The 56,383-nt window shown below is 66.0% G+C and carries 53 protein-coding genes and 1 pseudogene (2 of these 54 running past the window's edge); 31 read left to right on the top strand and 23 right to left on the bottom strand.

Annotation, left to right across the window (positions count from 1 at the left end; genetic code table 11):
* From lysS to WDB66_RS02180, 3 genes are all read right to left on the bottom strand, one after another.
* Nucleotides 1-532: the beginning of a lysine--tRNA ligase gene (gene lysS, locus WDB66_RS02190; protein WP_339396783.1), read on the bottom strand. 995 nt of this gene lie to the left of the window's left edge; 532 of the gene's 1,527 nt are visible here — the first part of the coding sequence; its start codon is at nt 530-532; its stop codon lies off the left edge, out of view.
* 152 nt (nt 533-684) lie between these two features.
* Nucleotides 685-1,755 (bottom strand): peptide chain release factor 2, encoded by a 1,071-nt coding sequence (gene prfB, locus WDB66_RS02185; RefSeq protein WP_339396782.1) that lies wholly within the window; start codon nt 1,753-1,755, stop codon nt 685-687.
* Between the two features lie 186 nt (nt 1,756-1,941).
* Nucleotides 1,942-2,829 carry an FHA domain-containing protein gene (locus WDB66_RS02180; protein ID WP_339396781.1) on the bottom strand — a complete coding sequence of 296 codons (888 nt, stop codon included), beginning with the start codon at nt 2,827-2,829 and terminating at the stop codon, nt 1,942-1,944.
* A 172-nt stretch (nt 2,830-3,001) separates the two neighbouring features.
* Between WDB66_RS02180 and WDB66_RS02175 the strand changes: the two genes are divergently transcribed.
* Nucleotides 3,002-3,277, top strand: a complete 276-nt coding sequence (locus tag WDB66_RS02175; RefSeq protein ID WP_339396780.1) for a polyhydroxyalkanoic acid system family protein — start codon at nt 3,002-3,004, stop codon at nt 3,275-3,277.
* Here WDB66_RS02175 and WDB66_RS02170 read toward each other — a convergent pair.
* Complete coding sequence (locus WDB66_RS02170) at nt 3,253-4,050, bottom strand: DUF8198 family protein (protein WP_339396779.1); 798 nt, start codon at nt 4,048-4,050, stop codon at nt 3,253-3,255. The two genes, WDB66_RS02175 and WDB66_RS02170, sit on opposite strands and share 25 nt — an antisense overlap.
* A 119-nt stretch (nt 4,051-4,169) precedes the next feature.
* Here WDB66_RS02170 and WDB66_RS02165 point away from each other — a divergent pair, with 119 nt between their 5' ends.
* Nucleotides 4,170-5,402, top strand: a complete 1,233-nt coding sequence (locus tag WDB66_RS02165) for a patatin-like phospholipase family protein (protein WP_339396778.1) — start codon at nt 4,170-4,172, stop codon at nt 5,400-5,402.
* A gap of 6 nt (nt 5,403-5,408) precedes the next feature.
* Here WDB66_RS02165 and WDB66_RS02160 read toward each other — a convergent pair whose 3' ends face one another.
* From WDB66_RS02160 to WDB66_RS02145, 4 genes are all read right to left on the bottom strand, one after another.
* Nucleotides 5,409-8,741 (bottom strand): PAS-domain containing protein, encoded by a 3,333-nt coding sequence (locus WDB66_RS02160; protein ID WP_339396777.1) that lies wholly within the window; start codon nt 8,739-8,741, stop codon nt 5,409-5,411.
* An 88-nt stretch (nt 8,742-8,829) separates the two neighbouring features.
* On the bottom strand, nt 8,830-9,525 hold the full coding sequence (locus WDB66_RS02155) for a c-type cytochrome (RefSeq protein ID WP_339396776.1): 696 nt from the start codon (nt 9,523-9,525) through the stop codon (nt 8,830-8,832).
* A complete protein-coding gene (locus tag WDB66_RS02150; protein ID WP_339396775.1) occupies nt 9,522-12,059 on the bottom strand; it encodes an MtrB/PioB family outer membrane beta-barrel protein in 2,538 nt (845 codons plus the stop codon). Before WDB66_RS02150 ends, WDB66_RS02155 begins: the two co-directional genes overlap by 4 nt.
* Before the next feature lie 15 nt (nt 12,060-12,074).
* On the bottom strand, nt 12,075-13,124 hold the full coding sequence (locus WDB66_RS02145) for a DmsE family decaheme c-type cytochrome (protein WP_339396774.1): 1,050 nt from the start codon (nt 13,122-13,124) through the stop codon (nt 12,075-12,077).
* A gap of 184 nt (nt 13,125-13,308) precedes the next feature.
* On the opposite strand from WDB66_RS02145, the gene WDB66_RS02140 reads away from it, so the two are divergent.
* Nucleotides 13,309-14,268, top strand: coding sequence for a LysR substrate-binding domain-containing protein (locus WDB66_RS02140; RefSeq protein ID WP_339396773.1), 960 nt, complete (start codon nt 13,309-13,311; stop codon nt 14,266-14,268).
* Nucleotides 14,269-14,413: 145 nt separating this feature from the next.
* On the opposite strand, the gene azu is transcribed toward WDB66_RS02140, so the two are convergent.
* From azu to serS, 8 genes are all read right to left on the bottom strand, one after another.
* Nucleotides 14,414-14,863, bottom strand: a complete 450-nt coding sequence (gene azu / locus WDB66_RS02135) for an azurin (protein ID WP_339396772.1) — start codon at nt 14,861-14,863, stop codon at nt 14,414-14,416.
* Nucleotides 14,864-15,054: 191 nt separating this feature from the next.
* Entirely contained in the window at nt 15,055-15,240 is a 186-nt protein-coding gene (locus WDB66_RS02130; RefSeq protein WP_339396771.1) for a DUF2065 family protein, read from the bottom strand.
* 12 nt (nt 15,241-15,252) lie between these two features.
* Nucleotides 15,253-16,116 (bottom strand): protease modulator HflC, encoded by an 864-nt coding sequence (gene hflC / locus WDB66_RS02125; RefSeq protein ID WP_339396770.1) that lies wholly within the window; start codon nt 16,114-16,116, stop codon nt 15,253-15,255.
* The gene (hflK, locus tag WDB66_RS02120) at nt 16,113-17,303 is read right to left on the bottom strand and encodes an FtsH protease activity modulator HflK (protein WP_339396769.1); all 1,191 of its coding nucleotides are present in this window, start codon (nt 17,301-17,303) and stop codon (nt 16,113-16,115) included. The genes hflC and hflK overlap by 4 nt, the downstream gene beginning before the upstream one ends.
* 114 nt (nt 17,304-17,417) lie before the next feature.
* On the bottom strand, nt 17,418-18,719 hold the full coding sequence (gene hflX, locus WDB66_RS02115) for a ribosome rescue GTPase HflX (protein WP_339396768.1): 1,302 nt from the start codon (nt 18,717-18,719) through the stop codon (nt 17,418-17,420).
* Entirely contained in the window at nt 18,719-18,970 is a 252-nt protein-coding gene (hfq, locus tag WDB66_RS02110) for an RNA chaperone Hfq (RefSeq protein ID WP_339396767.1), read from the bottom strand. Before hfq ends, hflX begins: the two co-directional genes overlap by 1 nt.
* 729 nt (nt 18,971-19,699) lie before the next feature.
* A complete protein-coding gene (locus tag WDB66_RS02105; protein ID WP_339396766.1) occupies nt 19,700-19,909 on the bottom strand; it encodes a cold-shock protein in 210 nt (69 codons plus the stop codon).
* Nucleotides 19,910-20,170: 261 nt separating this feature from the next.
* Nucleotides 20,171-21,451, bottom strand: a complete 1,281-nt coding sequence (serS, locus tag WDB66_RS02100; RefSeq protein ID WP_339396765.1) for a serine--tRNA ligase — start codon at nt 21,449-21,451, stop codon at nt 20,171-20,173.
* Between the two features lie 158 nt (nt 21,452-21,609).
* Between serS and WDB66_RS02095 the strand changes: the two genes are divergently transcribed.
* On the top strand, nt 21,610-22,968 hold the full coding sequence (locus tag WDB66_RS02095; RefSeq protein WP_339396764.1) for an MBL fold metallo-hydrolase RNA specificity domain-containing protein: 1,359 nt from the start codon (nt 21,610-21,612) through the stop codon (nt 22,966-22,968).
* 61 nt (nt 22,969-23,029) lie between these two features.
* Here the strand turns inward: WDB66_RS02095 and bfr are convergent, their stop codons facing one another.
* The 3 genes from bfr to WDB66_RS02080 form a co-directional block, all read right to left on the bottom strand.
* The gene (bfr, locus tag WDB66_RS02090) at nt 23,030-23,512 is read right to left on the bottom strand and encodes a bacterioferritin (RefSeq protein WP_339396763.1); all 483 of its coding nucleotides are present in this window, start codon (nt 23,510-23,512) and stop codon (nt 23,030-23,032) included.
* 129 nt (nt 23,513-23,641) lie between these two features.
* The gene (locus tag WDB66_RS02085; protein ID WP_339396762.1) at nt 23,642-25,711 is read right to left on the bottom strand and encodes a Na/Pi cotransporter family protein; all 2,070 of its coding nucleotides are present in this window, start codon (nt 25,709-25,711) and stop codon (nt 23,642-23,644) included.
* On the bottom strand, nt 25,708-26,595 hold the full coding sequence (locus tag WDB66_RS02080; RefSeq protein ID WP_339396761.1) for a cation diffusion facilitator family transporter: 888 nt from the start codon (nt 26,593-26,595) through the stop codon (nt 25,708-25,710). Before WDB66_RS02080 ends, WDB66_RS02085 begins: the two co-directional genes overlap by 4 nt.
* A gap of 48 nt (nt 26,596-26,643) precedes the next feature.
* Here WDB66_RS02080 and WDB66_RS02075 point away from each other — a divergent pair, with 48 nt between their 5' ends.
* The 8 genes from WDB66_RS02075 to WDB66_RS02040 all read left to right on the top strand — a co-directional run bounded on the left by WDB66_RS02075 (nt 26,644) and on the right by WDB66_RS02040 (nt 33,799).
* Entirely contained in the window at nt 26,644-26,985 is a 342-nt protein-coding gene (locus tag WDB66_RS02075; RefSeq protein ID WP_339396760.1) for a hypothetical protein, read from the top strand.
* Nucleotides 26,975-28,114 (top strand): phytase, encoded by a 1,140-nt coding sequence (locus tag WDB66_RS02070; protein WP_339396759.1) that lies wholly within the window; start codon nt 26,975-26,977, stop codon nt 28,112-28,114. The genes WDB66_RS02075 and WDB66_RS02070 overlap by 11 nt, the downstream gene beginning before the upstream one ends.
* Nucleotides 28,115-28,169: 55 nt before the next feature.
* Nucleotides 28,170-28,892: an arginyltransferase gene (locus WDB66_RS02065; RefSeq protein ID WP_339396758.1), complete on the top strand. Its 723-nt coding sequence runs from the start codon at nt 28,170-28,172 to the stop codon at nt 28,890-28,892.
* Entirely contained in the window at nt 28,892-30,235 is a 1,344-nt protein-coding gene (gene tilS / locus WDB66_RS02060) for a tRNA lysidine(34) synthetase TilS (RefSeq protein WP_339396757.1), read from the top strand. The genes WDB66_RS02065 and tilS overlap by 1 nt, the downstream gene beginning before the upstream one ends.
* A gap of 32 nt (nt 30,236-30,267) precedes the next feature.
* Complete coding sequence (locus WDB66_RS02055) at nt 30,268-30,543, top strand: exodeoxyribonuclease VII small subunit (protein ID WP_339396756.1); 276 nt, start codon at nt 30,268-30,270, stop codon at nt 30,541-30,543.
* A complete protein-coding gene (locus WDB66_RS02050; protein WP_339396755.1) occupies nt 30,530-31,432 on the top strand; it encodes a polyprenyl synthetase family protein in 903 nt (300 codons plus the stop codon). The genes WDB66_RS02055 and WDB66_RS02050 overlap by 14 nt, the downstream gene beginning before the upstream one ends.
* 192 nt (nt 31,433-31,624) lie before the next feature.
* Nucleotides 31,625-32,797 (top strand): nucleotide sugar dehydrogenase, encoded by a 1,173-nt coding sequence (locus WDB66_RS02045; protein ID WP_339396754.1) that lies wholly within the window; start codon nt 31,625-31,627, stop codon nt 32,795-32,797.
* Nucleotides 32,798-32,917: 120 nt separating this feature from the next.
* Nucleotides 32,918-33,799 carry a UDP-2,3-diacylglucosamine diphosphatase gene (locus WDB66_RS02040; protein ID WP_339396753.1) on the top strand — a complete coding sequence of 294 codons (882 nt, stop codon included), beginning with the start codon at nt 32,918-32,920 and terminating at the stop codon, nt 33,797-33,799.
* A 147-nt stretch (nt 33,800-33,946) separates the two neighbouring features.
* Here WDB66_RS02040 and WDB66_RS02035 read toward each other — a convergent pair whose 3' ends face one another.
* Both WDB66_RS02035 and WDB66_RS02030 read right to left on the bottom strand, forming a co-directional pair.
* Entirely contained in the window at nt 33,947-35,155 is a 1,209-nt protein-coding gene (locus WDB66_RS02035) for a PQQ-dependent sugar dehydrogenase (protein WP_339396752.1), read from the bottom strand.
* Between the two features lie 466 nt (nt 35,156-35,621).
* Complete coding sequence (locus WDB66_RS02030; RefSeq protein ID WP_339396751.1) at nt 35,622-36,518, bottom strand: LysR family transcriptional regulator; 897 nt, start codon at nt 36,516-36,518, stop codon at nt 35,622-35,624.
* A 285-nt stretch (nt 36,519-36,803) separates the two neighbouring features.
* On the opposite strand from WDB66_RS02030, the gene WDB66_RS02025 reads away from it, so the two are divergent.
* The 18 genes and pseudogenes from WDB66_RS02025 to mobH all read left to right on the top strand — a co-directional run bounded on the left by WDB66_RS02025 (nt 36,804) and on the right by mobH (nt 55,218).
* Nucleotides 36,804-37,412, top strand: a complete 609-nt coding sequence (locus WDB66_RS02025; protein ID WP_263476979.1) for a TetR/AcrR family transcriptional regulator — start codon at nt 36,804-36,806, stop codon at nt 37,410-37,412.
* 187 nt (nt 37,413-37,599) lie between these two features.
* Nucleotides 37,600-38,016 (top strand): hypothetical protein, encoded by a 417-nt coding sequence (locus WDB66_RS02020; protein ID WP_339396750.1) that lies wholly within the window; start codon nt 37,600-37,602, stop codon nt 38,014-38,016.
* Between the two features lie 27 nt (nt 38,017-38,043).
* Nucleotides 38,044-39,084, top strand: a complete 1,041-nt coding sequence (gene hlyD / locus WDB66_RS02015; protein ID WP_010792193.1) for a secretion protein HlyD — start codon at nt 38,044-38,046, stop codon at nt 39,082-39,084.
* Nucleotide 39,085: 1 nt separating this feature from the next.
* Complete coding sequence (locus WDB66_RS02010; protein ID WP_339396749.1) at nt 39,086-40,858, top strand: ATP-binding cassette domain-containing protein; 1,773 nt, start codon at nt 39,086-39,088, stop codon at nt 40,856-40,858.
* Nucleotides 40,855-42,024 carry an ABC transporter permease gene (locus WDB66_RS02005; protein WP_339396748.1) on the top strand — a complete coding sequence of 390 codons (1,170 nt, stop codon included), beginning with the start codon at nt 40,855-40,857 and terminating at the stop codon, nt 42,022-42,024. Before WDB66_RS02010 ends, WDB66_RS02005 begins: the two co-directional genes overlap by 4 nt.
* Before the next feature lie 4 nt (nt 42,025-42,028).
* Nucleotides 42,029-43,147: an ABC transporter permease gene (locus tag WDB66_RS02000; protein ID WP_339396747.1), complete on the top strand. Its 1,119-nt coding sequence runs from the start codon at nt 42,029-42,031 to the stop codon at nt 43,145-43,147.
* Entirely contained in the window at nt 43,144-44,688 is a 1,545-nt protein-coding gene (locus WDB66_RS01995) for an efflux transporter outer membrane subunit (protein ID WP_339396746.1), read from the top strand. Before WDB66_RS02000 ends, WDB66_RS01995 begins: the two co-directional genes overlap by 4 nt.
* A gap of 20 nt (nt 44,689-44,708) precedes the next feature.
* Nucleotides 44,709-44,918 carry a YgaP family membrane protein gene (locus WDB66_RS01990; protein ID WP_339396745.1) on the top strand — a complete coding sequence of 70 codons (210 nt, stop codon included), beginning with the start codon at nt 44,709-44,711 and terminating at the stop codon, nt 44,916-44,918.
* Between the two features lie 7 nt (nt 44,919-44,925).
* Nucleotides 44,926-45,942, top strand: a pseudogene (locus WDB66_RS01985) (MBL fold metallo-hydrolase); the annotation flags it as partial.
* Nucleotides 45,834-46,403: an MBL fold metallo-hydrolase RNA specificity domain-containing protein gene (locus WDB66_RS15190; RefSeq protein ID WP_489670808.1), complete on the top strand. Its 570-nt coding sequence runs from the start codon at nt 45,834-45,836 to the stop codon at nt 46,401-46,403. The pseudogene WDB66_RS01985 and the gene WDB66_RS15190, both read left to right, overlap by 109 nt.
* Complete coding sequence (locus tag WDB66_RS01980; RefSeq protein WP_298431663.1) at nt 46,400-46,783, top strand: PepSY domain-containing protein; 384 nt, start codon at nt 46,400-46,402, stop codon at nt 46,781-46,783. The genes WDB66_RS15190 and WDB66_RS01980 overlap by 4 nt, the downstream gene beginning before the upstream one ends.
* A 28-nt stretch (nt 46,784-46,811) precedes the next feature.
* Nucleotides 46,812-47,291 carry a DUF2271 domain-containing protein gene (locus WDB66_RS01975; protein ID WP_339396744.1) on the top strand — a complete coding sequence of 160 codons (480 nt, stop codon included), beginning with the start codon at nt 46,812-46,814 and terminating at the stop codon, nt 47,289-47,291.
* Between the two features lie 9 nt (nt 47,292-47,300).
* Nucleotides 47,301-49,484 carry a PepSY domain-containing protein gene (locus tag WDB66_RS01970; RefSeq protein ID WP_339396743.1) on the top strand — a complete coding sequence of 728 codons (2,184 nt, stop codon included), beginning with the start codon at nt 47,301-47,303 and terminating at the stop codon, nt 49,482-49,484.
* Nucleotides 49,465-50,451, top strand: coding sequence for an FAD:protein FMN transferase (locus WDB66_RS01965; RefSeq protein WP_298431684.1), 987 nt, complete (start codon nt 49,465-49,467; stop codon nt 50,449-50,451). The genes WDB66_RS01970 and WDB66_RS01965 overlap by 20 nt, the downstream gene beginning before the upstream one ends.
* 2 nt (nt 50,452-50,453) lie before the next feature.
* The gene (locus WDB66_RS01960) at nt 50,454-51,320 is read left to right on the top strand and encodes an LOG family protein (RefSeq protein WP_339396742.1); all 867 of its coding nucleotides are present in this window, start codon (nt 50,454-50,456) and stop codon (nt 51,318-51,320) included.
* Between the two features lie 177 nt (nt 51,321-51,497).
* On the top strand, nt 51,498-52,256 hold the full coding sequence (locus WDB66_RS01955) for a type IV toxin-antitoxin system AbiEi family antitoxin domain-containing protein (protein ID WP_339396741.1): 759 nt from the start codon (nt 51,498-51,500) through the stop codon (nt 52,254-52,256).
* Complete coding sequence (locus tag WDB66_RS01950) at nt 52,249-53,169, top strand: nucleotidyl transferase AbiEii/AbiGii toxin family protein (RefSeq protein WP_339396740.1); 921 nt, start codon at nt 52,249-52,251, stop codon at nt 53,167-53,169. The genes WDB66_RS01955 and WDB66_RS01950 overlap by 8 nt, the downstream gene beginning before the upstream one ends.
* Nucleotides 53,170-53,373: 204 nt before the next feature.
* On the top strand, nt 53,374-55,218 hold the full coding sequence (gene mobH, locus WDB66_RS01945; protein WP_339396739.1) for a MobH family relaxase: 1,845 nt from the start codon (nt 53,374-53,376) through the stop codon (nt 55,216-55,218).
* A gap of 26 nt (nt 55,219-55,244) precedes the next feature.
* Here mobH and WDB66_RS01940 read toward each other — a convergent pair whose 3' ends face one another.
* Nucleotides 55,245-55,544, bottom strand: a complete 300-nt coding sequence (locus WDB66_RS01940) for a helix-turn-helix domain-containing protein (RefSeq protein WP_003282197.1) — start codon at nt 55,542-55,544, stop codon at nt 55,245-55,247.
* 106 nt (nt 55,545-55,650) lie between these two features.
* Here WDB66_RS01940 and WDB66_RS01935 point away from each other — a divergent pair, with 106 nt between their 5' ends.
* Nucleotides 55,651-56,277: a LysR substrate-binding domain-containing protein gene (locus WDB66_RS01935; protein WP_339396738.1), complete on the top strand. Its 627-nt coding sequence runs from the start codon at nt 55,651-55,653 to the stop codon at nt 56,275-56,277.
* A 47-nt stretch (nt 56,278-56,324) separates the two neighbouring features.
* On the opposite strand, the gene WDB66_RS01930 is transcribed toward WDB66_RS01935, so the two are convergent.
* Nucleotides 56,325-56,383, bottom strand: the end of a protein-coding gene (locus WDB66_RS01930) for a tyrosine-type recombinase/integrase (RefSeq protein ID WP_339396737.1). It continues 1,795 nt past the right edge of the window; 59 of the gene's 1,854 nt are visible here — the last part of the coding sequence; its start codon lies off the right edge, out of view; the stop codon is at nt 56,325-56,327.

The raw sequence follows: 56,383 nt of genomic DNA, 5'->3' as shown, positions 1-56,383 counted from the left end.
CGGGCGTGACGATCAGGTCGACATAGCGCTGGCGGTAACGCTGTTCGACATCGGCCAGCCCATGCCACTTGTCCGGCAACGGGCGCAGGCTCTTGGTCAGCAGCCTCAATTGCTGCGCCTTGACCGACAACTCGCCGGTGCGGGTACGGGTCAGGCTGCCGGAAACCGCGATGATGTCGCCCACATCCCAGCCCTTGAACGCGTCGTAGGTCTCGCCCAGGGCGTTGGCCTGCAGGAACACCTGGATGCGGCCGGATTCGTCCTGGATCTGCGCGAAGCTGGCCTTGCCCATGACGCGCTTGGCCATCAGCCGGCCGGCGAGTTTGACCTCACGCTCCAGCCCTTCCAGCGCCGGCGCATCCCAGCGTTCGGCATCGGCGAATTCGTCCTGCAGATCCCCGGCGAAGTGTTCGCGGCGGAAATCGTTGGGGAAGGCAATGCCCTGGCCCCGGATCGCGCGCAACTTCTCGCGGCGTTCGGCGATCAGCTTGTTCTCGTCGGCGGACGGGGGCGTGGCGGTCTGGTTGGTCATGGTTTGAGAGCTGGGATTAGGCAGTCGGGATTGGGGATTCGGCTTAAAAGCTGGGATTCGGGAGTCGGAATTGGGGATTCGGGAAAGCGAGGGGTGCGCAAGATTTCGGCTTTTACCATTCCCGAATCCCCACTCCCCAATCCCTGCTTCTCTCACGCATCAATACGTTTGGCGCCGGCATCCAGCCCGGCCTTGAGCGCGGCTTCGACGAACTCGTCCAGATCGCCGTCGAGCACCTTCTGCGTGTCGGTACGTTCGATGCCGGTGCGCAGGTCCTTGATGCGGCTCTGGTCGAGCACGTAATTGCGGATCTGGCTGCCCCAGCCGATGTCGGACTTGCCGGCTTCCACCGCATCGCGCTCGGCGTTGCGTTTCTGAAGTTCCAGTTCGTACAGGCGCGCTTTCAGCATCTTCATCGCACGGTCGCGGTTGGCGTGCTGGCTGCGCTCAGTCTGGCAGGCTGCGACCACGCCGGTCGGCACGTGGGTGATGCGCACCGCCGATTCGGTCTTGTTGACGTGCTGGCCACCGGCGCCGGAGGAGCGGTAGACGTCGGTCTTCAGATCGGCCGGGTTGATCTCGATTTCGATGTCGTCATCCACTTCCGGCGACACGAACACCGAGGTGAAGCTGGTGTGGCGGCGGTTGTCCGAATCGAACGGGCTCTTGCGCACCAGACGATGCACGCCGGTTTCGGTCTTCAGCCAGCCGTAGGCGTAGTCGCCCTCTACCCGCAGCGTGGCGGACTTGATGCCGGCCACTTCGCCGCCAGTGGCTTCCAGCAGCTCGGTCTTCCAACCACGGTCTTCGCACCAGTGCAGGTACATGCGCAGCAGGATTTCGGCCCAGTCCTGGGCTTCGGTACCGCCGGCGCCGGCCTGGATGTCGACGAAGGCGGCGGCGTTGTCCATCTTGCCGCTGAACATGCGCGCGAATTCCAGCTGCGCCAGTTCCGTTTCGTAGCGCTGCACGTCATCGGCGACGGCCTGCGCGGTATCGTCATCGTCTTCGGATTCAGCCAGTTCCAGCAGTTCGGTGGCCTCGATCAGCCCTTCCCCGATGCGTTGCAGTCCGCCGACGACCTTGTCCAGGCTGGCGCGTTCTCGGCCCAGCGCCTGGGCCTGTTCGGGCACATTCCAGATGTCCGGATTTTCCAGCTCGCGGGTGACTTCTTCCAGGCGTTCGACCTTGTGGTCGAAGTCAAAGATACCTCCTGAGCGCATCCAGGCGCTCGGTGAGGTCTTCGATCTGGAAGCGGATGGGGTTGAGCTCGATCATGGTGATGCTGCATTGCGGAAACGGACAGGAATCTTAACCCGGAAGTCACCGGACGGTAAGAAACCTCCGTCTCATGCCGCGCGCTGGCAGTTGTCGTCGGCAGGTGCCGGGCAAGGCCTGTGCGCCGTGTCTCAGCGCGGCCCGTACAGCAGGATCGCGGCCAGCACCAGCGCAATCGCGGTGGCGGCCACCAGCAGCCACCAGGCGTGGAAGCGGGATTCGGGCCGGGTTGGCGACTGCGAGGCTGACGCGGTCGCCGTATCGGCGATTTCCGCTTCCGCCCGCGCAGGCGGCGGCACGGCCTGGGTGATCGGACGCTGCCGTGGCCGGAAGCTGCCGACCCCGCGTGGCGGCAGACCCGGCGCCTCCACGACAAAGCGATGCTGGTCCACGGTGATCTGGTCGCCCGGGTGCAGGATCGTGTTTTCCACCGGCATGCCGTTGACCTTCAGCACATTGCCCGGCGCCTCGGCGCGCAGCACGATGCGGTCGCGGTGCAGTTCGAAGCGCGAATGTTGCGCGGCGATGCCTGGCGCTTCGATCCGGATGGGAACCCCGGCACCACTGCCCAGCAGCACGTCGTCGACCAGCGGAAAAGTACGGCCGTGATAGAGCCCGGAGATGCCACGCAGCACCGCCCGTGTCGCGGCCACGCGTTCGGCGGTGTCGGCCTTGGCCGCATGCTCGGCATTGTTGCGTAGTGGCGGCAGTTGCTCGACGGAGAGCTCCTCGCCCAGTCCCAGGCAGATCGAAAACTGCACGCTGCCCAGGCTGACAATGTCGCCGGCGCGCAGCATCGCGCATTCACGCACCGGGCGCGCATTGACGTGCGCCATCGCGGCCCCCGGCTCCAGCTGCAACCACAAGCCGCGCTGTGGATCAACGATGATGCTGGCGTGATGCGGCAACCAGCCGGCACCGCCCAGCGGAATATCGCATTCACCGGAGGCGCCCAGCGTCAACGCGCCCGGACGCAGTGGAACTTCCCCGGATTCTGGATCGGCAAACACCAGACGCATTCGGCTTCCTCCCGCAAGTGAAGGAACTTTATCAGAGCCGGACCCGATACGATTCGGCACCGTACGCGCATGGGCGACCAGTCCGGGCTGGCATGAGCGATGCCAATCCGGACAGAATCGCAGCCTGAATCCGTGGCCGTTGCGCCACCCGACCCTTTCCAGGACGCCCGCCATGGCCAGCATCGACATCCAGCACCCCCACACCAAGAGCCGCAAGCAGGCCCGCAGCGCAGTGGAAAAAGTGGCCGAAAAGATCCAGCAGCGCTTCGATGTGGGCGTGGCCTGGCACGGCGATACGCTGGAATTCACCCGCAGCGGCGTCAACGGCGAGATCCGTGTGCTGGAAGAGGAAATCCATGTGCTGGTGAATCTGGGCTTCCTGCTGTCGGCACTGCGCGGGCCGATCGAAAGCGAGATCCAGCGTTATCTGGAACGCGAGTTCGCCTGAGCCGCGCGGCTTTTCCGCACCCGCCGGAACGGTTGCGGATCGGCCGCGAACAGGCGCCGTGACACCTCACCTTCGCGCCGCGCGATTTCCTGCATGAAGCCCTGCGCATCCTGCATCCCGGCGAAGGCGGCAAAGCCACGCTCCAGAAACGATTGCAGATCCAACAACCCGGCCGCGCGCGCCGGCAGCCGCGACATGCGCAGCACCCGCGCCAGCCACGGCTTGCGCACCGCCGCATCCAGCGCCATGCCAATGGTCGCGATCAGTGCGATCTGGCGGTGCCGCAGGCGCGGCAGGCCGGCCATGCGGTAGGCCTTGCCGTAGGTGGCCGCGTCCAGTTCGGCATCGGTCGGCAGCAGGGTTTCCAGCGCCTGCGCCACACGAAGATCGAAGGCATGCGACAGCACTGCCAACTCGATCGCATCGGCGACGGTATGCAGCAGTTCGTCCGGCAACAGCCGGCGCATCATCGGCATCACCTTCTCCACGCCGCGGTCGCGCGCGCTGACGTCGTGATCGCCGTACAGATCGGAAAGAAAGAAGTCCGTGGCCGCAGCCGTATCCGGCGCGGCCGAGAAATCGGCGAACGATTCGGTCAGCCGCGCCGCCTGCCAGCGCTGCAGCGGTAGCAACCAGGGCGAGAGATTGCGCGGCTCCAACTCCGGATCGCGCCAGCGCCGGTTGGCCTGAAGCAGGTGCAGCAGACGGCTTTCGACGCCGCGCTCACCACCACGCTGCTCGGCACCACGCTGGGATTTGGCACGGCGTGCCATCGTTGCTGCCTCCACGGATCGGTCGCAGTGCCGGACATGCTGCCAGAGCGGTATCGAGGATGTGCTCGGTGGTGGCTCGGTTAGAATCGGAACCTTCGTCCGATCCTGCAAGGTGCCGCATGCTGCTCCTGCAACCTGCCAGCCGTCAGCGCCCCAGCCAGTCCCGCATCGGCATTGCCATTGCCGGCGGCGGGCCGATCGGCGGCATGTACGAAATGGGCGTACTGCGTGCGCTGGATCAGGCCATCGACGGGCTCGACCTGACCGCGCTGGATGTCTATGTCGGAGTCAGTTCCGGCGCCTTCCTGGCCGCCAGTCTGGCCAACCGCATCGATACCGAACAGCTGTGCCGGATCTTCATCACCGGCGATGCCGACGATGTGCGCTTTGATCCGGACATCTTCGTGCGTCCGGCGCTGCGCGAATACGCCAAACGCCTGGGCGCCGCGCCCGGCCTGCTGTGGAAGTGGTGGCGTGACACCCTGCTGCACCCGCGCAGCTTCCATCTGGGCGATACGCTCGGCCGTTTCGGCGCGCTGGTGCCGACCGGGCTGTTCGACAACGAACAGATCGCGCGTTTCCTCAAAGACGCCTATTCGCGCCACGGCCGTACTGATGATTTCCGCGAGCTGAAGCGCCTGCTTTACATCGTCGCGGTGGATCTGGACAACGGCAACACCGTGCGCTTCGGCGGCCCAGGCTGGGATGACGTGCCGATCTCGCGCGCGATCCAGGCCAGTGCCGCGCTGCCGGCGCTGTATCCGCCGGTGGAAATCAACGGTCGCCAGTTCGTCGATGGTGCGCTGCGCCGCACGATGCATGCCTCGATGGCGTTCGATGCCGGCATCGACCTGTTCATCGGCCTGAATCCATTGGTGCCGGTTGACGCCAGCCGCGCCCGCGATCCGCGCGGTGGCCGCACCCCGCGCCTGTCCAGCGGCGGCCTGCCGATGGTGCTGTCGCAGACTTTCCGCACCCTGCTGCAATCGCGCATGCAGGTCGGCATGCAGCGCCATGCGCAGCAATACGACGACATCGACCAGATCGTGTTCGAGCCCAGCCCGCGCGATGGCGACATGTTCTTCACCAACGCCTTCAGCTACAGCGTGCGTGCCGATGTCTGCGATTTCGCCTACAACGCCACGCTCGCAGACCTGCGCCAGCGCCACGACGAACTGGCACCGCTGCTGGCACGCCACGGACTGAGCTTGCGGCGCGAGGTGCTGGACGATCCGGACCACAGCCTGGCGACCAGCCTGGCGGCCCCGCCGCGCCGCATCAACGACACCACCGCGCGTCTGGTGCGCGCGCTCGATGACGTCGAGGCGCTGCTGCGCGAACGCAAGGCCTGAACCGGGCTAGCGACCGGCAAATAGTTTGCGCATCACCGAACGCAGCGCCAGTGCGCGCAGCGGCTTGTACAGCAGTACCAGCCCGGCGGCCTCGACCGCCTCCTTGACCGCTTCGCTGCGGTCGGCGGTGATCAGGATCGCGGGCGCGGTACTGGCCAATGCACGCCAGGCATCCAGTCCGGTGCGGCCAGCGTCCAGGTGGTAATCCAGCAACAGCAGATCGACCGGTTGCCGGGCCAGCAGCGCCTTGGCTTCCTTGATGCTGGCGACCGCGTGCACCTGCCAGCCCCAGCCCCGCAGCAGTTCCTGCATCGCTTCGCGCACCACGGCCTCATTGTCCAGCACCAGGGCATGCCCCTGCGGCACATCGGAAACGGCGGTCTGCGGGGGGGATGTGATCACGGCCGCCGCCCGCCCCGCCAGCACCAGCGGCACGGCAACCGAGAACATGCTGCCGCGCCCCGGCCAGCTGCGCAGCTGCAGCGGGTGCCCGAGCAGGCGCGCAATGCGCTCGGCAATCGCCAACCCCAGGCCAAGGCCCTGGCCACGCGCATCGTCACCGCGCCGGAACTCGTCGAAGATGGCGCGCCGTTCGTGCTCGCTCACGCCCGGGCCGCTGTCCCACACCTCGACATGCAGCAGGCCACCGCGCCGCCGCACCCCCACCAGCACGCGGCCGCGTTCGGTGTAACGCACCGCGTTAGAAGTGAAGTTCATCAGGATCCGGCGCAGCTGCTGCGGATCACTACGCACCCAGACCGTGGTCGGCACATGGCGCAACGCGATGCCGCCTTCGGCCGCAACGACCTGGAACTCGGCGACCATCGGTTCGAGCACCTGTGCCAGCGGAAAGTCCTGGTGCTGGATCTGGAGTCTTCCGGCATCCAGCCGCGAGATGTCCAGCAAGCCGCCCAGCAGCGCCTCGGTCGAGCCCAGTGCGCCGCGCAGATTGCCCAGCAACGGCCGGTACTGCTCGTGCGTCATGCGTTCATCCAGCGCATGCGCGAACAGCTGCGCGGCGTGCAACGGTTGCAACAGATCGTGGCTGATCGCGGCAAGAAAACGGCTCTTGGCCTCGTTCGCGCGCTCGGCCAGCAGCCGGGCCAGATCCAGCTCACGGGTGCGTTCCTCGACCCGCAGTTCCAGGGTTTCGTTGGCCAGTTTCAGCTCAGCCTCGGCGTGGCGGAACGCGGTGACATCCGTGAACGTTGCGACGAAGCCGCCACCGGGCATCGGATTGCCACGGATCTCGACCACACTGCCGTCCGGAAAGCGCCGCTCGGACAGGTGCGGGGTTCCGGCACGCATATGCGCTACGCGGCGGCCGATGGCGTCCTCCAACTGCGCACCACTGCCGTTGCCGAACCCGCGCTGCAGGGCCCAGCGTGCCAGCGATTCGACCGGCTGCCCGACCTGCAGCAAGTCGGGCGGAAACCCGAACATCTCCGCGTAGCGGCGGTTCCACGCCACCAGTCGCTGCTCGCGATCCACCACGCTGATGCCCTGCGTCATGTTCTCCAGCGCCGCCTCGAGCAAACGCTGGTTGAAGCGCGATACCTGCGACGCTTCGCCCACGATGGTCGCGACGGTTTCCAGGTCCGGCCCGACATCGGTCCGGGCGGTGTCCAGCAGCAGCCGCGCCGAAGCCGCTCCCAGCACCGCCGCCAGCTCGCGCTCCACCTCGTATTGCAGCGCCGCGCCACTCAGCACGCCCTCGGGGGCGCCGGCGAACAACTGTTCGATCCGGGCCGGGCGCAGGAAGCGCAGCGCCAGATCCTTCAATGCCTCACGCGGGATCAGGCGGGTGCCATCGCGTCGCGGCGCCCGCCACCAGAGCCGATCCAGCAACCAGGTCAGCAGCGTCGCCAACACCAGGCTGGCCAGCACGGCCCGCAGCACCCGACTCCAGCCGCTCAGCCCGAGAAACGCGTCCGGCGCCAGGAAACCGATGCCGAACGGGCCTTCCAGCAGCCAGCCGGTATCGCGTGAAATCGCCGGCGCCAGCGTCGGCAACAGCAATACCCAGATCCACACCGCCACGCCCAGCAGCAAGCCGGCCAGCACCGCCATCGGCGAAGTGCGCGGCCGCCACATCGCGAAACCCAGCGCCGGCGCGATCGTGGAGAGCGCGGAAAACGATACCGCGCCGATATCCGCCAGCGCCTCGCTGCCGGCAATGGCACGACTGTAAACCCAGGCCAGGATCACCACCACGAGGATGCCCAAGCGCCGCTGCAGCAGCACCTCGCCGCGCCGGCTCGGCCCGCCGGGCTGGCCCCAGGCACCGCGTACCCGCAGCGGCGCCAGCCAGTGGTTGCCGATCATCAGGCTCAACGACAAGGTCGCCAGGATCACCATGCTGGTGGCCGCACTGAGGCCGCCGAGAAACGCCAGCAGCGCCAGCCCGCCACGCCCTTCGGACAACGGCAATGCCAGCACATAGAGATCCGAGGGCACGCCAAGCGGAGCCAGCTTTTCCAGCCCGACCCGCGCCAGCGGCAGCAGCGGCAGCGCGATCAGCACCATGTACAGCGGGAACATCCAGCGCGCGGTGAACACATGGCGCTCGTCGCGGCACTCCACCACGCCGACATGGAACTGGTGTGGCAGGGTGAACATCGCCAGCACCCCAAGCAGCACCAGCGCGGGAAATCCGCTGGCGCCATCGGGCGCCGGTTGCAGCTCGGCCGCGGGCCAGTTCGGGCCGAACACCACGAACAGGCCCAGGGTCAGCATCACCCCGAGCTTGAACAGCGACTCCACCGCCACCGCCAGCACCAGCCCGCGGTTGTGCTCGGCTGCCGAGGCGCTGCGGGTACCGAACAGCATCGCAAACAAGGCCATCGCCAGCGCCACGTAGAGCGCACTGTCGCCCCAGGCGGGCGGGGTCAGCTCGGCCGCGCGCGTCAGCAGGCCGTAGCTCATCGCCACCGCCTTCAGCTGCAACGCGATATAGGGAATCAGGCCGAGCAGCGCGACTGCGGTCACGGCGGCCGCCAACCAGGAGTTGCGCCCGAGGCGGGTCGCGATCAGATCAGCGATCGAGCTGCTGTGGTTCTCTCGAGCCAGACGGATCAGTTTGAGCAGCAGACCAATGCCGAACACATACAGCAGGATGGTACCGACGAAAGTCGGCGGCAACGGCCAGCCCGAGCGTGCGGCCTGGGTGACGGTGCCGTAGAAGGTCCACGAGGTGCAGTAGACCGCCAGCGACAGTGCGTAGACCGTGCCCCAGTGGCGGTCCAGCTTCCAGCCACGGCGCTCGCCCCACAGCGCCGCGCCGAACAGCAGGCCCAGCCATGCCAGGCTGGCGAGGACGACAACGGAATCGGTCAGCATGGCATCGCAGCAACGGGTGGCCGGAAAGAACGCGAGCCTACCCGGTCAGGCATCGCGGCGCAGTTGCGCCGTGCCCTTCGCGAAAAACTCAGCGGCCGTCCAGGCGTTCGACGAAGGCCGCCAGTGCCGCGATGTCCTCCGGCGTCAGGTTCTGCGCCACGCCTTCCATGATCTTGTCCATCGAGGAGTCGATCGCGTAGCCGTCGTGAAACTTGGTCAGACGTTCGGCCACGTACATCGCCTGCTGCCCATACAGCGGCGGCCAGCTGTCCTGGTAGGGGCGATGCGGTTCGGTCGGCCCCTTGCCTTCCGGCCCATGGCAGCCCTGGCAGGCCGGTACACCCTGCTTCGGATCGCCGGCCATGTAGATCTGGCGGCCGCGCTCCAGAACGGCTTCGTCAACCGGCTCCGGGGTCAGCGGCGAAGGTGCTTCCAGCGGCAGCCGGGCGTAGAACGCGGCCATGTCGCGCAGGTCTTCCAGCGTGTTGGCGGTGACCAGCGGGGTCATGATCGAATCGGTGCGCGAGGATTCCTTGAACGCCACCAGCTTCCAGTACAGATAGCTTTCCGGCAGCCCGGCCATGCTCGGGAAGTTCGGCACCGGCGCCTTGCCGTCGGCGCCGTGGCAGTTGTTGCAGACCTGGGCCTTTTCCTTGCCGGCGACCGGGTCGCCATTGACCACCGGCGGGCGGCGCAGGTCGATGACATCCAGCGAAGCGGCCAGCGCCAGCGGCGCCGCCGATGCCAGCCCGAGAGCCAGCGTCATCCTGACAAGAGCGTTCACAGCTGCACCTCCAGCATCACGCCGACCAGGTTGGCGCTGTAGCCCACCGGCCCGCTGTCCAGATACACGCGGTGGTCGATCACCAGGCCGTTCTCCAGCCCGTTGTAGTGCCAATCGGTGATCTGGCCGCGCTCGTAGGTATCAAACAGCCGCAGCGACCAGCGCTCCTTGAGCGGCACCAGCAGGCTCACACCGAAGGTGTTGAGCCGGTAGGTCATCTGCGGGAAACGTCCGGCCAGATCGGATTCGGCCAGCGTCGGCCAGGCCAGCGCACTGGCGGAGTTGTAGCGGTAATCGGTGATGTTGCGCGAATGGGTGAAGTTCCACGAGGCATCCAGTTTCACCCGTCCGAAATCATGGGTGAAAGTGGCACCGGCGTTGCGGTTGGTGAAGCTGTCATCCAGCCACCAGCGGTTGGCTTCGGGATAGACCGCGCCGCCCAGGCTCGGATCGTTCGGTTCGGTGCCGGCATCATTGACGTTGGCCACGCCGAGCGTGCCGCGATCCCAGCCCACGTAGGCGCTCGCAGTGGTGTATGGCGAAGGTTGCCAGTCCCAGGACAGGCTGATGCCGTAGGTATCGTAGGACTGGCGCCCCAGTTCGGCGTCGTAGTCGTTCCAGTCGCCGCGCAGGGTCGCGTTCAGGCTCATGGTTTCGGTCGGAACGACGCTGGTGATGAAGGTCATCTTGTGCTGTTCGCGCCCGCCCACGTCGTACTTGCGCAGTTCCTCCACCGTGTGCGGCATATGTGCCACTTCATTGCCCGGCAGGCTGCCGGAGTAGGTGAATTCGTAGGGGTTGAAGTTGTAGTCGTCGCCGCTGCGGTCCAGGTACTGGTAATTGGCGCGGAAGTTGACCAGATCCAGGCTGCGGTTCACCCAGGTCAGCTTCAGCGCATGGTCCTCGACCTTGCGATGCTCGCGGTTGCTGCGTTCCACCTGGGTCCAGTTGTAGCTGATGCCGAAGGTGTTGTGGCGGTTCGGACGGAAGTCGGCGCCGAACGTGGCTTCGCGGGTTTCCTTGTCCAGCGGCAGGCTCAGGATGCGGGCCGGCACATGGGCGTTGAGGCCGGTGTCCCAGATGCCCATTTCACCCGGCACCACACCGCCCTGGGCACCGTTTTCCGCGACGTAGCCGTACTGGCCGGTCAGCGGGTTGTAGGCCAGATAGGTGTTGCGGTAATCCTCGCGCCGGTACTTGGCATTGGCGCGCAAGGTGGTGCGATTGCTGGGCTGCAACACCAGGTTGGCGGCCGCGCTGCCGGTATCGATGCGCATGTCGGCGCTTTGCCGTGACAATGCCGCCGCAGTGTTCCAGTCGGCGCAGTTGAAGCGGTACGGATCGCCCGGAATCCCGAGCTCGGTGGTGTCGATACCGAAATAGCCGACGCAGTTCATCGGCGCCAGCAGACGGTCATTCTGCTTCATCGCGCCACCGGCGGCGGTGAGGGACAGCTCGCCGTTCATCCGCAGCTTGCGCGTCAGCGTGGCGCGCAGGTTGTGGTAGTCGTTGTCCGGCTCGGATGCGAATTCGCCCACCAGCGGCGAGATCGACATCGCACCTGGCACCACCGACCACAGCGCGAACGGATTCTCGTAGGTGAAGCCTTCATGCCGGCTGCGGTAGAACGAACCGCTGTAGGCGAAATCCATGCGCCAGACGTCCCCGACAAAGCGCATGCCGCCATTGAGATTGACGGTGCTGTCATCGATCGGGCGCGGGGTTTCGTAGATGCCGCCGTTGGCAGGGAACGGATAGTTGAAGAAGAACGGACCGCCGAACGCGCGCGCACCTTCGCGGGTTTCGTTGGTGCCGCTGAAGTACGCGGTCCAGCGCCGGTCGAAGAAGTAGTTGACGCCGAAGCCCTGCTTGTCGCGCGTCACCTGCAGCCGCATCGGGGTGGCGGCGGCCGAAGCCTGCGCCACCTGCTCCACGCTGCTGCCGGCCGGGGTCAGGCCATCCACGAGGGTCAACTGGTGGCTGCCGACGCCGTCCCAGATCGAACGCGCACTGGTGCTCATCACATTCGGCGTCGAGCGCGCGAAGGCCTCGACCCGGTACTTGCCTGCACGCCCGACTGTGGCCTTCACATAGCGGTTGCGCGAACTGACATGGCTGCCGCGCACCTCGACATAGGTGCCATCGTGCGGCCGCAGGAATTCCAGCCCGAGGAAGCCCAGCACGAAGCCACCGTCCCAGTCGCTGTAGCGCAGCCAATTGGGCGAGCCGGTGGCACCGCCAGTCAGCAGCCAGCCCGCGCTCAGGCTGCCCGATCGCAGCCATTCGCCGACGGCGGTCTGCACCACCTCGGGCGAGCACACATACAGCACGCCGCTCGGAGTACGACGGTTTTCATCCGACAGCCAGCTGGTACCGCGTGGATCACAATCGTTGCGGGCGGCACCGCTGCTGGGATCCAGCTTGGTGCCGAAGGAAAAATCGATGCCGGTGCCCGAATCCTGGGCGCTGACCGGACCGGCACACAAGGCGGCCAGCAGCGCCACAGGCAAGGCGGCATTCTTGAGAGGGATCATCGTGTGTCTCCTCCGTCACTTGTGCAGGCGCGGGCCTGAAGGGTGATTCGAGCCGTGGACCTGGGCATGGCAGGTCAGGCAGCCACGCGCGATCAGGCGCTCATCCGGGAACGGACCACTGGCCAAGCCACCGGGCAATTGCATGTCGTTGGGATGGCGCACATGCGAATGGCACTGCTGGCACAGCATCGGTACCGGCGCGACCAGCAGCGCATGCTGGTTCGACCCATGCGGGGTGTGGCAGTTGAGGCAGGAATCTCGCACCGGCGCATGTTCGAACAGGAACGGGCCGCGCTTTTCCGCATGGCACTGGTAACAGGTCTCGTTGACCGTGTCGGTCTTCATCAGCGACGGGTTCAAGGTGCCGTGCGGGTTGTGGCAATCGGCGCAGGCCATCTGCCCTTCTGGCAACGGCATATGCGAACGGCGGTTGAACTGGGAGCGGATGTCGCGGTGGCAGGTGGCGCAGGTTTCGTTGATCGACTGCTTGACCATCAAACCTTCGGCCGAGAACTTGGCCATCGGGTTGTGGCAATCGCTGCAGCTGACATCGTTGCGCTGGTGGATCGAACCCAGCCAGTGGTCACGCGGGCCACCCTCATGACAGCCCAGGCAGGCCGCGGCCTGGGTCGCCACCTCGCTGCCGCCGGCGTGGGTGAAGGCGATGATCTTGCCCGGCGTGGTCGGTGCAATCGCATGTTCGGAGCCGGGGCCATGGCAGGCCTCGCAGGTATGCGTGGCCGGATTCGCACGCCGCGCCGCATCCATCCCGAACGCATGCACGGTATGCGAGAAGTGCTCGGTTTCCAGCGTGTGGCAACTTTCACAGGTGGCCTGGCCAATGGCGCTGGCGTCGGGTGCCAACGGGTTGCGTGCCAACGGCGCGTGCGCGAATCCCGGCGCGCCCGGCGCATAGCGCTGCAGCGACATCTCATCCGCCGAAAGATCATCCTCGACGGAGAAGTGCGTGGACGGCAGCCCGGTCTGTGCCGTGGCAATTCCCGGACCCAACAGCAGCAGGCCCGGCAACAGCAGGCCAATCAGCTTGGCGGACAAGGCTCTCATGCTTTCTCCCTGGCGATGGCTGGGGCTCACATCGCGAAACGTGGCTGCTCTGTTCAGAGCTGTGACAGCAGTCTCGCCGAAGCTGAACGTGAAGCAAAGAGTAAAATTCTGAAAACATTGTTCAAAAACAAGAACAATCCAACGACAATGGGTGCAACCCTCTTTCTAGAAGACGCGAATCACCTTGGATCTCAATGACTTGCGCTATTACGCGGCGATCGTGGATGCCGGCAGCCTGAGTGCCGCCGGGCGCCAGCTGGGCGTCACCAAGTCGCTGCTCAGCCAGCATCTGAACCGGCTGGAGCAAACACTCGGCGTCTGCCTGATACAGCGCACCACGCGCCGGATGCAGGTCACGCCACTGGGCCTGGCATTCCATCAGCATTGCCAGCTGGTGCTGGAGGAAGTCGCCCGCGCCCGCGCGATGATCGAAGAGGCGCGCGATGCGCCACGCGGCCGGCTCAAGATCCTGTGTCCGGTACTGTTCGCGCAGCGCGTGCTGATGCCGCTGGTGCCCTCGTTCCTGCGGGAATACCCGGAAGTGGAACTGGTGCTGGATGCCGATTACCGCGATGACCAGGATATCGACCTGATCAGCGAAGGCTACGATCTGGTGCTGGAAATCCGCCGCCAGATCGAGGATTCGCGCTCCATCGTGCGCGCCTTCACGCTTGACCGCCATTGGCTGACGGCCTCGCCCGAACTGGTGCACGCGCTGGGCGCGCCGCAGACGCCCGCCGAGCTGGAAGGCGTGGCCAGCGTCGCGTTGCAGGTCAGCGGCGACAACCACGCGGCCTGGCAACTGTTCGATGCCGATGAAACCGCCTGCACCATCAATCACCGTCCGCGCCTGGTGTGCAGCGATCCGTTGATCGCCATGGACGCCGCGATTGCCGGCATCGGCGTCGCGCTGCTGCCCACCAGCCTGTGCATGGCCCAGATCGCACAGGGGCGCCTGCTGCGCCTGCTGCCCGGCCATCAGGGCGGCACCATGCATCTGTATGCCACCTACCCATCGCGCCACGGCCTGAGCCGGGCCGCGCGCTGTTTTCTGGACCATCTGAGCGAGGGATTGCCGTCGCAGATCCGCCATGCGGTGGGCGATGCACCCGCTCCCTCACGCATGCAATTGACGCGGGACTGACACCTGCAAGGCACGCCGGAGAACCGGCTGCGGGCAAGAATGCCGCAGCATCAATGCCACCGGCACCGGCCGCAAAGAACCAAAGAAAAAGGCCGCCGACCCGGAGGTCGACGGCCTTTTCATACTGAAGGCGCTGTCGGAGCGGTCAGCCGCCGATCACGAACTTGCCCTTCATGATCGCCCAGTGGCCCGGGAACGAGCAGAAGAAGGTGTAGTCGCCACCGGCTTCCAGGCCTTCCAGCGAGAAGGTCACGGAATCGGATTCACCACCGCCGATCAGCGCGGTGTGGGCGATGATGCGGGTGTCGTCGGCAACCAGATAGTCGTTGTCGGCACCGGCCTTCATGCCGTCCTGTGCCACCGGCATGTAGTCGGCGGTCTTGGTCAGCACCCAGTTGTGGCCCATGACGTTCTTGGCCATCTTGCCGACGTGGTTCAACGTCAGCTTCACTTCGGTGCAATCGGCATCGACCTTCAGCTCGTTGCTGGTGAAGGTCATCTGGTCGGTGGAATCGATCGACAGTTCGCAGGTCTTGGCCTGAAGCTGCGTGGACATCAGCAACGCAGCGGCGACAAGCAGGGCGGAACGGATCATGTCAGAACTCCTCGATAGTTGGGAACGCGGGCGCCGGGGCAACGTACCTCGACCACCGTGGCGTCATTTTCCTTCAAAAGTGTTGCGATTGGTTTGATCCAGGTCAGGCGCGTGCCGGCCTATTCAGTTTGTAGTGCCGTTCGTGTTGCATCGCGGTTTACGCAGGCGGCTTGAATCGGCCCGAAGCGGCCTCAACGCACCCACTGCAACGCAAGCAGCCCCAGCACGATCATCACCGCGCCGGCGATCCGCAGCTCGCGCTCGGGACGCTCCAGCATCTGCGCCATCGCCTGCTTCCAGCCGCCTGGCGCAACGAACAGCAGCAGCCCTTCCAGCACCAGTACCAGACACAACGCGGCGAGCAGATCGGCCGACATCGTCAGGCCGGATTACTCGGCGCGGCCGGGGTTGCCGAAATAACGGAAGAACTCCGAATCCGGATCCAGCACCATCACCGCATCGCCATCCTGGAACGCGGCACGATAGCTTTCCAGACTGCGATGGAAGGCGTAGAACTCGGCATCGCGGCCATAGGCTTCGGCATAGATTTCGGTGGCGCGTGCATCGGCTTCACCGCGCACCCGCTGCGCATCGCGCTCGGCATTGGCCAGGATCACCTGACGTTCACGGTCGGCATTGGCGCGGATGGTTTCCGATGCCTCCACGCCCTGCGAGCGCAGTTCGTTGGCCACGCGCGAACGCTCGGCGCGCATCCGGTTGTAGACCGATTCGGACACTTCCTCGGGCAGGTCGATGCGCTTGATGCGCACGTCCACCACCTCGATGCCGAGGCTGCGGGCGCCTTCGCTGGCCGTGGCCACCAGCGCTTCGGTCATGCCGCTGCGTGCATCGGACACGGTTTCCTGCAGGGTGCGCTGGTTGATCTGGTTGCGCAGCGCCTCCTTGATGATCGGATTCAGGCGCTGCATCGCCTGCAATTCATCGCCCGAGGTGGTGGTGTAGTAGCGCCCGACCTCGTCGATGCGCCACTTGGCGAAGAAATCGACGTTGACGTCCTTCTTCTCCGAGGTCAGGTAGCGCTCGGGCTGGGAGTCCAGCGTCAGGATGCGGCTGTCGAAGATACGCACGTCTTGGATCAGCGGGATCTTCAGATGCACGCCCGGCGGAATGTCGGTACGCACGATGCGGCCGAGCTGGAACAGTACGCCGACCTGCGCCTCGCGCACGATGAAGACACTGCTGCTGACCAGCAGCACCAGACCCAGGACGATGATGACAATCAGGTTTCTCATCGGCTGGCACCCTCGCGTGGTGTACGGGTGGACTCACGCGCCGTATCGCGCGTGGCCGGGCGTTGTGGCGGCGTGGTGGCCGCCTGGATCGGCGGCAGCCGCTCGATGAAGGTGGCATCGCCGCGCGAACCGCCGGCATTGGCGCCGGAAAGCTGATCCAGTGGCAGATACATCACGTTGTTGCCGCCGCGATCCCCGACCAGCACCTTCGGATTGGCCGCCAGCACTTCTTCCATGGATTCCAGATACAGGCGCTTGCGGGTCACCGCCGGCGCCTTGCGGTATTCTTCGGCCAGCAGTGTGAAGCGCGCCGCGTCACCTTCGGCACGGGCAATCGCCTGGGCGTGATAGGCCTCGGATTCGGCCTTGATGCGGGCCGCCGCACCGCGCGCTTCGGGCACCTGCTTGCTGGCATAACCCAGCGCATCGTTCTCGAAACGCTGCTTGTCTTCACGCGCGATGATCGCGTCGTCGAAGGCGTCCTTGACCTCCTGCGGCGGGCGCGCGTTCTGCAGATTGAACTCGCTCACCGTCAGCCCGGTGCGGTACTGGTCCAGCGCCGCCTGCAGGCGCTCATTGGCCTGCGCCGCAAGCTCGGCACGCTGGCCCGAGAGGATGGTGTCCATCACGCTGTTGCCCATGACCTCGCGCACCGCACTCTCGGCGGCCTGGCGCAGGGTGTCGTCCGGATCACGCGTGCCGAACAGATACAGCTGCGGGTCCGAGACCTGGTACTGCACGTTGAAGTCCACCACCACGATGTTCTCGTCGCGGGTCAGCATCAGCACCTGGTCGGAGATGTTCCGCACCTGGGTCGCGTCGACTTTGGTGACGCTTTCGAACGGGCGCGGCAGCTTGAAGTTCGGGCCCGGCGTCATCAGCCGCTCGTACTTGCCGAAGCGCAGCACCACGCCGCGCTGGCGTTCGTCGATCAGTACCCAGGAATCGAACACGAACCAGACCAGCACCACGCCCAGCAGGATCAGGCCGATCGACGGCCCACCATTGCCGCCGCCACTGCCGCGTCCGCCGCCGTTGTCGTCGTCACCACCACCGAATACACGGCCGAGGTTGGATTTCAGGCGCGCCAGAAAAGCATCCACATCCGGACCCTGGCCGCCGCCACGTCCGTCGCTCCAGGGATCCTTGTCCTTGTTCCTGTCGCCGCCAGGTTCATTCCAGGCCATGCATAACTCCAGAGTTGACCGTGGTCGCGCCTCGCCGCTTCGCGGGCAAACGCGGCCTGCCACAACAGGGCCGGTCGAAAATGTCAGGGCAACACGTGATTGTAGGGAGCCCGGCTAGGATGCGGCAAGCAACTGGCCGCGAACCGCGGCGACTTCCGGGTCGCCGCCACTCAATATCTGCTGTGCGGTGGCCAGCGGCATGTCCAGCTCGATCTGCCAGCCATCGTCATCAGCCACCTCGTGCCGCACCGCACCGGCTGCGAACAGCCGCGCCCGCAGCCGGCCCGCCAGCGCCGACAGATGCACCCGGCCGCGCACACGCTCACCGGAAAGGCGCGCGGAGATCGCTTCGCGCAACGGCTCCAACCCGGCACCGGTGCGGGCCGAGACCCATACCCGCATCGCCTCGCCTTCCTCGTCCACATCGACGCGGGCCGCGCCTTCTTCGAGCCGGTCGATCTTGTTGAACACCAGCAGCTGCGGGATCTCGTCGGCGCCAATCTCGCGCAATACCTCGCCAACCTGCCCGATGCGCTCCTCGCGCTGCGGATCGGCCGCATCCACGACGTGCAGCAGCAGATCGGCATCGCGCGCTTCGGACAGGGTCGAGCGGAATGCCGCCACCAGGTCATGCGGCAGATCGCGCACGAAACCGACGGTATCCGACAGCACCACCTCGCCGCAGGCCAGACCTTCCAGACGGCGGATGGTCGGATCCAGCGTGGCGAAAAGCTGATCGGCCTCCCAGGCATCAGCACCGGTCAGCGCATTGAACAACGTCGATTTGCCGGCGTTGGTATAGCCCACCAGTGCCACGCGCGGAATGCCCTGACGCAGGCGCGCACGCCGCATCTGGTTGCGCTGGACCTCGACCTTGTCCAGCCGCGCGCTGAGCGTATCCACGCGCTTGGCCAGCAACCGGCGGTCGGTTTCCAGCTGGGTTTCACCCGGACCGCGCAAGCCGATGGCACCACCGCGCTGGCGCTCAAGGTGGGTCCAGCCACGCACCAGGCGCGTGGCCATGTGGCGCAGCTGCGCCAGTTCCACCTGCAACTTGCCTTCATGCGAGCGGGCACGCTGCGCGAAGATGTCCAGGATCAGGCCGGTACGATCCACGACGCGGCACTGCAGTGCGCGCTCCAGGTTGCGCTCCTGCACCGGCGAGAGCGGATGGTTGACCAGCACCAGATCGATATCGGCGGCGCTGCACAGGCTTTGCGCTTCCTCGACCTTGCCGCTGCCGATCAGCGTGGCCGGATTGATCCGGTCGATCCGCGCCGGCAGCGTCGCAGCCACGGTGGCGCCGGCCGAACGCGCCAGTTCGGCGAATTCCTCCAGCACCGCCGGATCATCGCCACTGCCGCTGTGCGGCTGTATCAGCAGGGCGCGCTCGCCCCTTTTCGATCGTTCGAACATCAGCCCTCGTCTTGGTTTTCGTCATCGCCACCGGGCGGTGTGACGCGCACGTTGCGCGCCGGCACGACGGTGGAGATGGCGTGCTTGTAGACCATCTGGCTCACGGTGTTGCGCAACAGCACGACGAACTGGTCGAACGATTCGATCGTGCCCTGGAGCTTGATGCCATTGACCAGATAGATGGATACGGGAACGCGCTCGCGGCGCAGGGCGTTCAGGAATGGATCCTGCAATGACTGGCCCTTGGACATGGTGGCTGACTCCTGAGTGTATTGATTCTGATGTGTTGTTATGGCGGCGTCCGCGGACGCCACTGGCGTCATGCACCGTTATCCCAAATGGGGCGGCCCGCATGACAACGCAAGGCCATGGTACACCGCAGCCAGCGGCAGGATGGTGACCTTCTGTGGCAACAGCTCGTGTGATGCACCCGCGTTCTACGGTGCATGGCCGGTACGCGCCGGCAGCACATGGCGCAGGGCGGTGATTTTTTCGTCGAAACGATGCAAGTGGCTGCCGCTGCACGTGATACGGTGGTTATCCACATGCTTCTCCGGCGCCCCATGCACAGCGGCTGTGGAAAACCGCGCCATCCGCACCCAAAGGTGCTGGTCGATTTCTGGGCAAAACGATGCAACTGACTGATGCCATTGGGCGAAAACGCAGTTGTCCACATCTGTTCCGGAACCCCGCCCACAGCAACTGTGGAGAACCTTCGCAATATCGCCGCCAGGCGGGCAACGCCCAGCCTTCGGGCCGTGCGCGCTGCCGGCACAACGCTGCACCCTACGGATGCGCGGATCACCTTTCGGTCGCACGCTTCGCCCTTGCACAAACTTGCACAAACCCGGAAATCGGTCCAAAGAAAATGCCGGGAGCTTTCGCCCCCGGCATTTCAGGTACAACCGGAACCCGCTTCTGGTCCGTGCCGGCGCGCAGCCGGACACGTAATCAGCAGGAGCTGGGGTTCCGCAGCGCGATCAGAGCGCCTGAACCTGGTCGGCCTGCATGCCCTTCTGGCCCTGCACGGCGACGAAGCTCACCTTCTGACCTTCCTGCAGCGACTTGAAGCCGTTGCCCTGGATGGCGCGGAAGTGAACGAACAGGTCGGGGCCACTCTCAGGCGTGATGAAGCCAAAACCCTTGGCGTCGTTGAACCACTTGACAGTACCAGTCTGACGATCAGACATCGTTGAAACTCCTACAAAAAACAAAGAAACGCCCGGCATTCCCAGGCATGCACGACTGTCTTTTGCAGGAGTGGAATGAAGCGAAAAGATGGATCAACCTTGCGGGCCTCCATCCGGTCACGATACCCCGTGACCCCAAGCAAAAACACAGCGGCCAACACAATACGCGATCCCTGTCGCAAAATCCAGCACCCCGGCTGCGGGGCGACTGGCGGACACAATGCCGGTACCAGCGGCGCCCTGGCAAATACCCGTACGGCGTCAGGCGATCTGCCCGGCTCCACCGAAGTATCGCCGCAGCACGTCCGGCAGCGTGATCGAACCGTCGGCGTTCTGATAGTTCTCCATCACCGCGATCAGCGCGCGGCCGACAGCAACACCGGAGCCGTTCAGTGTATGCAGCAGTTCCGGCTTGCCGGTTTCCGGGTTGCGGAAGCGCGCCTGCATCCGGCGCGCCTGGAAATCGCCGCAGTTCGAGCACGAACTGATCTCGCGGTAGCGCTGCTGGCTCGGCAGCCAGACTTCCAGATCAAAGGTCTTGATCGCGGAAAAACCCATGTCGCCCGAGCACAGCAGCATGCGCCGATACGGCAAGCCGAGGCGTTCCAGCACCACTTCGGCGCACCGCGTCATGCGCTCGTGTTCCTCATTGCTCTGTGACGGATGCGCCAGGCTGACCAGTTCCACTTTCTCGAACTGGTGCTGGCGGATCATGCCGCGCACATCGCGGCCACCGCTGCCGGCTTCGGAGCGAAAGCACAACGAATGCGCGGTGTAGCGCTGCGGCAGTGATTCGGTTTCGAGGATTTCGCCGCGCGCCAGATTGGTCAGCGGCACTTCCGAGGTCGGGATCAGATAGCGCCGGCTGTCGCCGAAATCGGTGGCAAACAGGTCTTCCTCGAACTTGGGCAGCTGGCCGGTGCCGCGCATGCTCTCGGCATTGACGATCAGCGGCACATTGGTTTCGGTGTAGTCGTGCTCGCCCGTGTGCAGGTCGAGCATGAACTGCGCCAGCGCGCGGTGCAGCCTGGCCAGATCGCCGCGCAACACGGTGAAGCGCGAGCCGGACAGCTTGGCGCCGGCTTCGGCATCAAGCCAGCCGTGACGTGCGCCCAGTTCGACGTGATCCTTGACCTCGAAATCGAAACTGCGCGGCGTGCCCCAGCGGTGCTGCTCGACGTTGTCGTTTTCGTCTGCACCGGCAGGCACCGACGCATCGGGCAGGTTCGGAATACCCGACGCAATGGCGTCGATTTCAGCGCGGATCGCGTCCAGCCGTGTTTCGCTGGCCTTGAGCTCGTCGCCGATGCCGGCCACTTCGGCCAGGATTGCGCTGGCGTCCTCGCCCTTGGCCTTGGCCTGGCCGATGGCCTTGGAGCGGGTGTTGCGCAGATTCTGCAGTTCCTGGGTGCGCACCTGGATGGTCTTGCGCTCGGCTTCCAGGCGCTCGAACGCGGACACGTCCAGATCGTAGCCACGCAGGGTCTTCAACTGTTCGGCGGTGGCGGCAAGCTGGCTGCGCAGCAGGGCGGGATCGAGCATGACTTGGGTCCGGCAAGACGACAGGACCGGCCATTATCCGCGCCCAGACACGGTTCAGGCAATGCGCACCCTTGCGTTCGGCGCTGCCGGCAATCACGGTGCTGGGCCGGAATCCTTGCAGGTTCTATGCTCGGGCGTCCTTCCGTGCAGGTGCGTCCATGCCTTCCTTCACCTCACTCGGCGGTGCCGGCACCGTCACCGGCTCCAAGCATCTGATCCAGCATGGCGGCACCCGCATCATGGTCGATTGCGGCCTGTTCCAGGGTCTGAAGAATCTACGCGAATTGAACTGGCAGCCGCTGGCGGTATCGCCGCGCGAACTGGATGCGGTGGTGCTGACCCACGCCCATCTGGACCACAGCGGCTATCTGCCACGACTGGTGCGCGACGGCTTTTCCGGAACCGTGCATGCCAGCGCCGCAACCCGCGAAGTGGCGGCGCTGATCCTGCGCGACAGTGCCTTCCTGCAGGAAAAGGACGCCGAGTTCGCCAACCGCAAAGGCTTCAGCCGACACAGCCCGGCGCTGCCGCTGTACCGCGCCGCCGATGCCGAACGCGCGATCCGGGCGATCCGCGCGGCGCGCTGGCACCAGGACATCGCGCTGCCGGGCGGTGCGCAGCTGCTGTTCCGCCGCGCCGGCCACATCCTCGGGGCGGCCAGTGCGCAACTGGACATCGGCGGCCAGCGCTTCGTGTTTTCCGGCGATCTGGGGCGCTACAACGACCCGGTGATGCACGATCCGGAACCGGTACCGCGCGCCGATGTGATCGTCATCGAATCCACCTACGGCGATCGCCGCCACGAAGCCGCCGATCCGGTCGAAGCGCTGGGCGAGGTGATCGAGCGCACCGTGCAACGCGGCGGCACCGTGCTGATTCCGGCCTTCGCGGTGGGCCGCGCGCAGTCGCTGATCCATCACCTGTGGCAACTGCGCCGCGCCGGCCGGCTGCGCAATGTGCCGGTGTACCTGGACAGCCCGATGGCCACCAGCGCCAGCGAACTGCTGCACCGTTTCCCCGATGACCACCGCCTGCCGGCGCAGGATTACGAAGCCGCCTGCGATGCGGTGACCTATGTGCGCGAGGTCGAGCAGTCCAAGGCGCTGTCGGCCAATCCGTATCCGAAGGTGATCATCTCGGCCAGCGGCATGGCGACTGGCGGGCGCGTGCTGCACCACATCGCCGCGTTCGCGCCGGACCATGGCAATACGCTGCTGTTTTCCGGCTTCCAGGCGGCCGGCACGCGCGGCCGCGCACTGCTGGGCGGCGCGCGCGAGGTCAAGATCCATGGCCGCTGGATACCGGTCAATGCCGATGTGGCCGAGCTGCCGATGCTCTCGGCGCATGCCGATTGCGATGAGCTGATGCGCTGGCTGAGCGGTTTTCGCGAACGGCCGCGCAAGGTGCTGATCGTGCACGGCGAGGCCGATGCGTCCGAGGCGCTGCGGGTGCGCATCCAGCGCGAACTGGGCTGGGATGCCAGCGTGCCGCTGCCGGGGCAGGAATTCGTGCTCTGAAAAAACGAAGGCGGAGCCGTGCGCTGACGGCTCCGCCGAAGTTCAACGCGCCCTTGCTGTATCAGGCGTCGTCGCCGCCGCGCAGCTGGCTCTGCTGATAGCGCTCCAGCCCAATCATGCGGATCAGGCGCAGCTGCTTTTCCAGCCAGTAGGCGTGGTCTTCCTCGGTGTCCTTGAGTTGTTCGACCAGGATCTGGCGGCTGGCGTAATCGCCGTGGCGCTCGCACAGCGCGACGCCGTCGGCCAGGTTCTTGCGCACCGCGTATTCGGTAGCCAGATCCTTTTCCAGCATCTGCTCCACGGTCTTGCCCGGCTCGAACGCATCCGGCCGCATGTCCGGATCGCCTTCCAGGAACAGGATGCGCCGCAGCAGTGCATCGGCGTGCTCGGTTTCCTCTTCCATCTCGTGGTCCAGGCGCTGGTACAGGGCCTCAAGACCCAGGTCCTCGTAGCGGCGCGAGTGGATGAAGTACTGGTCGCGCGCGGCCAGCTCGCCACGCAGCAGGAAGTTGAGGTAATCGATGACTTCGGGATGGCCTTTCATGCCGGAACTCCTGGGAAGCTGGAAACGGGATCGGGCCAGTATGGCGAAAATTCCGCACCGGGCGCCGGATGAGAAGCGTTGCAGTTCTCATTCGCGAACACATCGGCCGCTGTTGCCGGTTGCCGCGAGTCAGGAATCTGTCCGTGGTGATGATGTATCGGAGGGTTCCGCTTCGGTTTCAGCAGCTTCCGCAGCTTCCGTATCCACCGGCATGGCGGCCGGCGCGGCGGCGGGATCGCCAGCTTCGGTTTCCGGTGCGACAACCTCATCGTGACCGGCCAGGTTTCCCTGCACCGGCCCGGACTCCACATCCATTTCCGTGCCCACGTCCTCGGCCGCCAGGCGACGCAGCTCGCGCAACGATTCGGGTTCGCGAGTGAAATCGGCGGCGTCTCCGAAACGGCGCACGATCGCATTGACGTAGCCCAGGTCGTTCATCAGCGAACCGGTCTGGATACCATCCAGTTCGCCACGCCGCACCATGCCGAACAGGCGTTGCTGGAACGCGGTGTCGAACTCCTGCTGGCGCTGCACGATATCGCCCATCGCGAGCGCAGCGTGACCTGCATCATCCTGCAGGTCACCCAGCGCCACCACGCCATGCAGCGCGGTGAACAGCTGGCGCCACAGCTGCAGATAGGCGTCGCGCGCCGGCGAGGGTGGCGCGAACAGGTACAGGACGATGTTCTTCTGCAGGTGCTTGGCGTCCTTGACCGCATTCACCAGTTGCAGCGCGGCCACCTGGTAGCGCCGCCAGTAGCGCTGGTGGTCGGCATCCAGCGGCTGCTCCAGCCGGCCCATGAAGCTGAGCAGGTCGGCATAGACGCCTTTGACGTAGTGCTGGTACAGCGCTTCGGCATCAACCGGAACGGCGGTCTGCACCGGCTCCAGCGTCGTCTCCGCGTCCAGCGGCTGATGCAGCTTTTCCACCGGCAGATACAGCGCATGGCAGATCACTTCCAGGCACAGGCGGCCCAGATGGCGCAATTCGGCCGCCACCGCCGCCGAGGCGGCATCAACCGAATCCAGCGCCTGCTTGTTGAGGTGGCGCGCCCGGATGCGGCGCGGTGCGCGCTTCTTTTCTGCCGCTTCCGGCAGTTGCACCTGGGCTTCGCGCGGCTCCGGCCGCAGCCATGTCAGAAAACGCGCCAATCCCTCCTGCCAGGGCCAGAAAAACGCCACCCCGATGCCATTGAACAGGCTGTGGAACAGTGCCAGCTGCAGCAGCGCATTGCCGCCGAAACCGAACACCCCGGCCAGCGCCTGCACCAGCCACGACAGCGGCGCGAGCAGCAACAAGGCCAGCAACGCCGTAGTGCCGTTGAACAGCACATGCGCCAGCGCCAGACGCTGTCCGCTGCGATTGCCGCCCAGCATGCCGACCACGGCGGTGCTGATGCTGCTGCCGACATTGGCGCCGATCGCCAGCGCCAGCGCCTGGTCCAGTTGCAGATGCCCGGAACCCAGACCGGCAAGCGTCAGGATCAGCGTGGCGTGGCTGGATTGCAGCACCACGGTCGCCGCCATGCCGATGCCCGCGAACAGCAGCGTAGGGCTGATCCCGCCCACCGCCACGCCTTCCAGATCCAGCGCTCCGCCCATCGCGGAAAAGCCGTCCTTGAGCTGGTCGATGCCCAGGAAGATGAAGGCGATGCCCAGCACCACGCGGCCGGCCGCCTTGCTGCGTTCGCCCAGAAAACCGGCCAGCACGCCGAACACCAGCAACGGCAGCGCCAGGGGTGAAAGACTGAAGTTCTGCCCGGCCAGCGCCAGCAGCCAGATGCCGAACGTAGCACCGAGATTGGCGCCGAAGATGATCGCGATGCCGCCGGCCAACTGGATCAACCCGGTGCTGACGAAGGCGATCGTCAGCAGCGACACCAGCGTGCTCGATTGCAGCAGCGCGGTGCCACCGATGCCGAACAGCAGGCCGCGAACCGGTGTACCGGTGCTGCGCGCCAGCCACTGTTCGAGCTTGCTGCCGGCCAGCTTGCGCAGCCCTTCCTCCAGCATCTGCATGCCGAACAGGAACATCGCCAGTCCGGCACACAGCTCCAGCCAGCCGGCGCTGCGCCAGAAGCTCCAGGCCAGCAGCAGCGCCACCGCCAGTACCGGCAACAGGCGCAGATGTCCCAGCAACCTGCGCCAGCGTGCCGGCGTGTGCAGTTCCCCGCCAGGATCGATTTCGATGCCGGTCATGCGCCACCCTGCCCGGCCGGATCCAGCGCGCAGCCGGTGCCGTCGTCCCAGACGATTTCCACCGTGCTGTGGCCAATGCCGAACGCGCTGGCCAGCTCCTGCTTGATCGCGCGCGTCAGCTGGCGCGGATCGGCGCCGCTGCGGATATGCGCTTCCAGCGTCGCGGCCGGCAACCCGGAAGTGATCGACCACACATGCACATGCTCGACCTTTTCCAGCCCGTCGACCTGTTCCACCAGATGCGCCTGCAACGCGCCGATGTCGATATCCGGCGGCGTGCCTTCCAGCAGGATATGCAGGGACTGCCCCAGCAGATGCCAGGCGCTGCGCAGGATCAGCAGCAGGATCAGCACCGACAGGATCGGATCGATCGGGGTCCAGCCGGTGAAGTGGATCGCGATCGCCGCCAGGATCGCCGCAACCGAGCCCAGCATGTCGCCCAGCACATGCAGCAACGCGCCCCGGATGTTGACGTGCGAGGTATCGGCGCGGCGCAGGATCGCGAACACCACCAGATTGACCAGCAGCCCACCGACCGCCACCGCCAGCATCGGCCCGGCCAGCACCGGCGATGGCGCACGCAAGCGCCCGATGGCTTCCCACAATACCCAGGCCACCAGCAGGAACAGCGTCATCGCATTGACGAAGCCGGCCAGCACTTCCAGCCGCATGTAACCGAAGGTCTTGCGCGGATTGGATGCACGCCGGCCGAAATGGAAGCCAGCCCAGGCCAGTGCCAGCGCCGCGACATCGGTCAGCATGTGCCCGGCATCGGCGATCAGCGCCAGCGAGCCGGACAGCCAGCCGCCGATCACTTCCACCACCATGAAGCTGGCGGTCAGCAGCATCGCCAGCAGCACGCTGCGCTGGTTGTCGGCGGTCATCACCGGGGCATGGCTGTGGCCGTGGGCGCCATGCTCATGTGCATGTGAATGGCCGTCATGGTCGCGCCGGTGGGCATGTCCGCCATGCGCATGGTGGCCAGCGGGCGCATCGTGCCCGGCGCCATCACGGCATCCCTGCGCCGCCTGTTCCCGCTGCTGACGATGCTCACCCACGCTGCCGCTCCACTGGGTTGGCCGGACACCATCACGGTGCCGGCGGATAATCAAACGCCACACTTTGCCACGTTCGTGCCGCTCGCTATAGTGCCCGGCAGCGGGACCGCACGCGCTGCAATGCGCCCGGCTCAGCCATCCCGCATGACACCCCGACGGCCGCCGCTGCGGGCCGACACCCAGACCTTGCCACAGAGGAAATGCCGTGCCCGTTGATGCCCGCAGCGCCCCCCCACTTTCCGGCTCCTGGTGGAAGGCGTTTCCCGGCATCGCACTGCTGGCCCTGTGCGCCTGCGCCAGCCAGCCGCCACGACCGGAACCGCCACCCGGACCGCCCGGCGATGGCGTCGCGGCAACACGTATCCCGATTTCCTTCACCAGCCCGGAAGTGGCCGATGCCGGCGTGGACTCGATCACCACCTGGCTCAGCCCGGAAGGCGACACCCGGGTGATCGCCAGCGCCAAGGACATCGGCCAGCTGTTCGTCTACGACGGCCTCAGCGGCGCGCTGCTGCAACGCATCGGCGCGCCGGGCGAACTGGCCTATCCCAACGGCGTGGCCACGTTCGGCGATGCGCTGCTGGTGGTCGAGCGCGACCGTGGTGCGGTGCAGGTGCTGTCGCTGCCGGAATTCGAGCCGCTGGGCAGCTTCGGCGAAGGCCGGCTGCGCGCGCCTTACGGCCTGTGGCTGCACGAAACCGCACCCGGCGAAGTCGAGGTCTACGTCACCGACAGCTATCAGGATGCCGGGCCGGAGCCGGGCCGCTTGCAGGTGCCGGCGCTGGAACGGCTGGACCAGCGCATCAAGCGCTTCCGCGTGCGGCTGGACGAATACCCGGTGCGCGCCTGGCTGCTGGACAGCTTCGGCGGCACCAGCGAAGACAGCGCGCTGCGCTACGTCGAATCGATCGCCGGCGATGCCGCCTTCGACCGGCTGGTGATCGCCGAGGAACATCCGGACTTCAGCCGCAACGGCGCGCTGGTGTACTCGATCGAAGGCCGCTACCAGGGCCAAACCCTGGGCGCGGGCCTATTCCAGGGCGATCCGGAAGGCATCGCTCTGTACGAATGCCCGAGCGGCAACGGCTACTGGATCGCCACCGATCAGGGCGACGGCGAGTTGATGAACCGCTTCCACGTCTTCGACCGCGCCACGCTGGCCTATCTGGGCAGCGTCGGGCATCCGGAACTGCGCAATACCGACGGCATCGCGCTGCATCCGGTGGCGAGCGAGCGCTTCCCCTACGGCGTGCTGTACGCGGTGCACGACGACCGCGCCATCGCCGCGCTGGACTGGCGTGATATCGCCGATGCGCTGAACCTCTGGCTGGATTGCCCGGAATAAATCCCCGCAGGCCGCGGCGTTGCGTTGCCGCGCACGCCTTGGCGATGATGCCGGCATGACGATGCGCGTACCGCCGCCGGAAATCCCGATCCGCCTGTTCCAGACGCAGTTGCACGAATGCGGCTACTACCCGGAACGCCAGGCGCGCAATCTGGTGCTCGACCCGCACTCGCCGTATCTGGCGCAGGCCTACGCCAACGCCGTGGACCACGGCTTCCGCCGCTCCAGCGGCCACATTTACCGCCCGCACTGCCCGGACTGCGATGCCTGCACCGCCAGCCGCATCGAGGTGCAGCACTTCCAGCCCGACCGCAGCCAGCGCCGCTGCCTTGCGCGCAATGCCGATCTGGAGATCGCCACGGTGCCGGCCCGGCCGCACGAGGAAGCCTTCGATCTGTACGCGCGCTATCTGGACAGCCGCCACGGCGACGGCCCGATGGCCGGACCCACACCGGAGGATTTCGAACGTTTCCTGATCTCGCGCTGGGGCCGCACCATGTTCATCGAACTGCGCCTGGAACAGGAGCTGCTGGCGGTGGCGGTCACCGACGTGATGCCACAGGGTCTGTCGGCGGTCTACACCTTCTATGCACCCGAACACCCGCGCCGTGGCCTGGGCACGTTCGCGATCCTGCAACAGATCGCGCTGGCGCAACGCCGCAACCTGGCCTTCGTCTACCTCGGCTACTGGCTCCCCGGACACCCGAAGATGGATTACAAACGGCGCTTTTCTGCGCTGCAGATCCTGCGCGAAGGCCGCTGGCAGGAGCTGCGCTGATGGCAGCGCCGCCCTGGCTGTCGGCGCTGCGCGATGAACTGGCGCTGCTGCCGCCCGGCACGCTGTGGCTGGGTTTCAGTGGCGGACTGGATTCCAGCGTGCTGCTGCACCTGCTGGCGAACCTGCCTGAAGCCCGCGCGCGCGGTCTTTCCGCACTGCACATCCATCACGGCCTCCAGTCGCACGCCGATACCTGGCTCGCACACTGCGCTGCGACCGCCGCGCAATGGCAAGTGCCGTTCCACGCCTGCCGGGTGCAGGTGGACGCCGACGACATCCGCGAAAACGGCCTTGAAGCCGCCGCCCGCCACGCCCGCCACGCCGCTTTCGCTGCACAACTGCCAACACCCGGTCTGCTCGCGCTGGCGCATCACCGCGACGACCAGATCGAAACCCTGATGCTGCGCCTGCTGCACGGTGCCGGAAACGAAGGACTGGCCGGCATGCGCCGGCTGCGGCCATTGCCCGGTGATGCGCAGCGCCTGCTGTGGCGCCCGCTGCTGGATGTACCGCGCAGCGCACTGGAGCGTTATGCGCAGCAGCACGATCTTGAGGTGATCCACGACCCGGCCAATGCCGAGCCGCAACATGCGCGCAACCGCCTGCGCCACCAGGTGCTGCCGGCGCTGCGCGCAGCGTTTCCCGATGCCGACCTCCGCATCGCCGCCAGCGCACGGCGCCTGCGCGAAGAGGCCGACGCACTCGAACAGATCGCCCGCGATCATCTTGCAGCCCATCTTTCACCGGAGCGGCAGCTGTCCTGCGCCGCACTGCGCGGCATCCCGCCGGCACTGGCGCGGCGTGTGCTCGGTGCCTGGCTTGATGCGCTCGGCCTGCCTCGGCCGCCGGCCGGCATCTGGGCGCGGGTGTTGCCGGAACTGGTCGATTGCCGCGCCGACGCCACCCCGATGCTGGCCTGGCGTGGCGCCCGCCTGCGCCGCCACCGCGAATGGCTGCACGCCGACGATGGCAGGCTCGACAGCGATGACCACGACGCATCCACCGCGCCAGCCGGGCACTGGCAACTGCACTGGGACGGCACCGTGCCGCTGCTGGTGCCCGCCGGTATGGGCCGGCTGCAATTCGAACCTGCACTGCGTGAGCCGGTGGATTTCATTGTGCGCCCGCGTCGCGGCGGGGAGCACCTGCGAATTCGCGGCCACCAGCGCACGCTGAAAAAACTGCTGCAGGAAAGCGGGCTGCCGCCCTGGCAACGCGCCCGCCTGCCGCTGCTGTTCGACAGCGCAGACCAGTTGCTTTCCGTAGCCGCGCGCTGGCACAGCGACGCCTTCGCCCGGTGGCAATTGCAACACGGCACACGCATCATGCTGCGGCCGGATTGACCGGACTTCGACCCTGGCCCACACTGCCCCGCATGTCCAAGTTGCCTGACACGTCCGACCCGTCCACTCCGAAGGACGACACCCACGCCGTCGCCCAGTTCGAACAATCGCTGGATGAACTGGAAGCCCTGGTGCAGCGCATGGAAAAGGGCGATCTCTCGCTTGATGAATCGCTCGCCGCTTACGAGCGCGGGGTCGGCCTTTATCGGCGCTGCCAGACCGCTCTGGAGCAGGCCGAACTGCGCGTCCGCCTGCTGGCCGACCCGCTTGACCCGGACAGCGCCGAGCCCTTCGATGACGCTGGCTGAACTGGACGCGATCCGCCAGGGCTGGATCGAACGCTGCAACAGGTTCATCGCCGCCGCCATCGAGCGCCGCGAACGGCAGGCACCATCACTGGCCGATGCGATGCGACATGCCACGCTGGATGGCGGCAAACGCATGCGCCCGCTGCTGGTCTATGCCGCCGGCACCACGCTGGGCGCCGACCCCGCCACGCTCGATGCCCCGGCCGCCGCAATCGAACTGGTCCATGCCTATTCGCTGGTGCACGACGATCTGCCAGCGATGGACAACGACGCGCTGCGCCGTGGCAAGCCGACGGTGCACGTGGCCTTCGGCGAGGCCAACGCGATCCTCGCCGGCGATGCCCTGCTGATGCTGGCCTTCGAGGTACTGACCGAAAGCCCGTCGCCACCGGCCACGCTGCTGGCGATGGTGAAGGATCTGGCGCAGGCCTCCGGCATGCAGGGCATGGTCGCCGGGCAGGCGATCGATCTGGCCGCCGTCGGCCAGGCCGCTGCGGCGCAGCCGATGGATGCCGAACAACTGCGCCGCATGCACGGCGCCAAGACCGGCGCGCTGATCCGCTGCGCGGTGCGCCTGGGTGCACTGGCGGCCGACACCGATGAAGGCACGCAGGAACAACTCGACGCCTTCGCCTCCGCGCTCGGCCTGGCTTTCCAGATCCGCGACGACATCCTTGATGTGGAAGGCGATCCGCAACTGATCGGCAAGACCGTCGGCAAGGACGCCGCCAACCACAAGCCCACCTATCCGGCCCTGCTCGGCATGGACGCTTCGCATCAGCTGCTGGAACAGCTCGTGCAGCAGATGCACCACGCACTGGACCGGATTCCCGCCGATACGCGGATGCTGGGCGAACTGGCACGTTTCAGTACCCGCCGCTCGCACTGAGGGCCGGCTCTCCACATCCGGATCCCCGGACTGCGCGCAGGCCACTCCTTAGCTTCTCCCGCCGCGCCCGCACGCGGCCAACAGAGCGCGCCCCACCTGCGGCACATAGATTCCGGCTGAAACAACATATTGCTGTCAGGTTTGCTGCCTAGCATCGAAGCCCCGCTTCCATGCGCGTGCGAAGCACCTGCCATGCAAAAGATCGCCGTTGTCGGCGGAGGCTATGTCGGCCTGTCCAACGCCATCATGCTCGCCGCCCGCCACCAGGTGACGGTCTGCGATATCGACCCGGCCCGTGTCGATGCGATCCGCCGCCGCGTCTCGCCGATCATCGATCCGGACATCAGCGAGCATCTGGCGCACCACACCCTGCATCTGGATGCCAGCACCGATCTGCACCAAGCCTGCCGCCAGGCGCGCTGCATCTTCATCGCCACCCCGACCGACTACGACACTCAGACCAACCACTTCAATGTCGAATCGGTGCGCAGCACCGCGCAGCAGGCACGGCGCATCAATCCGGACGCGCTGATCGTCATCAAATCGACGGTGCCGGTCGGCTTCACCGAGGAACTGAAGGCTGAACTGGGCACCGACGCGATCATGTTCTCGCCCGAGTTCCTGCGCGAAGGCAAGGCCCTGCATGATTGCCTGCACCCTTCGCGCATCGTGGTCGGCGAGGATTCGGCGCGCGGCCGGCAACTGGCCGATCTACTGCGCGAAGCCAGCCAGCGCCCGGACGCGCCGGTGCTGCTGACCGGCAATACCGAAGCCGAGGCGATCAAGCTGTTCGCCAACACTTTCCTTGCGATGCGCGTGGCCTTCTTCAACGAACTGGACACCTACGCCGCCAGCAACCAGCTGAGCACGCGCCAGATCATAGACGGCGTCTGCCTGGACCCGCGCATCGGCGCGCACTACAACAATCCCTCCTTCGGCTACGGCGGCTACTGCCTGCCCAAGGACACCCGCCAACTGCTGGCCAATTACCAGCGCGTACCGCAGAACCTGATCCGCGCCATCGTGGATTCCAACACCACGCGCAAGGACTTCGTCGCCGACGACATCCTGCGGCGCAGGCCGGCCGTGGTCGGCATCCACCGCCTGGTGATGAAGGCCGAAAGCGACAACTTCCGTTTCAGCTCGGTGCAGGGCGTGATGAAACGGATCAAGGCCAAGGGCATCAAGGTCATCGTCTACGAACCGCTGCTGCACGAAGCGGCATTCTTCGGCTCCGAGGTCACCCACGATCTGGACGGTTTCAAGCGCCAGGCCGACGTCATCGTCGCCAATCGCCGCAGCGCCGAATTGCAGGACGTGGCCGACAAGATCTACACCCGCGACCTGTTCGGCATCGACCTGTAAGACACTCCGATCTGTAAAGCCGCCCCACCGGCCGCTGTCTTGAAAACTTCACTGCGTCGCAACCTGATGGTGATGCCGGCAGCCAACACTGCAAGCCCGGCGTGAAGGTGGAGAAGCACGATGGGTCTGGAGTTCCGCAGCATCTTCATTTCCGATGTGCATCTGGGCACGCCGGATTGCCGTGCCGACTACCTGCTCGATTTCCTTCGCAGCACGCGCTGCCAGCAGTTGTATCTGGTCGGCGACATCGTCGACATCCAGGCGATGGCGCACCGCAGCCGCTGGCCGAAGGCGCATCGCGACGTGGTGTCCGAACTGTTCGCGATCGCCGCGCGCGGCACCCGCGTGACCTACATCCCCGGCAACCACGACGCGCCGCTGCGCAGCCTCTGCGGCCAGTTCCTGGGCGGCATCGGCATCCAGCTGGAGGCCGTGCACGTGGGCGCCGACGGGCGCCGATACCGGGTCAGCCACGGTGACGAGTTTGATCCGGAACGCATCGGCCGCAGCTGGCTGGAATGGATCGGCGAATACGGTCATCGCGGCCTGTGCCTGCTGAACCGCACCGTCGCCAGTCTGCGCCGCATGGCGCGCCTGCCCTACCTGCCGCTGTCGATCATCGCCAAGACCCGGCTGGCCGGCGCGATGACCTATATCGACGCCTACGAGCAACGCGTCGCGGCGGCCTGCGCCGAGGCAGGCTTCGATGGCCACATCTGCGGCCACATCCATTTCGGCAACCTGCGCCGCATCGGCGATGTGCTCTACATGAACGATGGCGACTGGGTCGAACACTGCACCGCGCTGGTCGAAACCCGTGACGGCACAATGCAACTGCTGCACTGGAGCGAAAAACAGGCGGCGCTGGCGCATTCGGGCAGCGACCAGCTGATCCCGGCCCGCACCGCACCGCTGGCATTGGCACCACTAGCGCGCCACTCAAGCCCGATGCTGGGCACGACACCGAAAACAGCCCTGGCGAGACCGCATCGCGCCGGCTGACCACTGGTCACCTGGATCGAAGATCGGCGCGACACCTAGCGCAAGACACAACCCAATGCGCAGCCACGAAAAAGCGGAACCGCTGCTGCGGCTCCGCCTCGTCTGCGATGCCGGGGCGGAACGGATCATCGTTCCGGCGGCGCTGCCTCAAGCTTGCGGCGGGGTCAGCCTCATCAGCCAGCCCTTGCCTTTGCGGGTACCGTCCTCCAGCAGCCAGATTGCGCCATCCGGGCCCTGCTCCACTTCGCGGATGCGGCGCTGCATGTCGAAGCGCTGTGCTTCGCTGGCGGTTTCACCACCGAACGCGATGCGCACCAGCGACATCGAGGACATGCCGCCGATGAAGCCGTTGCCGTTCCATTCCGGGAACAGCCCGCCGTCGTAGATCATGAAGCCGGCAGGCGAGATCACTGGAGTCCAGCTGACCACCGGCGCGCGGAACTCGGGCCGGGTGGCGTGATCGGGAATCGGCGTGTCGTCGTAGTGGTTGCCGTTGGAAACCAGCGGATAACCGTAGTTTTCACCCTTGACGATCAGGTTCAGCTCATCACCGCCCTTGGGCCCCATCTCGTGCGCCCAGAGCCGGCCCTCGGCATCGAAAGCCATGCCGAGAATATTGCGGTGCCCAAGCGTCCAGACCTGCGCGGCAACCCCGCCCTGATCTGCGAAAGGATTGCCCTCGGCCGGCGTGCCGTCGTCGTTCAGACGCAGGATCTTGCCCAGGTTGGTGCCCAGATCCTGGGCCGGATCGAACTCCTTGCGCTCACTGGAACTGATCCACAGCTTGCCTTCGGCATCGAACGCGATGCGGTAACCGAAGTGGCCGTCACCGCTCTTTTTCGGGGTCTGGCGCCAAATGGTTTCCAGATCCTGCAACTTACCGCCGCCGGCATCGTCCAGCGCCAGCTTCGCCCGCGCGACAACCGCGCCGAGCCCGGTTTCATCGGTTTCGACATAACTGAGGTAGACCCACTGGTTGTCCGCGTAATGCGGATGCAGCACCACATCACCGAGGCCGCCCTGCGCCACATGCGTCACCTGCGGCACGCCGCCGATGTCGCCGCTGGTGTTGCCGGAAGGGTCGTACAGCTTCAGCTCGCCGCTCATCTGGGTCACCAGCAGGCGTCCGTCCGGCAGGAAGGTCATCGCCCACGGATAATCGAAGCGCGCCAGTTCGGCTACGACAAACGCACCCTCGCCCACGGCTGCCGGTGCCGGCGTTTCAGCCACGGCGGGCGGTGCTGTTTCCGCCGGCGGCGATGGTGCGGTATCGACTGCGGTATCGGCGCCACCGCCACAGGCCGCCAGCAGCGCAGTGGCGATGCCGAGGGCCAGCACATTCCTGATTGCATTCATTGCCGTATCTCCCTCACCTGCTTGAAAAGACCGGCCGACGATATCGCATCCCCGGGTGCACCGCATGACAGTGGCGCAGCACCTGCGCAAGCGCAGTCCGGCCTGGATTCCAGGCCAACACAATGGGATCGAACGGGTCTGGAAATCACATCACGCGCGTGGCGGCGCATCGCGCTGAAGATCGTGAAACGGGCGGGAGTTGGAGCGGGTGAAGGGAACAGCACCCGGTCGCTAACTCGTTTATTACGAACGTTTTTTCCGATCCAAGCGTCACGGAATGGACTCGATTGTGGACTCAAGTCTTCGGCCTGGTCAACGCAGGCCGTTGCGGGTGATCCAAAGCGAGCCAAGCACATCCATCAACAGCCAGAGCATCGGATTTCATACCGAAGTCTATCTGTCCACTGGCACATCACGCCACAGGCCGCTACGGACAGGTGAGCTGCGTCCTCAAAGGATTGACTCATCATCGACAGGCCCGGTCCCGCCCGCCTTTCGCCCGCTCGATGAACCGCTTCATGGGCTCCGAGGGTTCGCCCCGGCGGCGCAGCAGGTAGGTAGAGAGCACCGGTGGGCTGCCGGCCAAGGGACGAATGGAGATGTCCGGGCGCTGTAGCGTCTGCACCTGCGAGGCGATGGCGAAGCCGATGCCGTAGCCGGCACCGACCAGGGTCAGCATCACGCCCAGGCTGGTCACTTCATCGACCAGCTTGAGCGGCGTGCCTGCGTCCTGCAGCAGCGCTTGAATCTGATGGCGGCAGCCCGATCCCGATTCGGGATGGCACAGAACCAGCGGGAACTTCAGGGCTTCGGCCAGCGGCACCTGCACGTGTGCCAGCAAGGGGTGGCGTGCGGGCACGATCACCGACAGCGGATCGGTCCACACCGGCTCGGCGACGAGGCCATCATGTACCGCGTTTGACAACGCAAAGCCGATGTCCAGCAGATCGTCGTGCAACGTCTTGAGCTGCTGCGCGAACGGCAGCTCGAAGACGCGAATCTCCATCTCGGGCTCGTCCTCGCGGCTGCGTGCCAGCAAGGTGGCGATGCGGGGCTGCGCCAGGCCGTCGCAGATCGCGATGCGCAGATGGCTCTGGTACCCCTGTGCCGCGGCCTTGGCGCTCTTGACTGCCTGCTCCACGGTGGCCTGCACGCGCCGACATTCGCCTAGGAACACCTGGCCAGCCCAGGTCAGCCGCGTCAGGCGTGTGCTGCGGTCAAACAACTGCACGCCAAGCTGGCTTTCCAGGTCGCGCATCGCACGTGACACAGGCGATTGCTCGATGCCCAGACGCTCGGCTGCCCGGGCCAGATGCAGTTCTTCCGCGACTGCGATGAAGTAGCGCAGCAATCTGAAATCCAAGGCCACCTCCTGTTCGTCTTCTTCTGGTTCGGCCTCTCGGGCGCCAGCATCTCCATCCACATCCCGCCCACTTACGCCGCGCCAGGCTTGCGATGTGCCGGCGCCCTTCCGCCAATGAGGTGCGGAGGGCGACGTTTGCGCCCGCCAGAAATCGACCGTTGGCAGCCGTCTGAGATAGCAGTTCTGCTGTTCATCGAGACCTCTTTTTCGTGCTTCCCCTCTTGCGGTCTGGCTGCATAGTGGTAAGCTAGTAATAGATTACTCACTTTTTTTGGGATGCAAGCAATGAGCGGACACTCCAGGCATCTGCCGGCTGATGAGAGGCGCGCGGCCACCGTCGAGGCAGTGGTCGACTTGGCTGCCGAACAGAACCCCAGCGACATCACGACCACGGCCATCGCGCAGCGCATGGGGTTGACCCAGGGAGCACTGTTCCGTCACTTCCCGACTAAGGACGCAATCTTGCAGGCGGTGATGTCCTGGGTTACGGAACGCCTGATGGCTCGAGTGGACAAGGCCGCAGAAGGTGCTACGTCCCCCCTTGCAGCTCTTGAAGCGATCTTCAAGACGCACATCGACTTCGTGGCCGAGCACCCGGGGGTGCCGAGGATGCTCTTCGGCGAATTGCAGCGGCCGGGAGAGACCCTGCCCAAGCGAATGGTGCAGACCTTGACCCGTCAATATGGTGAGCGGTTGCGTCGACTGCTCGAAGCTGGTAAGGCGCGAAGCGAGCTGCATTCAGAACTGGATGTGGACGCGGCCGTCGTCTTGTTCATCGGCACAATTCAAGGGCTGGTGATGCAGTCGTTGCTGGCGGGCGACGTAGCACGCATCCGCCGCGACGCGCCAGCAGTGTTTGCCATCTATCTCCGTGGCATCACGCACACCCGATGAAGCGCCTTCCATCTTGCCGCCACGCAGTTTCTCGGTCAGCCGAGAGGCACACCACGGTCATGCGATCGCGTTGCGCCTCCAGCGCGAATCCGCGTCATTCAACACTCAGCCCGACCGCCCGGCGGAACGCACACGCACCCCGCGACAACGGCGAAGGCTTGGGAGTTTCCGCGATCAAGTAAAGGCCATGAAGATGACCACTCATCCACAACGCAGCATCTGGCACTGGCTGATCTCCCTGCTCGCGATCGGCTTCGGCCTGCTCACTCTTCGGGAGGGCGGCGCCGTTCTGTTTGTCGACGGCGCGACGCGCCAAGCCGCCGGCCACTATGTGCCTTTCGTGCTCTGGTTCAATTTTCTGGCCGGGTTCGCCTACATCGTCGCCGGCGTCGGCTTGTGGATGCGCCGGCGCTGGGCCGCGTGGTTAGCGATTGTCATCACGGTGGCGACCGCACTCGTGCTCCTCGCTTTCGGAGTGCATGTGGCTTTGGGTGGCGCCTGGGAGCGACGCACGGTGGTCGCCATGACGCTGCTGTGGGCTGGCATAGCGGCCATCGCCTGGCGCCGGTCAGCGGCGAATGCGCCGGTCGCACGCGAGCACTGAGCACCTTTATCCAGCGGAAACCCATCGATGAAAACTCCAAACCTCCTCTTCAAGAAAACCCGTTGGGTCGTGATCGCCGTCGTCGTGCTCGCTCTTGGCGGCGCACTGGCGTTCTGGTTGTCGCGCGACCATGGACAACAAGATGCATTGCGCCTCTACGGCAACGTCGACATCCGCGAGGTGCAACTGGCCTTCCGTCAGCCCGGGCGCGTGATGCAAATGGCTTTCGATGAGGGCGATGCCGTCAGCGCGGGCGCGCGCCTGGCGGCGCTTGACGCGCAACCCTATCGGGAAGCACTTGCGGCAGCACAGGCCCAGGTGCAGGTGGCGCAGGCGGAACTGGCCAAGCTGCGCCGCGGCCTGCGACCGCAGGAAATCACCCAGGCGCGCGAAGCCCTCAGGCAGGCCCAGGCGCTCGCCACCGAGACCGAGCGCAATTTCCAGCGCCAGAGTGGCCTGCTGGCATCGGGCGCCAGCAGCCAGCGCACGGTCGATGCAGCCCGCACGGCGCGCGACCAGGCAGCCGCTGGCGTCGAAGCGGCCAAGGCGGCCCTGTCGCAAGCATCCGAAGGTTTTCGCAAGGAAGACATCGCCGCGGCAGAAGCTCGCCTTGCGGCCGCACAGGCTGCCGCAGCGCAAGCCACGACAGCCTTGGCGGACACCGAGTTGATGGCGCCCAGTAGCGGCACCGTCATCGCACGAGTGCGGGAGCCCGGCAGCATGGTCGCAAGCCAGAGCGCGGTCTACAGCCTGAGCCTGGACAAGCCGGTTTACGTGCGCGCCTACGTGGGCGAGTCGGACTTGGGGCGCATCGCGCCCGGTACTGTGGTGCGCGTCAAAAGCGATTCATCAGAGAAGGTCTATCGCGGCCAGATCGGCTTCATCTCGCCGCGCGCCGAGTTCACCCCCAAGACGGTGGAGACGACGGATTTGCGCACGGATCTGGTCTACCGCCTGCGCATCGTCATCGACGAAGCCGACAGCGACAGTGCCTTGCGCCAGGGCATGCCGGTGACGATCGAGGTCGATGCGAAAGCCGGCACCCGTATCCCGGCGGGGGAGCGTTGAAATGCAGGCAAGCCCTGCTATCGCCGCCGTGCCTGCGGGTGCGGGCGAAGACGCTGCCATCGTCATCGAAGACGTGGACAAGCATTTCGGCGACGTAAAGGCGCTGCGGGGCTTGAGCGCGCGCATCCACTATGGACGGCTGACGGGTCTGGTCGGCCCCGACGGCGCCGGCAAGACGACGCTGATGCGGATTCTGACCGGCCTCCTGGTGCCGAACGCCGGCCACGTCACCTTGGCAGGCTATGACGTGGTCAAGGACAACGACGCCATTCATGTCGCCAGTGGCTACATGCCGCAACGCTTTGGCCTGTACGAAGACCTGTCGGTGATGGAGAACATGCGCCTGTATGCGCAGTTGCGCGGCATGGATGCGGACCGCAACGCCGATCTGTTTGCCGAGCTGCTGGACTTCACGCGGCTCGGACCCTTCACCAAACGCCTGGCCGGCAAGCTCTCCGGCGGCATGAAGCAGAAGCTGGGCCTTGCCTGTGCGCTCATGGCGCGGCCGAAGGTGCTGCTGCTGGACGAGCCGGGCGTGGGTGTCGACCCGGTCAGCCGCCAGGACTTGTGGCGCATGGTGCAGGCGCTGACCGATGAAGGCATGGCCGTGGTCTGGTCCACCGCCTATCTCGACGAAGCCGAGCGCTGCGAGAGCGTGCTGCTGCTGAACCAAGGGAAGCTCCTGTTCGATGGCCCGCCGCAGGAGCTGACCGCGCAGCTCGAAGGCCGCAGTTTCCGTCTGGAAGACGTCGGTGCCGAGCGTCGAGCGGTCCTGACCCAGGCACTCGACCTGCCCAGCGTGAGCGATGGCGTGATCCAGGGCGCCGGCGTGCGCGTGGTGTTGCGCGAGGGCGCTCAAGCGGAGCAGCTCCAGGCCCTGTCCGATCAGGCGCGAGTGGAGCTGGCGCAGGTGCCCGCGCGCTTCGAAGACGCCTTCATCGATCTGCTCGGTGGCGGCCCCGGCGGCACTTCGACGCTGGCCGAGCGTCTGCCGCCGGTTGAGCTGGGTTCCGACATTGCCGTGTCGTGCCGAAACCTCACCAAGCGCTTCGGCGAGTTCACCGCCACCGACAACGTCAGCTTCGAGGTGCAAAAGGGCGAAATCTTCGGCCTGCTCGGCCCTAACGGCGCCGGCAAGTCCACCACCTTCAAGATGTTGTGCGGCCTGATGAAACCAACTGCTGGCGAAGCGCATGTGGTGGGCCATGATCTGCGCCGCGCCACCGGCGCAGCCAAGAGCCGGCTCGGCTACATGGCGCAGAAGTTTTCGCTCTACGGCCTGCTCTCGGTGCAGCAGAACCTGGAATTCTCGGCCGGCGTCTACGGACTGGAAGGCAACACCCGGCGCGAGCGCATTGCCGAGATGATCGAAACCTTCGATCTGGGCGACTGGCTGTCCGCCACGCCCGATTCCCTGCCGCTGGGCCACAAGCAGCGCCTGGCATTGGCTTGTTCGCTGATGCACCGGCCGCCCGTGCTGTTCCTGGATGAACCCACTTCGGGCGTGGACCCGATCACCCGGCGGGAATTCTGGACCCACATCAACGGACTGGCCCGCAAGGGCGTGACCATCATGGTCACCACCCACTTCATGGACGAGGCCGAATACTGCGACCGCGTGGCCATGCTCTCGCGTGCGCAACTGATCGCGCTGGATACGCCCGACGCGCTCAAACGTTCGGCGGTCAGCCCCGAACAACCCGACCCGACGATGGAGGACGCCTTCATTCACCTGGTGGAGTCGTCAGACCGCGAGCTGGAGGCCGCCACATGAACGGCGCCACAATGCACAAAGACGGAAGTGGCCCCCTGCAGACCGACTTGCGCCGTTTTGATTTACGGCGCTTGATCGCCCTGGTGACCAAGGAAAGCTACCAGGCGCTGCGCGACCCCTCGACGCTGCTGATCGCGTTCGTGCTGCCAGTGGTGTTGCTGCTGCTGTTCGCCTATGCGGTGTCGCTGGATGCGAAGGATGTCCGTGTCGGCGTGGTCCTGGAGTCGCCCGGCGCATCGGCACACTCGCTGGCCGCAGCGTTTTCGGGCACCCGCTTCCTGAATACGCACTTCGCCCATGGCCGGCGCGAAGTGGCCGACCAACTGGTCTCAGGCGACCTGCGCGGCTACGTGGTGATTCCGCAGGATTTCGAGCAGCGGCTGGCCCAGCGTGGCAGCGAGCCGCTGGTGCAGATCGTCACCGACGGCTCCTACCCCAATACCGCCAACTACGTCGAGAACTACGCCCGCGGCGTTGTCCAGTCCTGGCGTGCCGGACTGGACGTCGGAGCACCAGCGCAGGCCGTCATGCTGGAACCGCGCTACTGGTTCAACCCCGAGCTGGAAAGCCGCCGCGCACTGATTCCCGGTGCCATCGCCATCGTCATGACCATCATCGGCACCATGCTGACTGCACTGGTGGTGGCGCGTGAATGGGAGCGCGGCACCATGGAGGCGGTGCTGTCCACGCCGGCCTCGGTGGCCGAAATCCTGATCGGCAAGCTGCTGCCGTACTTCGTGCTCGGCATGCTGTCCACGCTGGGTGCGGCGGCGCTGGCGGTGTTCGTGTTCGGGGTCCCGATGCGGGGCTCGCTGGCGGCGCTGCTGCTGCTGTCGGCGGTGTTCATGGTGCCGGCGCTGGGTCAGGGTCTGCTGATTTCCTCCTTGGCACGGAACCAGTTCCTGGCAGCGCAGATCGCGCTGTTCACGGGCTTCCTGCCGGCCTTCATGTTGTCGGGCTTTCTGTACGAGATCGACGCCATGCCGGCACCGATCCGCGCCATCACCTTGGTGGTTCCGGCGCGCTACTTCGTCGATTCGCTGAAGACGGTGTTCCTGGCCGGCGACATCTGGGCCGTGTTCCTGCCCAACCTGGCGGTCATGGCGGCGATCGGGGGGCTGTTCTTCGTGATCGCCAAGCGCGCCACGCGCAAGAACCTGGAGTGACGCGATGTTGACTTCCGCATTCTCGTTCACCCGCCTGCGCGCCCAGTTCATCAAGGAAGTGCTCAGCGTCCTGCGCGACCCGCGCAGCCGCATGGTGGTGTTCGTGCCGCCGATCCTGCAGTTGCTGGTGTTCGCCTTTGCCGCGACGCTGGAAGTGCGCAACGTCGATATCGCCGTCTACGATCAGGATGCGGGGCGCTGGTCGCACGAGTTGGTACAGCGCCTGGACAGCGCCCGCTTCATCACCCACGTCCGGCATGTCGACAGCCAACAGCAGCTCCACGAGCTGATCGACCGTGGCGAGGTGATCGCCGCGCTCGCCATCCCGGTGGATTTCTCGCGCTCCATCGCCGCCGGCGAAAGTGGCCGCGCGCAGGTACTGGTCGATGGCCGGCGCAGCAACTCCGGGCAGATCACCGTGGCCTATCTGTCCACCATCGCCGCCGATGTCGGCGCCGAGGTCGTGCCCGACGCCCAGGCACCAACGCCCGTGGTCGTGCGCCACTGGTTCAACCCGAATCTGGTCTACCGCTGGTTCATCGTGCCCGGCCTGACGGGCATCCTGGCGCTGTTCAGCTCGCTCTTGATCACCTCGTTGTCGATCGCGCGCGAGCGCGAGCTGGGCACCTTCGACCAGTTGCTGGTGTCGCCCACCTCGACGCCCGAGATCATCATCTCCAAGTCGCTGCCGGCACTCGCAATTGGCACCGGGCTGGGCCTGTTCATGATCAGCGCGGGCGTCTTCCTGTTCGGCATCCCGTTTACGGGCTCGTTTGCACTCCTGCTTGCCAGCCAGGTGCTGTTCATCGCCTCGGTGGTCGGCATCGGTCTGATGATTTCCGCGGTCAGCATGACGCAGCAGCAGGCCATCCTGGGAGCGTTCGCCATCGGCGTGCCGGCGGTGCTGATGTCAGGCTTTGCGACGCCTGTGGAAAACATGCCTGTCGTCCTGCAATGGCTGGCTCAGGCCATTCCGCTGACCCACTTCCTCATCATCGTCGAAGGCAGCTTTCTCAAGGCCATGCCGCCCGGTGACATTCTCGCCAGCCTGTGGCCGCTGGCGGTCATCGCCCTGGCCACGCTGACGATGGCCACCGTATTCGTCCGAGGACGCCTGCAATGAAATCCAAGCCCCGCACTCCCTTTCTTCGCACAACCGTCACCGGCCTGACCCCTGGGCGCGCGCGTCCGCTCGCGCTGGCCCTGTCCTGCGTGCTGCTGACTGCCTGCGCAAGCGTGGGCCCCGACTACCGCGAGCCGCCGCCGGTCGACGTCGGCAGCGGCTGGAGCTTGCCGTTGGCAAGCGAATCCCAGTCCGCAGACTTGAGCCAATGGTGGTCTGCACTGGACGATCCCATCCTCGATCGCCTGATGGCCACGGCGCTGGCACAGAACCTGGATCTGCGCCAGGCTGCGGCACGCATCGATGAGGCACGCGCCCTGCGCGATCGTGTGGCCGGCGAGGCATTGCCCACCGCCGCCGCTGGCGCGAGCGTCAACCGGCGCCGTCAAAGCGAGAACGGACCCCTGCCCGTAGGTTCGATCCCCGGCCTTGACGCCACGCAGACCATCTACGATGCGGGCTTCGACGCGGCCTGGGAGGCCGACTTGTTCGGGGCCAAACGGCGCGCCCTGGAAGGTGCCAGCGCCCACCTACAGGCGACCGAAGCCGAGGCACAGGGCGTTCGCATGCGCGTCGTGGCCGAGGTCGCGCGCACCTGGTTCACCGCCGTCGGCGCCCGCTACGAGTTGCACGCACAACAGGCCACGCTGGATACGCTGCAGCAGACCTTGGAATTGGTGCGCCTGCGGCATGCGCTGGGCGACGCGTCGGCCGCCGACGTGGAGGCGGCGTACGCCCAATGGACTGCAGTCAACGCGCTCATCCCGGATATCCAGGCGCGTCAGCGCGCCGCGGTACTCAGCCTGGGCGTGCTGCTGGGCGCACCGCCGGAGCGGGAGCTGGCACTGCTGGATGGACCCTTGACGCCGAGCACGCTGCGGGCGCTGCCGGTGGGCGAGCGCGCAGATATGCTGCGCCGACGCCCTGACGTGCTGGCTGCGGAACGTCGCCTGGCAGCGAGTTCCGCCGACATCGGCGTGGCCACGGCCGAACTGTTCCCCAAACTCTCCATCGGTGTCGGCGGCGGGTTTCAGGCGCTCAGCACGGGCGAGTGGTTCGATGCATCCAGCTCGCGTTTTTCCATCCTACCGCTGATTTCCTGGCGCCTGTTCGACGGTGGCCGTGTGCGAGCCGAAATTCGGGCGCGCGAGGCGGCCGAGCGGCAGGCTGCGCTCGCTTACGAGCAAGCGGTGCTGACGGCTCTCGGAGACGCCGAGCGTGCGCTTGGCGACTATCACGGGGGATTGGACACGCTTCAGCGTCGCGCAATGGCCGTGGACGCGGCACGAAAGAGCTACGGCTACGCGAACACACGCTACGCGGCGGGCGACATAGCGCTGATCGAACTGCTGGCCGCCCAGCGCAGCCTGCATGAAGCCGAGACCGCGGCCGCACGTGCGCATACCAGCGCCGCCGTGCAATTGGTGGCGCTGTACAAGGCGCTCGGGGGTGGCTGGGATGCGCCCGCAATGACATCGCAAACCACGAATCCGGCCCTGAAGCCGACCGCAACAGTGCTCGCTGCACCCTCGGTTCCTTGATTCAACGAAAGGAGATCACCATGCAAATCAACGTAGGAAACCTCGATCGCATCGCGCGCGTCGTCATCGGCCTGATCCTGCTCAGCTTGCCGTTGTGGCTGGATTCACCGTGGCGCTGGCTGGGGCTCATTGGAATCATGCCGCTGATCACCGGCCTGGCGGGTCGCTGTCCGGGCTACCGCCTGCTCGGCGTGAACACCTGTCCAATGCAAAAGAAGGAGCCCGAGTGAGCATCCCATGAAACTGAATTTTCTGGGCGCTGCGCGCGAAGTCACCGGATCGTGCTTTCTGGTGGAGGGGCTCAACCTGCGCTTCCTGGTGGACTGCGGCATGGTTCAAGGCGGGCGCGCGGCGGCGGCGCGCAATCGGGAGTCGTTTCCGTTCGATCCGGCGTCGATCGATTTCGTGCTCCTGACCCATGCCCACATCGACCACAGCGGGCTGTTGCCCAAACTCACGCGCGCCGGATTCAAAGGAGCCATCTACACCACTCCCGCCACGGTTGATCTGCTGGGCGTGATGCTGCCCGACAGTGCCCACATCCAGGAGAGCGATGCAAAACGCAGTGCCAAAAGGTCCCGTGGAGAGGATGCGCTGCCGCCGCTGTATACGCTGCAGGATGCGCGCGAATGCCTGCAACAGGTGCGAGGCATCGAATACGACCGGGAGTTCGCGCCCCGTGTCGGAGTGCGCGCGCGCTTTCGCGATGCCGGGCACATCCTCGGGTCGGCCATCATCGAAGTCTGGGTCACCGAGCATGGCTACCCGACAAAACTGGTATTCAGCGGCGACCTGGGCCAGCCGGGGCGTCCGATATTGCGCGACCCGACACCCATCGAGGACGCCGACATCCTCGTCATCGAGTCCACCTATGGCAACCGTCAGCACAAGGACTTTTCGGCAACCGAAGAGGAGATGATCGGCATCGTCGAAAAGACCTTGTTCGAGCGCGGCGGCAACGTCATCGTGCCGGCCTTCGCGGTCGGTCGCACTCAGGAAGCCCTGTACCACCTGCACCGTCTCACCAGCGAGGGGCGGCTGCGGCAACCGAGGGTATTCGTCGATTCGCCGATGGCCACGGAAGCCACGCGCATCACGCGGGAACACCTTGAGCTGTTCGATGAGCACGCGAAGCGCTTGGCAGGATGGCACGCACGCGGCCAAAACCTGCCGTATCTGCATTTCACGGAAAGCGCAGAAGAGTCCATGGCGTTGAACCAGATTCGTTCGGGCGCCATCATCATTTCCGCCAGCGGCATGTGCGACGCGGGACGCATCCGGCACCACCTGCGCCACATTTGCCGCGCAAGGAATGCAGCGTCCTGTTCTCCGGCTTTCAGGCGCAGGGAACACTGGGCCGCCAACTGGTCGATGGCGCGGCGCGCGTGCGCATCTTCGGCGACGACATTCCGGTGCGCGCGGCGATCCACAGTGTGGATGGGCTCTCGGCGCACGCCGACCAAGCGGCCCTGCTGGCTTGGGCCCGAGGCTTCAAGCAAGCCCCTGAGCAAACCTTCGTGGTGCATGGGGAGCCGTCCGCCGCGCAGGCGTTTGCAGAACTTCTGCAACAGCAACTCGACTGGCAGGTCTCGGTGCCTGAACATGGCCAGGTGGTGCCCTGGCCGGATTTTCTGGCGCATCTTCCCGAGAACGCTTCACCAGACTCTGCCGAGCACACCTCACGCTCGGCTCGTGTGACAAGGAGAAGACCATGAAATTACGTGTTCCTCTAGCGATCCTGTGCCTGGTCTTGGTTGCTGCCCCTGCATTGGCCGACGATGACTGCGACGTTCCTGTGCAGTACTGGCAGTCGCGTGACGCCGCGCTACGGCATGCAGCCAGCCTGGGCTGGCAGGTGCAGCGCCTGAAGATCGACGACGGTTGCTATGAGATTCGCGGCCGCGATGCCCAGGGGCGTACCTTCAAGGCCAAGCTCGACCCCCAAACGCTGCGCGTGGTGAAGATGAAGTTGCGCAACGACGACGGTAACCACGAGCGCGAGCGCGAGCGCACGCGGGGCCGGGATGCCCCCGCACCCGCCACCGCCAACCCCATACCGTCCCCTGGCAACGTCCCCCGCGGCCAGATCGAATGATTCCCCCTGTCTACACCGGAGACCCACCATGTCCACCAGATTCCTGCTGACCACCGTGGCCGCCGCCTGCGCGCTGGCCTTGCCCGCCATGGCGCAGAGCCGCCCGGTCACGCTCTCGACCACCCTCAAGGACTACGGCGGCGATGGCGCCTACCTCGCCGTCTACCTCACCGACGCGAAGGGCGCCTACGTCCGCACGTTGTGGGTGGCCGGCGGCAAGGCCAAGTACTACAAGCACCTGGCAGACTGGAACCGCCTGTCGGCCGGCGACGCCAAGCGCCTGAATGGCGTGACCGGCGCCAGCGTGGGTGCGGGACGCACACTCAAGGTGACGGCCGAGTTGGCCGACGCGCTGATCGACGCGGGCTACGAGATCCGCATCGACGCTGCCGCAGAGGACATGCGGGACAGCCCGGCCGAAATCCGCGTGCCGCTGACGGCGACCGGCGCGGGCAAGCCGCAGGCCGGCAAGCAATACATCCAGTCATTCACCTATCAGTTGCAGTAAAGGGCCCACATGATCTGGCGATTCGCCCATCGATGGCTGGGCCTGGTGGCGGGTACGCTCGCGCTGGTGCTGAGCATCACCGGCACGCTGCTGGCGCTCGATCCATTGAACAACGCCATTCAGGCAGCCCCCACCGAGCCTGACATGCCGGTGGCCACTCTGGTGCAACGTGTACAGGCCACTGTCCCGGGAGCGGAGGAAATCCGCCGCCAGCCTTCCGGCGCCATCGTGGTGTATGCCTTCGAGGACGGGCAGGCTCGCGCGTTGCGCGTCGCCCCCGCCGACGGCCGGGTGCTGGGCAGCTACCAGCCCTCGCTCTTGCCGCGCTGGGTGAAGAACCTGCATCGTGCGCTGTTGCTGGACGATCCCGGGCGCGTCGCTGCGGCGGTGGTGGCGCTGGCCATGCTGGCGCTGTCGGTCTCGGGCCTAGTGCTGCTGCTGCGCCGCATGGGCGGCTGGCGACGCCTGGCAGGCCCGGTGCGCGGCACACTGGCGCAGCGCCTGCACGTGCTGGCCGGGCGGGTGGTGCTGGCGGTTCTGGCCCTGTCGGCGGTCGCCGCGCTCTACATGAGCGCAGCCACCTTCGGCTTGGTGCAGCTCGACGCTGAAGCGGAACCAGAGGTCGCATCCTCCCCCAACGGGCAGGCATCGCTGCCGGCGGGTCAGTTGCCGCTGCTGCAAGCCCTGCACGTGCAAGACCTGCGCAAGCTGAACGTACCCGCGGCCGACGACCCGCAGGACATCTGGAGCATCGTCACCGTCCAGGGCCAAGGCTGGGTGGATCGCTACAGCGGTCAGACCCTGGCCTGGCATGACACCACAACGGCGCAGCGCGTACACGACTGGGCGCTGCTGCTGCACACGGGCGACGGTGCCTGGGCCTGGGCCGTGGTGCTGGGTGCCATGGGCGCGAGCATCCCACTGTTCTGGGTCACGGGCGTGCTGCTGTGGTGGCAGGCGCGTCGCAGCCGGCCCGCCATCGAGGGCAACAGCCCGCTGGCGCAGGCCGACAGCCTGATCTTCGTCGCCAGCGAAAGCGGCAGCACCTGGGGTTTCGCCCAGGCCCTGCACACCGCGCTGGCAGCCGCGGGCCACCGCGTGCACACCACGGCGCTGGAGCACTGGCACGTGCCGCCGGCCGCGCGCCATGTCTACGTGCTGGCCGCCACCTATGGCGAAGGCCAAGCGCCCGCCCATGCCGCACGAGCGCTCGACGTCATCGCGCACCAGCCCGTCACCAGCGCGCAGGTGGCGGTGCTGGGTTTTGGCGACCGGCAGTTCCCCGCCTTCTGCGCTTTTGCCGAAGCGCTGGAGCAGACCCTGCTTGCCCAGGGCTGGAACCCGCTGCTGGCGCTGGAGCGCATTCACCAGCAGTCCGCGCAGGAGTTTGCCCGCTGGGGACAGTCGCTGGCGCAAGCCCTGGGCCAGCCTCTCTCGCTCGCCTACCAGCCGCGCCTGCCGCGCACCGCGGCACTCACGCTGGTGTCGCGGCAAGACTTCGCGGGGGGCGCGGGTGAGCCAGCGGCCATCCTGCGCTTTGCCTTGCCCGGCCGTGGCTTGCCGCGCTTCGTCGCCGGCGACCTGCTGGGCATCGTGCCACCGGGGGATCAACCGGTGCCGCGCTACTACTCGCTGGCCTCGGGCACGCGCGACGGCTTCGTTGAAATCTGCGTGCGCCGCATGCCGGGCGGCGTGTGCTCCAACTACTTGCATGGCTTGCAGCCGGGCGACAGTGCGCAGGCTTTCATCCGTCCCAATCCGGGCTTCGCGCTGCACGGCTCGCGCCAGCCCGTGCTGCTGATCGGTGCGGGTACGGGCGTGGCGCCACTGGCGGGCTTCATCCGGGGCAATGCGCGGCGCCGGCCCATGCATTTGTATTACGGCACACGTGATCCGGCGCGGGATTTTTACTTCGGTGAGGAACTTCAGGCTTGGCAGGCCGAGGGCCGCCTGGCCGATCTGCACACCACGTTCTCGCGCACGCCGGACGGCGGCGGCTATGTGCAGGATTCCCTGCGCCGCGACGCCGCACGGGTGCGCGACCTGTTGGCGCGCGGTGCCGTCGTGCGCGTGTGCGGCAGCCGTCCCATGGCGCAGGGGGTGGCGCAGGTGCTCGACGAGATACTGGATGGGCTGGGGTTGAGCGTGGCCCGGCTCAAGCAGCGTGAACGCTATGCCGAAGACCTGTTCTGATCCCCGGCGTCTGACACTGCACGGCCCCACCATGGGCACGCGCTGGTCCGTCACCTGCGACGCCGAGCCGGACGTGGATGCACCGGCCCTGCAACAGGCCCTGGCCGCCGCCGTGCTTCAGGTGGATGTGCAGATGTCGCCCTGGCTGCCCGACAGCGATCTGAATCGCCTCAATTGCGCGCCCCCCGCCGCCTGGCTGACGCTGCCACCGGAAATCCTGGAAGTGCTGGCCTGCGCGCTGGATATCGGCCGCCTGAGCCAGGGTGCGTTCGATCCGGCCGTGGGCGCGCTGGTCGATGCCTGGGGCTTCGGCGCGGCGCACGATGAACCCGATGCGGCGGCGATCCGTGCTGCCGTGTCAGCCTCTCGCCCGCCCACGCATGAAGCGCTGGAGCTGGACCGCACCGCCGGCCGTGCGCGCAAGCATGCGCCGTTGCAACTGGACCTGTGCGGCATCGCCAAAGGCTACGCTGTGGACCGCATGGTCGAGGCGCTGCGCCGGCACGGCGTACGCCACGCCCTGGCGGCGCTGGACGGCGAGCTGCGCGCCGTGGGCGGCCAGGCCAGCGGCCAGCCCTGGGCTGTGGCCGTGGAGAGCCCACAGGCCGGGCGCCGTGCGGTGCACAGTGTGGTCGAACTGCAGAACCTGGCCGTGGCCACCTCCGGTGACTACCGGCGCTATCTGGAGGTGGGCGGCGCACGCCTCTCGCACACCATGGATGCGCGCCGCGCCGCGCCCGTGCGCAACGATGTGGCCTCGGTCACGGTGCTGGCGTCGGCCTGCATGCACGCAGACGCCTGGGCCACGGCGTTACTGGTGGCCGGCCCCGATGAAGGGCTGGCGCTGGCGCGGCGCATGGGGCTGGAGGCGCTGTGGCTGCTGCGCCGCGACGGTGCGCTGGTGGAGATGGGGCTGGGACGGTTCGGCAATGCGCCTGTGCACGGGCATGACGACGAGGGGCGTTGATGATGAGCACTTTGCCTGAGTATGCCGATCGCTTGCGCGCCATCATCGAATCGCCTGCGTACCGCCTCGCGTATGAGGACGGTGATCTTCTCGCCCAGGACGATTTGCGTCCGCTGCGTCTCCAGCTCGAACTGCTCAAGCCCGAACGTGTCTTGCGTGAGCAAGGCGTGCGTTCGACCGTGGTGGTGTTTGGCAGTGCGCGCGTAAGCGATGCTGTCACCGCACGCGACCGGCTCGCTGTGCTGGAGCAGCAAGCGGGCACCATGCCGGGGAATCCAACGTTTGGGCGGGACCTGACCTTGGCCCGTCGCCGCGTGGAACAGGCACGCTATTACGAAGAGGCACAGCGCTTCGCCCAACTGATCTCTGCTCGTTTCCAGCAGGAGGGGCGGTGCGACTTCGTCGTCATCACCGGTGGCGGCCCCGGCATCATGGAAGCCGCCAATCGCGGTGCTTTCGATGCCGGGGCCCGCTCGATCGGCCTCAACATCACTTTGCCGCACGAACAAGCGCCGAACCCCTACATGTGTCCGGAGCTGGCGTTTCGGTTCCACTATTTCGCGCTGCGCAAAATGCATTTCTTGCTGCATGCGAAAGGTTTGGTGGCCTTCCCCGGTGGCTATGGAACGCTCGACGAACTGTTCGAGGTGCTGACCCTGATCCAGACCGGCAAGATGCAGCGGATTCCGGTGGTTCTGGTCGGCCGCGGCTTCTGGAGCCAAGCCGTTGATTTCGATCTTCTGCTCGACGAAGGCTACGTATCGCCATCCGATCTCGACTTGTTTACCTGCGTGGACAAAGCCGAGGAAATCATGGGTGCCTTGGAACGCTTTTACGTCGATAGAGCAACAGATGGCGCGCCATCATGATGCGCATCGGCAGCCTTCACGCGCGGCTGCCAAAGGCCAATGCGGCTGGCAGAGCCGGCTCGGCCTGGGTCGCAGGGCGATTAGATTCTGCACTATAAATCAAATCTTATGCTACTTTTCCTACAAGTTCTTGCGATAGCTCTAGGGGCTGATTGGATTCCGTGCTATTTTTATAGCATGGATGGAAATTCTAGGCACCAGGTAATCAAGCGGCTGCAGGCGGGACTCCCCCGCGGGGCGCCGTTCGACCTTGCCACCCTGAGCCAGTTCGGGGTGTCGCCCCAGCTCGCCGCCCACTATGCCGACGGCGGGTGGCTCGTGCGCCTGGCCCATGGCGTCTATGCCTTCCCGAACGATGAATTCGGGGTCTACGGTGCGCTGAAGTTCCTGCAACAGCGCGTGCCCGGCCTGCACGTCGGCGGCAAGAGCGCCCTGGCCCTGCAGGGCGTGCGGCACAACCTGGGCAGCCGGGAGACGCTGGTGCTGTGGGGCGACGGTCGTTTCGCGTTGCCCGCCTGGTTCACCTCGCGCTTTCCGGCCCGGTACGTCCACGCCCGCCTGTTCGACTGGCCGGACACGGTGCTGGCCAGCAAGACCCTGACCACGCCGCCTGGCCTGCCCGAGGATCTGCGGGCGGCTGCCTCCGAGCGTGCCATTCTGGAGCTGCTGTACGAAGCCGGCGTCAAGCAGAGCCTCGAAGAGGCCCGCAACATCTTTGATGGACTGCGTTCCCCCCGCAAGGACTTGCTCGGGCAACTGCTGTCCTGCTGCACCAGCGTGAAGGCCGTGCGCCTGTTCCTCACCTGGGCGCGCGAGACCAGCCTCGTGGATGTCGACGCCCTGCTGGAGCAGTACCCGGTTCGCACCGGCAGCAACACGCGCTGGATGAGCCGGCTCGATGACGGCACCCTGCTGAGCCTGAAACCTCATGGATAAGACCTACGCGGACACCGTTCGCCTGCTGCTGGCCGTCGCGCCCAACGTGTTCGCCAACGACATCTTCGCCATGAAGGGCGGCACGGCCATCAACCTCTTCGTGCGGGACATGCCGCGCCTGTCGGTGGACATCGACGTGGTGTACCTCCCGTGGCAGACGCCGCGCGACGAAGCGCTGCAAGCCATCAACCAGGAGCTGGCCGCCATCGCCACGCGCGTTGCACCGCTGGGCGTGCAGACACGCCTGGTTCGCGCCAAGGACCTGGGGGACACCAAGCTGATCGTCGATAACGACGCCAACCAGGTGAAGATCGAGGTCAACGTCGTGTTCCGAGGCAGCGTGCTGCCCGTCGAGCGGCGGCCGCTGAGCGCCAAGACCAGCGATCTGTTCGGCGTCGAGTTCGAGCTGCCGATTCTGGCACCGGACGAGCTGTACGCCAGCAAGCTGGTGGCCGCGCTGGATCGGCAGCACCCCCGCGACCTGTTCGACGTGTGGCAGCTCTACGAATCGGGCGACATCAGCGACGGCATGGTCGAGTGCTTCGTGATCTATCTGGCGGGCCACAACCGGCCGCCCCACGAAGTGCTGTTCGGCAACGACAAGGACATCGCCGGCGAGTACGAACGGGCCTTTGTCGGTATGGCCGAAGTGGACTGCCCCTTGGATACGCTGCTGGACGCTCGCGCGCAGTTGCGACGCGAGTTGCAGCAACGGCTGACGAAGGCGCACAGGCGGTTCCTGAGCGGTCTGGTACGCGCAGAACCGGACTGGTCGCTGGTGCAATGCCAGCACGCCGCGCAACTGCCGGCACTGCGCTGGAAGCTCAACAACCTGGAGACCTTTCGCAAGAAGCGCCCCAAGGACTTCGCCGCGCAAGCCGCTGCGCTCGATGCCGGCCTGGGCCAGATCTGAAGCGGAGGCAGAAGTATTCCCGGCTTGCCGGGGTTGCCCCATGCCGCATTGATTGCGGCACGCGACACGCGCTGCCCCTATACCCAAAGGCTTCCGAAAAGGCCGCAAGGGCTGGGAAAGGGCAAGGGAACGGAGCCAAGGGGAAAGGCCCTACCCGAAAAGGCCAAAAGGCACCCCTGAGCAGCCCCTCATCCGAGGTTCGTCATGCTCTCGCTGTTCCAGCGCAAACGGGTGCCACCCACCGCCGGCACACCGCCCACATCCGCCATCGAAACTCCAAAAGGGTTGATGCGGCCGGAGTCGGCCGCATCGCTGCTGGCGACGCCGCGTCGACAGAAACTGCTGGAACACATCTGGCAGCGCACATCGCTCTCGCGCCGACAGTTCGCCACGCTCTACCTCGCCCCACTGGAGCGCTACGCCGAGTTGGTCCAGCAGTTCCCGGCCTCCGAGAACCACCACCACGCCTATCCGGGCGGCATGCTGGACCACGGCCTGGAGATCGTCGCCTATGCGCTGAAGCTGCGGCAGTCATACCTGCTACCTGCGGGCGTCACGCCGGAGGCACAGGCGGCCCAGGCCGAAGCCTGGACCGCAGGCACGGCCTACGCGGCCTTGCTGCACGACATCGGCAAGATTGCGGTCGATCTGCACGTCGAGCATGCCGACGGCAGCGTCTGGCATCCCTGGCACGGCCCGCTGCGAAAGCCCTACCGCTTCCGTTACCGAAAGGAGCGCGAGCACCGCCTGCACAGCGCCGCCACCGGGCTGCTCTACGTGCGCCTTCTCGATCGGGACATCTTCGACTGGCTCAGCGGCTATCCCGACCTCTGGGCCGCGCTGCTGTACGTGCTGGCCGGCCAGTACGAGCACGCCGGCACGCTCGGCGAGCTGGTCGTGCAGGCCGACCAGGCATCGGTCGCCCAGGAACTCGGCGGCGATCCCAGCAAGGCGCTGGTGGCGCCCAAGCATGCTCTGCAACGCAAATTGCTCGACGGCTTGCGCTACCTGCTCAAGGAAGCGTTCAAGCTGAACCAGGCCGGCCCGGCGGACGGTTGGCTGACCCAAGACGCCTTGTGGCTGGTGAGCAAGACCGTCTCCGACAAGCTGCGCGCACATCTGCTATCGCAAGGCATCGACGGCATTCCGGCGAGCAACACGGCGGTGTTCAACTTGCTGCAGGATCACGGCATCGTGCAGCCAACGCCGGATGGCAAGGCGATCTGGAAGGCTTCTGTCACCAGCGACGCCGGCTGGTCGCACGCCTTCACCTTCCTGAAACTCTCGCCGGCGATGATCTGGGATGCCGCTGACCGGCCGGCGCCGTTCGCAGGCCGTGTGCAGGTCGAGGAGGAACAGGCGGAGCCGCAGGCGCCGGCGGTGGCCGATGGGCCGCGCGCCGAAGGCATCGAAGCTGCATCCGCGAGCGCGGCGCCGATCGCATCCACAGCCACGGATGCCGGCGTGGCCGCGCTGCTCGACCTGCTGGGCGACACCGCTCCACCCGCGACACCGGAGATCCCGAGTTCCCCTGTTGCCGAGCCCGAGCCGGCCCCTTCGACCATGCCCCCGCCGCAGATGAGCCTCGCGTCTTCCCAGGATCGCGCGGAGCCCTCCGGGGCGCACTTCATGGCCTGGCTGCGTCAGAGCATCCAGACGCGCAAGCTCATCATCAACGACGCCAAGGCCCTGGTGCATACCGTCGCCGGTACGAGCTACCTCGTCAGCCCCGGCGTGTTCCAGCGCTACGCGCAGGAGTACCTTCAAGTCGCCGCGCTGGCCAAGCAGGAGAAGCTGGAGGGGTGGCAGTGGGTACAGAAACGCTTCGAGAAGCTGGGACAGCACCGCAAGCAGCCGAGCGGGCTGAACATCTGGACCTGCGAAGTCACGGGGCCGCGCAAGTCGCGCCGGCTGCACGGCCACCTGCTCGTCAGCCCGGATGCGCTGTTCCAGGAGACGCCGCCAGACAACCCATACCTGCGGCTCGTCAACGAGGCCGCAAAGCGCGAAGATTCAGCCCTTGGGGGCAAGGCCGACGATCAGGCGTAGGCATGCGACCGCTGTGCGGGCCGGCTTTAATCTGCGGATGGGGCCGACTCTGCCAGCTTGGCTTCGGTCAGAGTCATCAAGTGGGCGGAACTGCATTTCAGCGCACGGGCGATCTTGAGGATGAGAGGGAGCGTGGGGACATGCTCGCCGCGCTCGATCTTGCCCATGTGCGACCGTTCGATGCCGGCCATGTGGGCCAGCGTTTCCTGAGCGATACCCTGGTTGGTTCTTTCTTCCCGCACGGCAGCCCCAAACGCGATGGCTGGTTCCGCTTCGTAGGTAGTGGTGCCGGTGGGGCGGCCCCTTTGGATCGAACGCTTTGGCATTGCCAAGAGCGTCGAACACGGTCACGATTTAAACCACGTTAAACTTAACTCATTCAACGGATTCGAGATCAGTTGCCACGAGTTCACCGCCTGGGGGGAGCTGGACGTGGAATCGAGTGACATCACCGCCGAAATTCGCATGGCCGTCCTCGGCGAATGGGTGCCTCCCCAGCTCGCCGACGTGCTCGCCCTGCAGCGTGCCGAAGAGCCGGAGACTCATGCCGTCCTGGCCGGCTGGACAGATCCCGGTCGAGGCGCGGAGCTGCCGGGCGACGGCTTCGACTTCGCCTTGTCTGCGGTTGCCCGGCAGTGGCCTGGCTGGGTATGCGAGCCGCTGTGGCATGACACGCTGGCGGTCGCCGTGGCCAAGCGCTCCCACCTGCTGGCCTACCGTGAAGTGCCGTGCCAGGAAGTGCTCAAGCAGCCGTTGATCTGCTCGCAGTCCACGGCCGATGAACCATGGCGCATGACCATGCAGCGCGTGTTCGAGAACGCGCTGCAGGAGCGGGAGCAAACGGTGGAGACATTCGATGTGGTGATGACGCTGGTTGCCGCCGGGTACGGGATCACCATTGCGCCCGCCGCGAGACTGGCGAGCTACCTACGCCGAGGCATCGCCATGCGGCCGCTGGCCGGCGCACCAACGATCGTGATGGCTTACCTGCTCCGTCGCGAGGCTTCCTTGTCGGACACCCAGGCAAGATTCGCCCACCGCGCGCGCTTGGTGTCCTGACGGACGCGTGGGGATCGCGGTTTCGCCACGACCCCGCATTCCTGCTGCTAGGCGACCCCGACTCGCGGCGGGGTCCATTCGCTCTCCTTCACGGCTGTGCTCACCG

Source organism: Denitratimonas organivorans, assembly GCF_037478135.1.
Classification (GTDB): Bacteria; Pseudomonadota; Gammaproteobacteria; order Xanthomonadales; family Xanthomonadaceae; genus Denitratimonas.
This window is presented reverse-complemented; position numbering and strand designations above follow the sequence as displayed.

What these genes read in the sequence shown, in the direction of transcription:
- WDB66_RS15190 (WP_489670808.1), top strand. Translation starts at nt 45,834, where the DNA reads ATGGCACGCACGCGGCCAAAACCTGCCGTATCTGCATTTCACGGAAAG.
- WDB66_RS01950 (WP_339396740.1), top strand. Translation starts at nt 52,249, where the DNA reads ATGGATAAGACCTACGCGGACACCGTTCGCCTGCTGCTGGCCGTCGCG.
- WDB66_RS02105 (WP_339396766.1), bottom strand. Translation starts at nt 19,909, where the DNA reads ATGTCTGATCGTCAGACTGGTACTGTCAAGTGGTTCAACGACGCCAAG.
- azu (WP_339396772.1), bottom strand. Translation starts at nt 14,863, where the DNA reads ATGATCCGTTCCGCCCTGCTTGTCGCCGCTGCGTTGCTGATGTCCACG.
- hfq (WP_339396767.1), bottom strand. Translation starts at nt 18,970, where the DNA reads ATGTCCAAGGGCCAGTCATTGCAGGATCCATTCCTGAACGCCCTGCGC.
- hflC (WP_339396770.1), bottom strand. Translation starts at nt 16,116, where the DNA reads ATGAGAAACCTGATTGTCATCATCGTCCTGGGTCTGGTGCTGCTGGTC.
- hflX (WP_339396768.1), bottom strand. Translation starts at nt 18,719, where the DNA reads ATGTTCGAACGATCGAAAAGGGGCGAGCGCGCCCTGCTGATACAGCCG.
- prfB (WP_339396782.1), bottom strand. Translation starts at nt 1,755, where the DNA reads ATGCGCTCAGGAGGTATCTTTGACTTCGACCACAAGGTCGAACGCCTG.
- WDB66_RS01970 (WP_339396743.1), top strand. Translation starts at nt 47,301, where the DNA reads ATGATCTGGCGATTCGCCCATCGATGGCTGGGCCTGGTGGCGGGTACG.
- hlyD (WP_010792193.1), top strand. Translation starts at nt 38,044, where the DNA reads ATGAAAACTCCAAACCTCCTCTTCAAGAAAACCCGTTGGGTCGTGATC.
- WDB66_RS02080 (WP_339396761.1), bottom strand. Translation starts at nt 26,595, where the DNA reads ATGACCGCCGACAACCAGCGCAGCGTGCTGCTGGCGATGCTGCTGACC.
- mobH (WP_339396739.1), top strand. Translation starts at nt 53,374, where the DNA reads ATGCTCTCGCTGTTCCAGCGCAAACGGGTGCCACCCACCGCCGGCACA.
- WDB66_RS01995 (WP_339396746.1), top strand. Translation starts at nt 43,144, where the DNA reads ATGAAATCCAAGCCCCGCACTCCCTTTCTTCGCACAACCGTCACCGGC.
- WDB66_RS01975 (WP_339396744.1), top strand. Translation starts at nt 46,812, where the DNA reads ATGTCCACCAGATTCCTGCTGACCACCGTGGCCGCCGCCTGCGCGCTG.
- WDB66_RS02010 (WP_339396749.1), top strand. Translation starts at nt 39,086, where the DNA reads ATGCAGGCAAGCCCTGCTATCGCCGCCGTGCCTGCGGGTGCGGGCGAA.
- WDB66_RS02150 (WP_339396775.1), bottom strand. Translation starts at nt 12,059, where the DNA reads ATGATCCCTCTCAAGAATGCCGCCTTGCCTGTGGCGCTGCTGGCCGCC.
- WDB66_RS02040 (WP_339396753.1), top strand. Translation starts at nt 32,918, where the DNA reads ATGGGTCTGGAGTTCCGCAGCATCTTCATTTCCGATGTGCATCTGGGC.
- tilS (WP_339396757.1), top strand. Translation starts at nt 28,892, where the DNA reads ATGGCAGCGCCGCCCTGGCTGTCGGCGCTGCGCGATGAACTGGCGCTG.
- WDB66_RS01960 (WP_339396742.1), top strand. Translation starts at nt 50,454, where the DNA reads ATGAGCACTTTGCCTGAGTATGCCGATCGCTTGCGCGCCATCATCGAA.
- WDB66_RS02180 (WP_339396781.1), bottom strand. Translation starts at nt 2,829, where the DNA reads ATGCGTCTGGTGTTTGCCGATCCAGAATCCGGGGAAGTTCCACTGCGT.
- WDB66_RS02065 (WP_339396758.1), top strand. Translation starts at nt 28,170, where the DNA reads ATGACGATGCGCGTACCGCCGCCGGAAATCCCGATCCGCCTGTTCCAG.
- WDB66_RS02025 (WP_263476979.1), top strand. Translation starts at nt 36,804, where the DNA reads ATGAGCGGACACTCCAGGCATCTGCCGGCTGATGAGAGGCGCGCGGCC.
- WDB66_RS02020 (WP_339396750.1), top strand. Translation starts at nt 37,600, where the DNA reads ATGAAGATGACCACTCATCCACAACGCAGCATCTGGCACTGGCTGATC.
- WDB66_RS02050 (WP_339396755.1), top strand. Translation starts at nt 30,530, where the DNA reads ATGACGCTGGCTGAACTGGACGCGATCCGCCAGGGCTGGATCGAACGC.
- serS (WP_339396765.1), bottom strand. Translation starts at nt 21,451, where the DNA reads ATGCTCGATCCCGCCCTGCTGCGCAGCCAGCTTGCCGCCACCGCCGAA.
- WDB66_RS02165 (WP_339396778.1), top strand. Translation starts at nt 4,170, where the DNA reads ATGCTGCTCCTGCAACCTGCCAGCCGTCAGCGCCCCAGCCAGTCCCGC.
- hflK (WP_339396769.1), bottom strand. Translation starts at nt 17,303, where the DNA reads ATGGCCTGGAATGAACCTGGCGGCGACAGGAACAAGGACAAGGATCCC.
- WDB66_RS02000 (WP_339396747.1), top strand. Translation starts at nt 42,029, where the DNA reads ATGTTGACTTCCGCATTCTCGTTCACCCGCCTGCGCGCCCAGTTCATC.
- WDB66_RS02005 (WP_339396748.1), top strand. Translation starts at nt 40,855, where the DNA reads ATGAACGGCGCCACAATGCACAAAGACGGAAGTGGCCCCCTGCAGACC.
- WDB66_RS02045 (WP_339396754.1), top strand. Translation starts at nt 31,625, where the DNA reads ATGCAAAAGATCGCCGTTGTCGGCGGAGGCTATGTCGGCCTGTCCAAC.
- WDB66_RS02175 (WP_339396780.1), top strand. Translation starts at nt 3,002, where the DNA reads ATGGCCAGCATCGACATCCAGCACCCCCACACCAAGAGCCGCAAGCAG.
- WDB66_RS02130 (WP_339396771.1), bottom strand. Translation starts at nt 15,240, where the DNA reads ATGTCGGCCGATCTGCTCGCCGCGTTGTGTCTGGTACTGGTGCTGGAA.
- WDB66_RS02085 (WP_339396762.1), bottom strand. Translation starts at nt 25,711, where the DNA reads ATGACCGGCATCGAAATCGATCCTGGCGGGGAACTGCACACGCCGGCA.
- WDB66_RS02075 (WP_339396760.1), top strand. Translation starts at nt 26,644, where the DNA reads ATGGCCGTCATGGTCGCGCCGGTGGGCATGTCCGCCATGCGCATGGTG.
- WDB66_RS01980 (WP_298431663.1), top strand. Translation starts at nt 46,400, where the DNA reads ATGAAATTACGTGTTCCTCTAGCGATCCTGTGCCTGGTCTTGGTTGCT.
- WDB66_RS01940 (WP_003282197.1), bottom strand. Translation starts at nt 55,544, where the DNA reads ATGCCAAAGCGTTCGATCCAAAGGGGCCGCCCCACCGGCACCACTACC.
- WDB66_RS02145 (WP_339396774.1), bottom strand. Translation starts at nt 13,124, where the DNA reads ATGAGAGCCTTGTCCGCCAAGCTGATTGGCCTGCTGTTGCCGGGCCTG.
- WDB66_RS02160 (WP_339396777.1), bottom strand. Translation starts at nt 8,741, where the DNA reads ATGCTGACCGATTCCGTTGTCGTCCTCGCCAGCCTGGCATGGCTGGGC.
- WDB66_RS02035 (WP_339396752.1), bottom strand. Translation starts at nt 35,155, where the DNA reads ATGAATGCAATCAGGAATGTGCTGGCCCTCGGCATCGCCACTGCGCTG.
- bfr (WP_339396763.1), bottom strand. Translation starts at nt 23,512, where the DNA reads ATGAAAGGCCATCCCGAAGTCATCGATTACCTCAACTTCCTGCTGCGT.
- WDB66_RS01990 (WP_339396745.1), top strand. Translation starts at nt 44,709, where the DNA reads ATGCAAATCAACGTAGGAAACCTCGATCGCATCGCGCGCGTCGTCATC.
- WDB66_RS01955 (WP_339396741.1), top strand. Translation starts at nt 51,498, where the DNA reads ATGGATGGAAATTCTAGGCACCAGGTAATCAAGCGGCTGCAGGCGGGA.
- WDB66_RS02170 (WP_339396779.1), bottom strand. Translation starts at nt 4,050, where the DNA reads ATGGCACGCCGTGCCAAATCCCAGCGTGGTGCCGAGCAGCGTGGTGGT.
- WDB66_RS01965 (WP_298431684.1), top strand. Translation starts at nt 49,465, where the DNA reads ATGCCGAAGACCTGTTCTGATCCCCGGCGTCTGACACTGCACGGCCCC.
- WDB66_RS02055 (WP_339396756.1), top strand. Translation starts at nt 30,268, where the DNA reads ATGTCCAAGTTGCCTGACACGTCCGACCCGTCCACTCCGAAGGACGAC.
- WDB66_RS02095 (WP_339396764.1), top strand. Translation starts at nt 21,610, where the DNA reads ATGCCTTCCTTCACCTCACTCGGCGGTGCCGGCACCGTCACCGGCTCC.